At 72.4% G+C, this 56219-nt stretch carries 49 protein-coding genes (2 of these 49 only partly in view); 32 read left to right on the forward strand and 17 right to left on the reverse strand.

Features of this window, described 5'->3' with window-relative positions:
* Positions 1-1288 carry the 3' portion of an ABC-F family ATP-binding cassette domain-containing protein gene (locus ACGF3A_RS43340; RefSeq protein ID WP_393736780.1) on the forward strand. 314 nt of this gene lie to the left of the window's left edge, so the window shows 1288 of its 1602 coding nt (coding positions 315-1602); the start codon falls outside the window, past its left edge; the stop codon is at positions 1286-1288.
* Positions 1289-1294: 6 nt separating this feature from the next.
* Here ACGF3A_RS43340 and ACGF3A_RS43345 read toward each other — a convergent pair whose 3' ends face one another.
* Both ACGF3A_RS43345 and ACGF3A_RS43350 read right to left on the reverse strand, forming a co-directional pair.
* On the reverse strand, positions 1295-2512 hold the full coding sequence (locus ACGF3A_RS43345; RefSeq protein WP_393736782.1) for a PLP-dependent aminotransferase family protein: 1218 nt from the start codon (positions 2510-2512) through the stop codon (positions 1295-1297).
* Positions 2513-2603: 91 nt separating this feature from the next.
* A complete protein-coding gene (locus ACGF3A_RS43350) occupies positions 2604-2879 on the reverse strand; it encodes a muconolactone Delta-isomerase family protein (protein WP_393736784.1) in 276 nt (91 codons plus the stop codon).
* A 216-nt stretch (positions 2880-3095) separates the two neighbouring features.
* On the opposite strand from ACGF3A_RS43350, the gene ACGF3A_RS43355 reads away from it, so the two are divergent.
* Complete coding sequence (locus ACGF3A_RS43355) at positions 3096-5039, forward strand: multicopper oxidase family protein (RefSeq protein ID WP_393736786.1); 1944 nt, start codon at positions 3096-3098, stop codon at positions 5037-5039.
* A gap of 40 nt (positions 5040-5079) precedes the next feature.
* On the opposite strand, the gene ACGF3A_RS43360 is transcribed toward ACGF3A_RS43355, so the two are convergent.
* The 3 genes from ACGF3A_RS43360 to ACGF3A_RS43370 all read right to left on the reverse strand — a co-directional run bounded on the left by ACGF3A_RS43360 (position 5080) and on the right by ACGF3A_RS43370 (position 8266).
* Entirely contained in the window at positions 5080-5499 is a 420-nt protein-coding gene (locus tag ACGF3A_RS43360; RefSeq protein WP_393736788.1) for an ankyrin repeat domain-containing protein, read from the reverse strand.
* Positions 5500-5619: 120 nt separating this feature from the next.
* On the reverse strand, positions 5620-7044 hold the full coding sequence (locus tag ACGF3A_RS43365) for a dihydrolipoyl dehydrogenase family protein (RefSeq protein ID WP_393736790.1): 1425 nt from the start codon (positions 7042-7044) through the stop codon (positions 5620-5622).
* A gap of 67 nt (positions 7045-7111) precedes the next feature.
* Positions 7112-8266 (reverse strand): SAM-dependent methyltransferase, encoded by a 1155-nt coding sequence (locus ACGF3A_RS43370; protein ID WP_393736792.1) that lies wholly within the window; start codon positions 8264-8266, stop codon positions 7112-7114.
* 118 nt (positions 8267-8384) lie between these two features.
* Here ACGF3A_RS43370 and ACGF3A_RS43375 point away from each other — a divergent pair, with 118 nt between their 5' ends.
* Both ACGF3A_RS43375 and ACGF3A_RS43380 read left to right on the forward strand, forming a co-directional pair.
* A complete protein-coding gene (locus ACGF3A_RS43375; protein WP_393736794.1) occupies positions 8385-9611 on the forward strand; it encodes a sensor histidine kinase in 1227 nt (408 codons plus the stop codon).
* A 145-nt stretch (positions 9612-9756) separates the two neighbouring features.
* Positions 9757-10440, forward strand: a complete 684-nt coding sequence (locus ACGF3A_RS43380) for a response regulator (RefSeq protein WP_393736796.1) — start codon at positions 9757-9759, stop codon at positions 10438-10440.
* A gap of 50 nt (positions 10441-10490) precedes the next feature.
* Here the strand turns inward: ACGF3A_RS43380 and ACGF3A_RS43385 are convergent, their stop codons facing one another.
* Together ACGF3A_RS43385 and ACGF3A_RS43390 are read right to left on the reverse strand one after the other, a co-directional pair.
* Positions 10491-11216 (reverse strand): nucleotidyltransferase domain-containing protein, encoded by a 726-nt coding sequence (locus ACGF3A_RS43385; protein WP_393736798.1) that lies wholly within the window; start codon positions 11214-11216, stop codon positions 10491-10493.
* A gap of 61 nt (positions 11217-11277) precedes the next feature.
* A complete protein-coding gene (locus tag ACGF3A_RS43390; protein ID WP_393736800.1) occupies positions 11278-12387 on the reverse strand; it encodes a DUF5937 family protein in 1110 nt (369 codons plus the stop codon).
* A 131-nt stretch (positions 12388-12518) separates the two neighbouring features.
* Here ACGF3A_RS43390 and ACGF3A_RS43395 point away from each other — a divergent pair, with 131 nt between their 5' ends.
* The 11 genes from ACGF3A_RS43395 (at position 12519) to ACGF3A_RS43445 (ending at position 21100) form a co-directional block, all read left to right on the forward strand.
* Positions 12519-12734, forward strand: coding sequence for a hypothetical protein (locus tag ACGF3A_RS43395; protein ID WP_393736802.1), 216 nt, complete (start codon positions 12519-12521; stop codon positions 12732-12734).
* Positions 12735-12799: 65 nt separating this feature from the next.
* Positions 12800-13801: a Rossmann-like and DUF2520 domain-containing protein gene (locus ACGF3A_RS43400; protein ID WP_393736804.1), complete on the forward strand. Its 1002-nt coding sequence runs from the start codon at positions 12800-12802 to the stop codon at positions 13799-13801.
* Positions 13798-14718: a pantoate--beta-alanine ligase gene (panC, locus tag ACGF3A_RS43405; RefSeq protein WP_393736806.1), complete on the forward strand. Its 921-nt coding sequence runs from the start codon at positions 13798-13800 to the stop codon at positions 14716-14718. Before ACGF3A_RS43400 ends, panC begins: the two co-directional genes overlap by 4 nt.
* Positions 14719-14735: 17 nt before the next feature.
* Complete coding sequence (locus tag ACGF3A_RS43410; RefSeq protein ID WP_393736808.1) at positions 14736-16526, forward strand: L-aspartate oxidase; 1791 nt, start codon at positions 14736-14738, stop codon at positions 16524-16526.
* A complete protein-coding gene (gene nadC / locus ACGF3A_RS43415; protein ID WP_393736810.1) occupies positions 16523-17542 on the forward strand; it encodes a carboxylating nicotinate-nucleotide diphosphorylase in 1020 nt (339 codons plus the stop codon). Before ACGF3A_RS43410 ends, nadC begins: the two co-directional genes overlap by 4 nt.
* The gene (locus tag ACGF3A_RS43420) at positions 17542-18339 is read left to right on the forward strand and encodes a type III pantothenate kinase (RefSeq protein ID WP_393736812.1); all 798 of its coding nucleotides are present in this window, start codon (positions 17542-17544) and stop codon (positions 18337-18339) included. Before nadC ends, ACGF3A_RS43420 begins: the two co-directional genes overlap by 1 nt.
* 297 nt (positions 18340-18636) lie before the next feature.
* On the forward strand, positions 18637-19371 hold the full coding sequence (locus tag ACGF3A_RS43425; RefSeq protein WP_393736814.1) for a hypothetical protein: 735 nt from the start codon (positions 18637-18639) through the stop codon (positions 19369-19371).
* Positions 19372-19426: 55 nt separating this feature from the next.
* Entirely contained in the window at positions 19427-19597 is a 171-nt protein-coding gene (locus tag ACGF3A_RS43430; protein WP_393736816.1) for a hypothetical protein, read from the forward strand.
* A 56-nt stretch (positions 19598-19653) separates the two neighbouring features.
* Positions 19654-20064, forward strand: a complete 411-nt coding sequence (locus ACGF3A_RS43435) for a BlaI/MecI/CopY family transcriptional regulator (RefSeq protein ID WP_393736818.1) — start codon at positions 19654-19656, stop codon at positions 20062-20064.
* Between the two features lie 9 nt (positions 20065-20073).
* Positions 20074-20598 (forward strand): amino-acid N-acetyltransferase, encoded by a 525-nt coding sequence (locus tag ACGF3A_RS43440; protein WP_393736820.1) that lies wholly within the window; start codon positions 20074-20076, stop codon positions 20596-20598.
* Between the two features lie 160 nt (positions 20599-20758).
* A complete protein-coding gene (locus ACGF3A_RS43445) occupies positions 20759-21100 on the forward strand; it encodes an Lsr2 family protein (RefSeq protein ID WP_393736822.1) in 342 nt (113 codons plus the stop codon).
* Here ACGF3A_RS43445 and ACGF3A_RS43450 read toward each other — a convergent pair.
* On the reverse strand, positions 21079-21549 hold the full coding sequence (locus ACGF3A_RS43450) for a hypothetical protein (RefSeq protein ID WP_393736824.1): 471 nt from the start codon (positions 21547-21549) through the stop codon (positions 21079-21081). The genes ACGF3A_RS43445 and ACGF3A_RS43450 overlap by 22 nt on opposite strands.
* A 487-nt stretch (positions 21550-22036) precedes the next feature.
* Between ACGF3A_RS43450 and ACGF3A_RS43455 the strand changes: the two genes are divergently transcribed.
* Positions 22037-24565 carry an ATP-dependent Clp protease ATP-binding subunit gene (locus ACGF3A_RS43455; RefSeq protein WP_393736826.1) on the forward strand — a complete coding sequence of 843 codons (2529 nt, stop codon included), beginning with the start codon at positions 22037-22039 and terminating at the stop codon, positions 24563-24565.
* Between the two features lie 103 nt (positions 24566-24668).
* Here the strand turns inward: ACGF3A_RS43455 and ACGF3A_RS43460 are convergent, their stop codons facing one another.
* From ACGF3A_RS43460 to ACGF3A_RS43470, 3 genes are all read right to left on the reverse strand, one after another.
* A complete protein-coding gene (locus tag ACGF3A_RS43460; RefSeq protein ID WP_393736828.1) occupies positions 24669-27263 on the reverse strand; it encodes an NACHT domain-containing protein in 2595 nt (864 codons plus the stop codon).
* Positions 27264-27341: 78 nt separating this feature from the next.
* Positions 27342-30491, reverse strand: coding sequence for an NACHT domain-containing protein (locus tag ACGF3A_RS43465; RefSeq protein WP_393736830.1), 3150 nt, complete (start codon positions 30489-30491; stop codon positions 27342-27344).
* Positions 30492-30545: 54 nt separating this feature from the next.
* Positions 30546-33080 carry an NACHT domain-containing protein gene (locus tag ACGF3A_RS43470; RefSeq protein WP_393736832.1) on the reverse strand — a complete coding sequence of 845 codons (2535 nt, stop codon included), beginning with the start codon at positions 33078-33080 and terminating at the stop codon, positions 30546-30548.
* Between the two features lie 329 nt (positions 33081-33409).
* Between ACGF3A_RS43470 and ACGF3A_RS43475 the strand changes: the two genes are divergently transcribed.
* A complete protein-coding gene (locus tag ACGF3A_RS43475) occupies positions 33410-34081 on the forward strand; it encodes a M23 family metallopeptidase (protein WP_393736834.1) in 672 nt (223 codons plus the stop codon).
* A 74-nt stretch (positions 34082-34155) separates the two neighbouring features.
* Here the strand turns inward: ACGF3A_RS43475 and ACGF3A_RS43480 are convergent, their stop codons facing one another.
* A complete protein-coding gene (locus ACGF3A_RS43480; protein ID WP_393736836.1) occupies positions 34156-34761 on the reverse strand; it encodes a TetR/AcrR family transcriptional regulator in 606 nt (201 codons plus the stop codon).
* Positions 34762-34860: 99 nt separating this feature from the next.
* Between ACGF3A_RS43480 and ACGF3A_RS43485 the strand changes: the two genes are divergently transcribed.
* From ACGF3A_RS43485 to ACGF3A_RS43495, 3 genes are all read left to right on the forward strand, one after another.
* Entirely contained in the window at positions 34861-36594 is a 1734-nt protein-coding gene (locus tag ACGF3A_RS43485) for an MDR family MFS transporter (protein WP_393736838.1), read from the forward strand.
* Positions 36591-37019 carry a helix-turn-helix domain-containing protein gene (locus tag ACGF3A_RS43490; protein ID WP_393736840.1) on the forward strand — a complete coding sequence of 143 codons (429 nt, stop codon included), beginning with the start codon at positions 36591-36593 and terminating at the stop codon, positions 37017-37019. Before ACGF3A_RS43485 ends, ACGF3A_RS43490 begins: the two co-directional genes overlap by 4 nt.
* A gap of 89 nt (positions 37020-37108) precedes the next feature.
* On the forward strand, positions 37109-37549 hold the full coding sequence (locus tag ACGF3A_RS43495) for a VOC family protein (protein ID WP_393736842.1): 441 nt from the start codon (positions 37109-37111) through the stop codon (positions 37547-37549).
* A 6-nt stretch (positions 37550-37555) separates the two neighbouring features.
* On the opposite strand, the gene ACGF3A_RS43500 is transcribed toward ACGF3A_RS43495, so the two are convergent.
* Positions 37556-38560: an A/G-specific adenine glycosylase gene (locus ACGF3A_RS43500; protein WP_393736844.1), complete on the reverse strand. Its 1005-nt coding sequence runs from the start codon at positions 38558-38560 to the stop codon at positions 37556-37558.
* Positions 38561-38809: 249 nt separating this feature from the next.
* Here ACGF3A_RS43500 and ACGF3A_RS43505 point away from each other — a divergent pair, with 249 nt between their 5' ends.
* Positions 38810-39712, forward strand: coding sequence for a hypothetical protein (locus ACGF3A_RS43505; protein ID WP_393736846.1), 903 nt, complete (start codon positions 38810-38812; stop codon positions 39710-39712).
* Between the two features lie 57 nt (positions 39713-39769).
* On the opposite strand, the gene disA is transcribed toward ACGF3A_RS43505, so the two are convergent.
* Together disA and radA are read right to left on the reverse strand one after the other, a co-directional pair.
* Positions 39770-40903, reverse strand: a complete 1134-nt coding sequence (gene disA, locus ACGF3A_RS43510) for a DNA integrity scanning diadenylate cyclase DisA (protein WP_344535782.1) — start codon at positions 40901-40903, stop codon at positions 39770-39772.
* A gap of 150 nt (positions 40904-41053) precedes the next feature.
* Positions 41054-42454, reverse strand: a complete 1401-nt coding sequence (gene radA / locus ACGF3A_RS43515) for a DNA repair protein RadA (RefSeq protein ID WP_393736848.1) — start codon at positions 42452-42454, stop codon at positions 41054-41056.
* A gap of 227 nt (positions 42455-42681) precedes the next feature.
* On the opposite strand from radA, the gene ACGF3A_RS43520 reads away from it, so the two are divergent.
* Positions 42682-44598 (forward strand): hypothetical protein, encoded by a 1917-nt coding sequence (locus tag ACGF3A_RS43520; protein WP_393736894.1) that lies wholly within the window; start codon positions 42682-42684, stop codon positions 44596-44598.
* A 271-nt stretch (positions 44599-44869) separates the two neighbouring features.
* Here the strand turns inward: ACGF3A_RS43520 and ACGF3A_RS43525 are convergent, their stop codons facing one another.
* Complete coding sequence (locus tag ACGF3A_RS43525) at positions 44870-45715, reverse strand: hypothetical protein (RefSeq protein ID WP_393736850.1); 846 nt, start codon at positions 45713-45715, stop codon at positions 44870-44872.
* 109 nt (positions 45716-45824) lie between these two features.
* Between ACGF3A_RS43525 and ACGF3A_RS43530 the strand changes: the two genes are divergently transcribed.
* The 3 genes from ACGF3A_RS43530 (at position 45825) to ACGF3A_RS43540 (ending at position 48411) form a co-directional block, all read left to right on the forward strand.
* On the forward strand, positions 45825-46757 hold the full coding sequence (locus ACGF3A_RS43530; protein WP_393736852.1) for a Ppx/GppA family phosphatase: 933 nt from the start codon (positions 45825-45827) through the stop codon (positions 46755-46757).
* Positions 46758-46915: 158 nt separating this feature from the next.
* The gene (locus ACGF3A_RS43535; protein WP_393736896.1) at positions 46916-47731 is read left to right on the forward strand and encodes a sugar phosphate isomerase/epimerase family protein; all 816 of its coding nucleotides are present in this window, start codon (positions 46916-46918) and stop codon (positions 47729-47731) included.
* On the forward strand, positions 47728-48411 hold the full coding sequence (locus tag ACGF3A_RS43540; protein ID WP_393736854.1) for a TetR family transcriptional regulator: 684 nt from the start codon (positions 47728-47730) through the stop codon (positions 48409-48411). The genes ACGF3A_RS43535 and ACGF3A_RS43540 overlap by 4 nt, the downstream gene beginning before the upstream one ends.
* On the opposite strand, the gene ACGF3A_RS43545 is transcribed toward ACGF3A_RS43540, so the two are convergent.
* Positions 48350-50584, reverse strand: coding sequence for an MMPL family transporter (locus tag ACGF3A_RS43545; RefSeq protein ID WP_393736856.1), 2235 nt, complete (start codon positions 50582-50584; stop codon positions 48350-48352). The genes ACGF3A_RS43540 and ACGF3A_RS43545 overlap by 62 nt on opposite strands.
* 226 nt (positions 50585-50810) lie before the next feature.
* On the opposite strand from ACGF3A_RS43545, the gene ACGF3A_RS43550 reads away from it, so the two are divergent.
* The 7 genes from ACGF3A_RS43550 to ACGF3A_RS43580 all read left to right on the forward strand — a co-directional run.
* Positions 50811-51980, forward strand: coding sequence for a sensor histidine kinase (locus ACGF3A_RS43550; protein ID WP_393736858.1), 1170 nt, complete (start codon positions 50811-50813; stop codon positions 51978-51980).
* On the forward strand, positions 51977-52690 hold the full coding sequence (locus ACGF3A_RS43555) for a response regulator (protein ID WP_393736860.1): 714 nt from the start codon (positions 51977-51979) through the stop codon (positions 52688-52690). Before ACGF3A_RS43550 ends, ACGF3A_RS43555 begins: the two co-directional genes overlap by 4 nt.
* Positions 52691-52791: 101 nt before the next feature.
* Positions 52792-54645 carry a dihydroxy-acid dehydratase gene (gene ilvD / locus ACGF3A_RS43560; protein WP_393736862.1) on the forward strand — a complete coding sequence of 618 codons (1854 nt, stop codon included), beginning with the start codon at positions 52792-52794 and terminating at the stop codon, positions 54643-54645.
* Positions 54646-54714: 69 nt separating this feature from the next.
* Positions 54715-55239 carry a hypothetical protein gene (locus ACGF3A_RS43565; RefSeq protein WP_393736864.1) on the forward strand — a complete coding sequence of 175 codons (525 nt, stop codon included), beginning with the start codon at positions 54715-54717 and terminating at the stop codon, positions 55237-55239.
* Positions 55240-55372: 133 nt separating this feature from the next.
* A complete protein-coding gene (locus ACGF3A_RS43570; protein WP_393736866.1) occupies positions 55373-55738 on the forward strand; it encodes an ArsR/SmtB family transcription factor in 366 nt (121 codons plus the stop codon).
* Positions 55735-56025: a hypothetical protein gene (locus tag ACGF3A_RS43575; RefSeq protein WP_393736868.1), complete on the forward strand. Its 291-nt coding sequence runs from the start codon at positions 55735-55737 to the stop codon at positions 56023-56025. The genes ACGF3A_RS43570 and ACGF3A_RS43575 overlap by 4 nt, the downstream gene beginning before the upstream one ends.
* 115 nt (positions 56026-56140) lie before the next feature.
* Positions 56141-56219: the 5' portion of an MMPL family transporter gene (locus ACGF3A_RS43580; RefSeq protein WP_393736870.1), read on the forward strand. Its footprint extends 2054 nt past the window's final position; the window shows 79 of its 2133 coding nt (coding positions 1-79); it begins with the start codon at positions 56141-56143; its stop codon lies off the right edge, out of view.

A 56219-nucleotide genomic window follows, 5' to 3' on the forward strand; every position in this document is an offset into this window, starting at 1 on the left:
GGAAGCCGTCATGTCCCAAGAGGGCGAGACGGCCGGTGCGGCCCTGTCCGAGTACGGCGACCTGATGACCGTCTTCGAGCTGCGCGGTGGCTACGAGGCGGAGGCGCGTGTCGAGCGTGCCCTGCACGGCCTCGGCCTGGGCCCGCTGCCGCGCGGCCGTACGGTCGGCTCCCTCTCAGGAGGCGAGCAGGTACGGCTGCGCCTCGCGTCCGTCCTGGCGGCCTCCCCCGAGGTGCTGCTCCTGGACGAACCCACCAACCATCTGGACGCCGCGGCGCTCTCCTGGCTGGAGGACCATCTGCGCACCCGGCGCGGTACGACCGTGGCGGTTTCGCACGACAGGTTGTTCCTGGAGCGCGTGGCCACCACCCTGCTGGAGGTCGACGCCGACCGCCGTACCGTCGTCCGCTACGGCAACGGCTACGCAGGCTATCTCACGGAGAAGGCCGCGGCCCTGCGCCGCTGGGAGCAGGAGCACGCGCGCTGGACGGACGAGATCGCGCGGCTGCGCGAGACCGCCGCCACGACGGCCCGCAGGGTCGCGCCGGGCCGCGCCATGAAGGACGGCAACAAGATGGCGTACGACCGTGCGGGGGGCCGTGTGCAGCAGTCCCTCGCCAGCCGCGTACGGAACGCCGAGGAGCGCCTGAGCCGCCTGCTGGCCGAGCCCGTGCCGCCGCCGCCCGAACCGCTCCGGTTCGCCGCGTCGTTCGGCGGCTGGAGGCGGCTGGAGGGGCCGCTGCTGGAGGCCGACGGCGTGACCGTTCCCGGCCGGCTGGCGCCGACGGCGCTCGCCGTCGGGCCGGGCGACCGGGTGCTCGTCACCGGACCGAACGGGGCGGGCAAGAGCACCCTGCTGGCCGTGCTCGCCGGGGAACTGCCGCCCGGCGGGCACCTGGTGGCCAAGGGACGCGTCGGCCATCTGCCGCAGGAGCCCGGCCCCGGGCGCCCCGGCGAGACGCTGCTGCGTGCCTACGCGCGCGGGCGCGCGGGCACCCCGGAGGAGCACGCCGAGAAGCTGCTCTCCCTGGGGCTGTTCACCCCGGAGAAGCTGACCGTCCCGGTGACGGCCCTGTCCACGGGACAGCGGCAACGGCTCGCCTTGGCACGCCTGGTGACCACGCCGTCCGACGTGCTCCTGCTGGACGAGCCGACGAACCATCTGTCGCTGGCCCTGGTGGAGGAGATGGAGACCGCGCTGGTGGCGTACGAGGGAGCGGTGGTCATCGTCAGCCACGACCGCCTGCTCCGCTCCCGCTGGAACGGCCGCGAACTCTCCCTCTCCTGAGACCTCTTAAGAGGACAGCGCCTTCGACAGGCGGCGCAGCCCCTCCTCGATCTCGGCGGGGGTGTGCGTGATGAACGAGAGCCGCATCGTCGCCTCGTCCGGGCGCTCGACGTGGAAGGGCGCCCCGGGGACGTACGCGACGTCGTGGGCGACGGCCCTGGGGAGCAGTTCCGCGGCGTCGTACCCCTCGGGGAGCCGGGCCCAGACGAACATGCCGCCCTCCGGACGGTTCCAGCGCGAGCCGTCCGGAAGGGCGTCCGGCAGTCCGGCGAGCAGGGCGTCGCGGCGCTCCCCGTAGACCGTGCGGACACGGTCGATGTGCGCGTCCAGGTCGCTGTCGGCCAGATAGCGCGCGGCGGCCATCTGGTTGACGGTCGGGGTGTGCAGGTCGGCGGACTGCTTGACGACCGTGCAGGCGCGCAGCAGTTCGGCGGGGGCGCGCAGCCAGCCCAGCCGCATCCCGGGGGCCATGACCTTCGAGAAGCTGCCCAGCAGGACGGCGCGGTCCCCGGCGCCCACGGCCTCGGCGCAGGCGGTGAGGCGGGGCACGTCCTCGCCCTCGTAACGGAGTTCGCCGTACGGGTCGTCCTCGATCAGCCAGAGGCCGCGGCGCGCGGCCAGTCCCGCGACGGCCTCGCGCCGTTTGGCGGGCATGGTGCGGCCGGTGGGGTTCTGGAAGGTGGGGACGGTGTAGAGCAGCTTGGGGCGGAGGCGGACGAGCAGGTCGTCCAGGGCCTCCAGATCCGGTCCGTACTCGTCGCACGGCACGGGGACCACGCGGGCTCCGGCGAAGCCGAAGACCTGGAGGACGGCCAGATAGCACGGGTCCTCGACGAGCACCGTGTCGCCGGGCTCGACCAGCGCGGTGGCCAGCAGGGTCAGCGCCTGCTGCGATCCGGCCGTGACCAGCAGGGACGCGGGGTCCGTGGGCAGGCCGCGCGCGGTCAGCCGGTCGGATATCGCGCCGCGCAGCGCCGGGTCGCCCTCGGTGGTGCTGTACTGCAGCGCGGCGCTGCCGGACCCGGTGAGCACCGCGTCGTAGGCGCGGGACAGGCCCGCCACGTCGAAGAGTTCGGGAGCGGGCAGGCCGCCCGCGAAGGAGATGATCCCGGGCACGGCCGTGGTCGCCAGGATCTCCCGTACGGCCGAGCCGCCGACGGCGGTGGCGCGGGAGGAGAGAGCGGGCGGGGGAGCGGTGGAGCTCCGGGGGCTCGCGGTGCTCATGTCGGGGCGACTCCTTGATCGTTCCAGCGGCCTTGGAGGCTACAGGACCGCTGGTCAGAGCCTTACCGAGACGTAGTCGATGCCGTTCCGCTCAGCGTGGTCCGAAGCCGCCGTACGGCTGGAGCGGGATCACGCGGAACTCGGACATCTCCCTGCGGGCCAGCGGGAGCCGTGAGACGGCCGCCTCGGCCTCCGCGAGGGAGTCGGCCTCCAGGAGGAAGCAGGCGCCCCTGGTGTCGCCCCGCAGCCAGATCTGGCGCACGGCACCGGCGGCGTACAGCTCCCGTACGGCCTCGGTCTCCTGGGGCAGCACCTCGGCGAAGTCGTCCTCGGTGAACTGCTGCGTATAGCGCTCAGTTATGACCATGAATTGCACAGAGCGCAACCTAGCACCCTTGTCCGTACATGCGTGGAGTGACTCCGACCACTGGCCACCCCCGGCTACGGCAGCGGCGCCAGCGATGGCGTGGATCCGGCGGCACACAGGGGGCGCACGCAACCCCGGAAGGGCGCACCCGTGTCCCCTTTACCGTGATTCGCCCCTCAGGGGCAGTCCGGTGAAATCGCAGTAACGGGGGTTCACTTGTCCGACTTCATCGAGACCATCGAAGGTCTGTTCACACCAGACGAGGGGGAGGGGAACGCGGCCGAGGCCGCGCCCGCGGGCGGCGCGCTCACGCCGTACACGGACGCGCTCCGCGTCCCGCCCACCCTGCGGCCCGGCCCCGACGGCCGGGTCGAGATCGCCCTCACCGAAACCTGGACCCGGCTGCACTCGCAGCTCCCGCCGACCCGTGTGTGGGCGTACGACGGGCACTTCCCGGGGCCCACCCTGGAGGTGCGCCGCGGTCAGCGGATCCGGGTCGCCTGGACGAACAGGATCACCGGCACCTACCCGGCGGCGTCCGTCGCGGTCGGGATCGGTGACCCGAAGGACCCGAACACCAACCATTCCGGCAGGGACGGCGTGAAGCCCGACGAGAACGTCGCGGCGCTGCCCGCCTGGACGGTGACGCACCTGCACGGCGGCGTCACCGGGGGCGGCAACGACGGCTGGGCGGAGAACGCCGTGGCCGTCGGGGACGCCCAGCTCTCCGAGTACCCGAACGACCATCCCGCGACCCAGTGGTGGTACCACGACCACGCCATGAACATCACCCGGTGGAACGTCTACGCCGGGCTGGTCGGCACGTATCTCGTCCGGGACGCCGAGGAGGACGCGCTCGGGCTGCCGCGCGGGGAGCACGAGATCCCGCTCGTCCTGGCCGACCGCAACCTCGACGAGGACGAGGACGGCCGCCTCAACGGCCAGCTGCTCTACAAGGTGATCAACCTCGGCCCCGACCCCGAGTCGGGCAAGGACGTCACCCTGCCCTTCACGGGCCCGTACGCCACCGTGAACGGCACCGTCTGGCCGTACCTGGAGGTCGAGCCCCGCTGGTACCGCTTCCGGCTCGTCAACGCCTCCAACGCCCGTACGTACGCGCTCGCGCTCGTCGACGAGAGGGGGCGGCCCGTTCCCGACGGGACGGTCAAGCAGATCGGCAGCGACGGCGGGCTGCTGCCGCGCCCCGTGGACGTGCCGTTCGTGGACGACCAGGACCCGGCACGGCGGAAGGTGCTGTCCGCGGCGCCCGCGGAACGCTTCGACCTCCTGGTCGACTTCCGGGCGCTGCGCGGCAGGAGGCTGCGCCTCGTCAACACGGGCGGCACGGGATTCGGGAGGCCCGACCGTCCGGCCGGGATCCCGTATCCGCACGTGATGGAGTTCCGCGTCGCGGAGGAGCCCTCGGGCGACCCCGAGCCGTTCACCCTTCCGGAGACGCTGTCTCCGTCCTTCCAGAAGCTCACCCACGACACCCCGCACGGCCACCGGATGGTGCTGCTCACGCCGCCCGGCACCAAGGGCGGCGGCGGGCACCCGGAGATCTGGGAGATGGCCGACATCACCGAGGAGGTGGGGGACGGGCCCGTCGAGCCGAGGGACGGCGTCGTGCAGATCCGCGGCAAGGACAACGTGCTGCGCACCTACCGGCGCACGGCCCGGATGTTCGACGACGCCCTCGGCTACAAGATCGCGCGGAACGACTACGAGCAGTGGAGCTTCCTCAACCTGGGGGCCGCTCCCAACGACCCCATGCACCCGATGCACATCCATCTGGCCGACTTCCAGGTCCTCGCCCGTGACGGCTACGACGCGTCCGGATTCAGCAAGGAGGTCGGCGGCACCACCGCGCCCGTCACCTACAGGGCCGCGGGTTCCGTGCCGGTGCCGCCCGGGGAGAGCGGCTGGAAGGAGGTCTTCCAGGTGCCCAGGGGCCAGATGGTCAACGTGATCGGCCGTTTCGACGGCGCGCACGGACGGTTCATGTACCACTGCCATCTGCTGGAGCACGAGGACGCGGGAATGATGCGTCCCTACACGGTGATGCCGCCCGAGGTCATGAAGTTCGACCACGGCCACGGCGGAGGCCACCCGCACGACGGCGGGCAGCCCCACGACGGCGGGCAGTCCCACACCGGCTGAGTCAGGTACGGCTGTTCGGGGAGGGACCCGGGCGTGGGAGTCAGCCCTCCCCGAACAGCTCCAGCAGTTCCCGCTTCTCGAACATCCGGGCGGTGTCGATCGCCGAGGGGTGGCCCGCGCGCGGGTCGGCCCCGCCCTCGAACAGGGCGCGGACGACCTCGTCCTCGCCCTTGAAGACGGCCCCGGCGACGGGCGACTGGCCCCGGTCGTTCAGCCGGTTCGGGTCGGCCTCGCGCGCGAGGAGCGCCCGTACGGTGGCCGTGTGCCCGTGGTACGCCGCGAGCATCAGGAGCGAGTCGCCCTTGTCGTTGGTGAGGTTCGCGGGCACGCCCGCGTCCACATAGGCCGCGACCGTGTCCGTGTCGCCGTGCCGCGCCAGGTCGAAGATCCGCTGGGCCAGCTCCAGCACCTCGGGGTCGTGCGCGGGCTCCTGGCTCTCGGGAGTGGGTGCGTTGGACATGGCGTGAGGTCCTCCCTGCGTGGTGCTGTCGGACGCCGGGGCGCCAGCTTACGGAGCGGCGGGGCGGCTTGTGGCGAGGCGGCTCGTGGCGAGGCGGCCGTACGGGCCCGTGCCCGCGCGTCACACCCGCTCGGGCCGCTCCAGGTCCGCCAGCGCGTCCAGGACGCCCCTGTGGAACGTCGGGTACGCGTAGATCATGTCCCGCAGCGTCACCACCGGCACGGCGGCGCGTACGGCCACCGCCAGCCCGTAGAGCGTCTCGCCGCCCTCGGGCCCGGCGGACGTGGCGCCCACCAGGACGCCCCTTGCGGCGTCCTCGACGAGCTTGATGAAGCCGTCGTTGCCCGCCTTCTGGATCCAGCCGCGCGTGCTGGACGGCACCTCGGAGACGCCCGTACGGACCGTGAGGCCCTGCTCGCGCGCCGCCTCCTCGGTCAGCCCGACGGCGCCGACCTCCGGGTCGGTGAACGTCACCCGTGGCACCGCGCGGTAGTCGGCCTGGGGACCGTCCTCGCCCAGGATCGAGCGGACGGCGATGTCCGCCTGGTACATCGCCATGTGCGTGAAGGCGCCCTCCCCGGTCACGTCCCCCACCGCCCACAGGCCCGGCTCCCCGCCGCGCCCGTGCCCGAGGGGGCCGCCGTGCTTCTCCGGCCCCGGCACCGCGCGCATATGGCCGTCCACGCGCAGGGCACGCGCCTGCGGGTCGAGCCCGGCCGTCTCCAGGCCCAGCCCCGCCAGCCGGGGCCGCCGCCCGGTGGCGACCAGCAGCCGGTCGGCGCGCAGCTCCTCGCCGCCGTCCAGGACGAGCGTGAACGTGCCGCCCTCGTGCCGTACGGAGGAAGCGCGCGCCCGTGTCCGTACGGTCAGCCCTTCCGACTCCAGCACCCGTGCGACAAGGGCGCCCGATTCGGGCTCCTCGGGAGGCAGCAGCCTGTCCGCCGCCTCGACCACGGTCACGCGGGTGCCGAAACGGGCGTACCCCTGGGCGAGTTCGACCCCGACGGCGCCACCGCCCAGGACGAGCAGCGACTCGGGCGTCTCCTCGGCCGAGACCGCCTCCCGGTTCGTCCAGTACGGCACGGCGGACAGCCCGTCGACAGGAGGGGCCCAGGGCGCGGAACCGGTGGCGACGACGACCGCGCGCCGCGCGGTGTACGTCTCGCCGTCCGCCTCGACCTGTCCGGGGCCGGTGAGCCGTCCGCGGGCGCGGACGAAATGGCCGCCCTTCTTGGTGAACCGTTCGACCGCCGCCGCGTCGTCCCAGTCGGTCGTCGCCTCGTCCCTGATGCGCGCGGCGACGGGCGACCAGTCCGGCTCGACCTGTGCCTGTCCCGCCATCCCGGGGACGCGCCGGGCGTCGGCCAGCAGGTTGCCCGCGCGGACGATCATCTTGCTGGGCACGCACGCCCAGTACGGACACTCGCCGCCGAGCAGCTCCGCCTCGACACCCACGACGTCGAGCCCGGCCTCGGCGAGCCTCCCCGCCACCTCCTCGCCGCCGGGTCCCATCCCGATGACGACGACATCGCACTGGCGCCCCATTCCGGCCTCCTCCGTCGACGGTTCCGGCCGTGCGGTCAGCATAGGAGCGCACGGGAGAGGCGGCACGTTACGGGAGCGGCGGGGCAATGCCCACCCCGCACACCAGCCATCCGAAGCCGCCCAGCCCGCGCGGATCGGTCAGCTCGGCCGCCTCCCCGGCCGAGGCCAGCGCCCGTACGTACGCGGCAGGGTCGCTGCTCGCCTGCGCGAGGGGCGGCCGGGAACCGTTGACGCCGAGGGCGTGCAGCGCGTCCCGCTGGGAGAGCACCTCCGTCCCGAGCACCTCCGCCCCGAGTACCTCCGTCCCGGTGCCGGGCCCGGCGCACGCCGCCGCGACGGCGTCCAGCGCGACATGGGCCGTCAGGTCGCCCGTCCCGTCCGGTACGGGCGCGATCTCGCGCCCCGCGCGGAACCCGGTGAGCGTCCCGAAGGGCGGCCTGGTCTCCCGGGTGTGCCCGTAGTCGACGGCGACGGCCGCCCCGCGCCGCAGCGTCCGTACGGCCGCGCTCCACGCCGCGTCGCGCGGGTGCCCGACCTCGGCGCGGGCGCCGGGCCCCGCGGCCTCCAGGGGCCACCAGCGGGCCAGCCACGCGGTGTCCTCGGGGCCGGGCGGGTCCCCGGGGCGCTCGTTCCCGGCGCTGTCGGTGAGCACGAGGCGCGGGGTCCCGTCGGCGCCGTTCTCGACGACGTCGACGGGCACGTTGTCCAGCCACTCGTTCGCGAAGAGCAGCCCGGTCAGCGTCCCGGGTCCGGGCAGTTCGCTCCGCCACTCCACCCGGGGGTCCAGCCCGTCGGGCCGGGGCCCGCGCTCGACCGCGCACGGGCGCAGACGGCGGAGAAGGTCCGCGGCGCCGTCAGGGGCATCAGGGTCGTCCGTGTCCTCCCCCAGGAGGGCGTCCCCGTCGTCCGCGCCGTCCCCGTGGGCGCTCGCGGAGGCGTCCGCCCCCACGGCCCCCAGCCCCTCCCGTTCCTCCAGGGCCGCCAGGACGCCGCTCAGCAGCTCCCCGCGCCCCGCGCCCATGTCCACCAGGTCCAGCCGCTCCGGGTGCCCCAGAGCGCCGTCCACGCGCCGCAGGAGCGTCGCCACGGCCCGGGCGAAGAGCGGCGAGGCGTGCACGGACGTGCGGAAGTGGTCGCCGGGGGCCTCGCGCGTGAAGAAACCGCCGGGGCCGTAGAGGGCGCGCCGCATGGCCTCGCGCCAGCCCACAGGATCAGTGCTCATGGGGGGTTCTCCTCTTCACGCGGACCGTGCTCCTCCACCTTGGGGAGTAGGCGGGGCGACCGCGGATCGGCCGTCCGGTTGACCCCTGCACGTACCTGACCTGCATACGCTGGGTTACGTGAACCGGCTCTACGACTTCCTCCGCAGGCACCCCACGTGGGTGGACAGCTTCTGGGCTGCGTTCCTGCTGTTGCTGTCGGCGGGCTGGCTGGTCGCGAGCACCTCGGCGCCGCCGGAGAACAATCTTCCCTCGGGCACCGCGGAGCGGGTCGCTTCCATACCGATCGGGCTGGCGCTGGCCCTGGTCGTGGCGCTGCGCCGCCGCGTGCCGGAGAAGATGCTGCTGCTGGCCACGGGCTGCGGCCTCGCGCAGATCTTCACCAACGTCAGCCCGTTCCCGGGGAACATCGCCTTCCCCGTCATCATCTTCACCGTAGCCTCGCGCCCCGTGCGCTGGGCCTCCCGCTTCGCGCTGACCGGGGCGCTCCTCGCCCCCATCATCAGCGAACTCCGCTGGCCGGAGCCGCGCCAGGACACCACGGGCGCCATCTTCGGCACGCTCTTCGTCACGCTGCTGTTCGTGATGGCCTGGGTGCTCGGCGACTCCCTGCGCACCCGGCGGGCGTACTACGCGCAGCTGGAGGAGCGCGCCACCCGGCTGGAGAAGGAGCGCGAGGCGCAGGCCAAGGTCGCCGTCGCCGCCGAGCGCGCCCGGATAGCGCGCGAGCTGCACGACGTGGTGGCGCACAACGTCTCCGTGATGGTCGTCCAGGCCGACGGCGCCGCGTACGTCCTGGACAGCGCCCCCGATCAGACGCGGATGGCCTTGGAGACCATCTCCGGCACGGGCCGCCAGGCGCTCGCCGAGATGCGCCGCCTGCTGGGCGTGCTGCGCTCCGGGGACGGGGCGCGCGAGGGCGGGGAGTACGTGCCGCAGCCCGGCATGGAGCAGATCGCCGACCTGGTCGAGCAGGTGCGCGGCACGGGCCTCACCGTCGACTTCAAGATCGACGGCTCCCCGCGCCCCCTGCCCAGCAGCGTCGAGCTGACCGCGTACCGCATCGTCCAGGAGGCGCTCACCAACACCCGTAAGCACGGCGGCCCCGACGTCGGCGCCACCGTGCTGCTCGCCTACGGCGACGACGAGCTGACCGTGCTCGCCGAGGACGACGGGCGCGGCGCGCAGCGCGAGCTGTACGAGGACGGGGGCTCGGACGGGCTCGGTCACGGCCTCATCGGCATGCGGGAACGTGTCGGCATGGTCGGGGGCAGCCTGGAGGCGGGCCCGCGCCCCGGCGGCGGGTTCCGGATCGCCGCGGCCCTCCCGCTCAAGGGCGCACACTGACGCCGCGCAACGACGCCGCGCACCCCGGCGCCACGTGCCCGGAGCCCCGGAGCCCCGGCGGATCCGGATACGGATCCGGCACACTGCGGCCAGCCCGCCCGAACCGCCCCACGCCACCGACAGACCGCAGGAAAGGGACCCCCGCATGACGATCCGCGTGATGCTCGTCGACGACCAGGCGCTGCTGCGCACCGGCTTCCGCATGGTGCTCACCGCGCAGCAGGACATGGAGGTCGCCGCGGAGGCGTCGGACGGCGCGGAGGCGCTGGACATCCTGCGCTCGACCTCCGTGGACGTCGTCCTCATGGACGTCCGTATGCCGAACGTGGACGGCGTCGAGGCCACCCGCCGCATCTGCGAGGGCGGCGAGGGCGGCCCCGGCTCGCCCAAGGTGCTCATCCTGACCACCTTCGACCTCGACGAGTACGCCTTCTCGGCGCTCAAGGCGGGTGCCAGCGGCTTCATGCTCAAGGACGTGCCGCCGGCCGACCTGCTGGCCGCGATCCGCGCGGTCTACAGCGGCGACGCGGTAGTCGCGCCCAGCACCACACGGCGCCTCATCGACCGCTTCTCCTCCGTCCTGCCCGCCACCGCCAGCGAACCGCTCGCCAAGGAGCTGGAGCGCCTCACGGACCGCGAACGCGAGGTCCTCACCCTCATCGCGCAGGGTCTCTCCAACGGCGAGATCGCCGCCCAGCTCGTCCTGTCGGAGGCCACGGTCAAGACCCATGTGGGCCGCATCCTGGCCAAGCTGGAGCTGCGCGACCGCGTCCAGGCGGTGGTCCTGGCGTACGAGACGGGCCTCGTGCGGGCCGGGGGCGGCGCGTAGGCACAGCCCGCGGAGCCCGGGAGCCCGGGAGCCCGCGGGGCCACGGGCCCTTACGCGCGCCAGGGCTGCGTGTATCCCTCGCGCAAGGGCCCGCCGAGCATGTTGAGCACTCGCTCAACGGCAAGGGAGAGCGGACCGGCGTCCGCCCGTTCGGCCACGGCACGGCGGCCCTCCAGCAGCTCCTCGCCCCGTACCGGGTCCGCGGCCAGCAGCCTGCGCGGCAGCCATTTCCCGATGCCCGTCCAGGCGCCGTGGTGCGCGGTGAGCAGGCGCGCCGCCTCGCGCAGGGCGAAGTCGGCGAGCGCGAGCTGTTCGTGACGATCCTCCGGGGACGTGTCCGTCAGGTCGTCCAGGAAGCAGGTGAGGACGTAGCGCCCCCGCTCCCGTTCGGCCGGGTCCAGCGGCGGGGGACCGGCCGCCAGCAGGGCACGCGCCCGGTCGCGCAGCCGGTCCAGATGGCCGTGCGGATCGTCGAGGACCATCCCCTGGTCGTACAGGAAGAGGACGGTGCCCCGGCGCAGCCTCCTGTCCCGTTCGAAGTGCTCGGGCGCGTCCGCGGGGGTGTGCAGGAACAGCTCGGCCAGCCGTCCGTCGTGGCGGATCACCTCGCGGCGCCCGGCCTCCCCGTCCGGGAGGAGGATCACCACGTCCAGATCGCTGGCCGCGGTGGCGCGTCCCTGGGCCGCCGAGCCGCCGAGCAGGGCGCCGAGGGCGTGCGGGAACCGGTCTTCTACCAGGGCCCGGGCCTGTACGGCCGGAGCGGTGCGCGCGTTCATGGACGGCTCCATGGACGGCCATCGTGCCAGCCCTCCCCGGCGGTACTGCCGGGGCGATGCGTCAGCGCAGCACCGCGCCGATGAAGTCGCTCCCTATGCGGGCCACCGTGCTCAGGTCCAGGCGGTACTGGACGTACCGGCCGCGGCGCCGGGTGGTGAGCAGGCCCGCCTTCTTCATGGCCTTCAGGTGGCGGGAGACCTCGGGCGCGCTCAGGCCGTGGATGTTCGCCAGCTCGCTGGTGGTGTAGGCGGCGCGCGACAGGCTCAGGCACAGCCGCATCCGCGCCGGGTGCGCGAGGGCCTCCAGACGGCACTGCATGAGGCTCTGGGCGATCGGCTGCGGCAGCTCGGGCGTCGCCACCGGGTACGTCACCACGGGCCGCCAGCCGGGCGCGTACAGCGCGAGCAGGTGCGGCTGGCCGATGAGCGTGGGCAGGAACGTGACGCCGGGCCCGCCGGGCAGCGCGGGGTCGGCGGCCCAGGTGCGGCCCTCGGTGAGCTTGTCGACGACGACGCGCGGCCCCGGGCCCTCCTCGTCCAGGGTGATGGCGGGCGAGACCGCGTCGAGCGTGGCCGCCAGGCCCCGGTGGTTCAGCAGCTCCGTCTTGTGCCGCGCGTCGGCGGTCAGCTGCGGCCGGGTGCGCTCCCACAGGTCGCCGAAGAACGCCGACTCGCAGTCCTCCAGCAGACGGCGGATCCACGCCCGGACGGTGCGCGGGTCGTCCAGCAGCCGCCGGGCGAACTCGGCCTGGCGGGGGCCGCGCACGGTCGCCCGTTCCAGCGCGGCCTTCCGCTCCGCGCCGTCGACGAGGGGCGAGGGACGGCCCGTCGCGTACGAGCGGCGGCTGCACGAGATCTCCAGGGCGGCGTCGACGAACCGCTCGTCGTCCATCGTGTCCAGGTCGTCCAGCTCCTCGCGGAGCGTGGGCCGCGGGTTCGCGGGCAGCAGGATGTCGGCCCGGGTGGAGCGCCACAGGAAGTCCGCCTCGCACAGCCGGTCGGCCAGATCGCACTTGAGCGCGGCGTTGGTCGCGGTGGCCCAGCTGTGCAGGGCCGGGTGGTGGCCGGGCTCGGCCAGAGCGTGCAGCGCGGCGCCCAGCTCCGCCAGCGGCGACGGGCTGAAGACGATCCGCTCGGGCGGCAGGCCCGTGATGTCGATGACCACACTCATGTGCCCATCCTCGCCCGTGAGGGACGCCGGTCGCTCCCCGATTGACGGGGGCCGTCAATCGGCGGGGTGCTGATTGACGTCCCTGGTCAATCCGCGTGCCAGGGCGGCGGGGACGGACGCAGCCTCGTGCCATGACTCTCAGCACGCAGTACGCACTCGACACCTGGCGCCTCCAGCAGCAGGGCGAGGCGCCCCCTCCGGCCCCCGGCACGCACGAGGCGAAGCTCCTGCACGCGTGGTGGACGGCGCGCAGGGAGGCCCGCCGGACGTGGGGCTCCCCGAGGGGCCGCCGGACGGCTTCTCCCCGCCGTCCCGGCGCTCTCCGCCGCCGTGCGGGCAGGGCTTAGCATGGCCTGGTCACGTCCGGTACCGGCGGAACGAGCGGACCGGAACGCATACGGAAGGCCAGTCCGTGAACAACCCCACACCTCCAGAGCCCCCCGATCCAGCGGGTCCGGCACGGGCCGAGGACCGCCCCGCGCGGCTGTCCGTCGGCGTCGTCGGCGCGGGCCGTGTCGGGCCGCCCCTCGCCGCCGCGCTGCGCCTGGCCGGGCACCGCCCCGTCGCCGCCTCGGGCGTCTCCGACGCCTCCCGGCGGCGCTCCGCCGAGATGCTGCCCGGCGTGCCCCTCGTGGACCCCGCCGAGGTCCTCGCGCGGGCCGACCTCGTCCTGCTCACCGTCCCCGACGACGCCCTGCCCGACCTGGTGGCGGGCCTCGCGGGGACCGGCGCCGTGCGGCAGGGGCAGCTCCTGGTGCACACCTCCGGCCGGTTCGGCGCCTCCGTGCTCGACCCCGCCGTCCGCGCGGGCGCGCTGCCGCTGGCGCTGCACCCGGCGATGACGTTCACGGGGACGTCCGTGGACGTCCAGCGCCTGGCGGGCTGCTCGTTCGGCGTGACCGCGCCGGAGGAGCTGCGGCTGGCGGCCGAGGCGCTCGTCATCGAGATGGGCGGCGAGCCCGAATGGATCGAGGAAGCGGCCCGCCCGCTCTACCACGCGGCCCTCGCCATCGGCGCGAACCATCTGGTCACCCTCGTCACCCAGTCCATGGAGCTGCTGCGCGCCTCGGGCGTGCGCGCCCCCGACAGGATGCTCGGCCCGCTCCTGGGCGCCGCGCTCGACAACGCGCTGCGCTCCGGCGACTCCGCGCTCACCGGGCCCGTCGCGCGCGGCGACGCGGGCACCGTCGCGGCGCACGTGACCGAGCTGCGCAAGCACGCGCCGCAGACCGTCGCGGGCTACCTCGCGATGGCGCGCGCGACCGCCGACCGTGCGCTCGCGCACGGCCTGCTCAAGCCCGAACTCGCCGAGGACCTCCTGGACGTCCTCGCGGGCGGCGGCACTCCGGACGGCGGCACTCCGCGAGGAGACTCCGGCAGCGCGGGGGACGACGACGAGGGAGCCGGCGAATGACCCCGGCCGTCGTCCGTACGGGCGCCGAACTGCGCGCCCTGTCGCGCGCTTCGGGCGCTTCCGGCACTTCCGGTGCTTCCAGCACTTCCGAGCGCGCCGTCGTGATGACCATGGGCGCCCTGCACGAGGGCCACGCCGCGCTCGTACGGGCCGCGCGCGAACGCGTCGGCCCCCAGGGGCAGGTCGTGGTGACCGTCTTCGTCAATCCGCTCCAGTTCGGCGAGGGCGAGGACCTGGACCGCTATCCGCGCACCCTGGACGCCGATCTGGCCGTCGCGGGCAAGGAAGGCGCCGACGTCGTCTTCGCCCCCTCGGCGGACGAGGTCTATCCCGGCGGAGAGCCCCAGGTGCGCGTCTGGGCGGGCCCCATGGGCGAACGGCTGGAGGGCGCGCACCGGCCCGGCCATTTCGACGGGGTGCTCACCGTCGTCGCGAAGCTCCTCCATCTGACCGCGCCCGACGTGGCGTTCTTCGGCCGTAAGGACGCGCAGCAGCTCGCCATGGTGCGCCGTATGGTGCGCGATCTGAACTTCCCCGTCGAGGTCGTCGGCGTGCCGACCGTACGGGAGAGCGACGGCCTGGCCCTGTCCAGCCGTAACCGCTACCTGTCGCGGACGGACCGCGTCACCGCGCTCGCGCTCTCCCGCGCGCTGACGGCCGGAGAGGCCGCGGCCGCGCGCGGCGGGAGCCCGTCCGCCGTGCTGCGCGCGGCCGGGGACGTGCTCGAAGGCGCGCCCCTGGAGCTCGATTACGTCGCCCTGGTCGACCCCGAGGACTTCACGGCGGTCGACGAGCGTTTCGTGGGGGAAGCCGTGCTGGCGGTGGCCGCCCGGGTGGGCACCACACGCCTCATCGACAACGTCCGGCCGCACCTCGCGCCCGCCCCCGGCGCGGACCGAGCGGACCGGGCGCACTGAGCGGAGGACGCCCTCACATGGCGCACGACGGGACGACGTACGACGGGACGACGTACGAGGCAACGCACGAAGCGGCAGGGCGGGCGCTGGAGGCGCCGGAGCCCGGCTGGACGGTCGACGCCGACGTCGTCGTCGTGGGATCCGGCGTGGCGGGCCTGACGGCGGCGCTGCGCTGCGCCGCGGCGGGCGCCCGCACGGTGGTCGTCACCAAGGCGCGGCTGGACGACGGCTCGACCCGCTGGGCCCAGGGCGGCATAGCCGCGGCCCTCGGCGAGGGTGACACCCCGGAGCAGCACCTGGAGGACACCCTCACGGCGGGCGCCGGACTGTGCGACGAGGACGCCGTACGGGCCCTCGTCACGGAGGGCCCCGACGCGGTGCGGCGCCTGATCGGCGCGGGCGCCCATTTCGACGTCTCGGAGACGAGCGGCCAGATCGAGCTGACCCGCGAGGGAGGGCACCACCGCCGCCGCATCGCGCACGCGGGCGGCGACGCGACGGGCGCCGAGGTCTCCCGCGCCCTCGTCGCCGCCGTACGGGCCGAACCCTCGCTCCGTACCGTCGAGAACGCCCTCGTCCTCGACCTCCTCAAGGACGCGCACGGGCACACCGCGGGCGTCACCCTGCACGTGATGGGCGAGGGCCAGCACGACGGCGTCGGCGCCGTCCACGCGCCCGCCGTCGTCCTCGCCACGGGCGGCATGGGCCAGGTGTTCGCCGCGACGACCAACCCGTCCGTCGCCACGGGCGACGGCGTGGCTCTCGCGCTGCGGGCCGGTGCCGAGGTCTCCGACCTGGAGTTCGTCCAGTTCCACCCCACCGTGCTCTACCTCGGCCCCGACGCGGAGGGGCAGCAGCCCCTCATCTCGGAGGCCGTACGGGGCGAGGGGGCGCACCTCGTCGACGCGGACGGCGTCCGCTTCATGGAGGGGCGGCACCCGCTCGCCGAGCTGGCCCCGCGCGACATCGTCGCCAAGGGCATCATGCGCCGCGCCGCCGAACAGGGCACCGACCACATGTACCTGGACGGGCGGCACTTCGGCGCCGAGATGTGGGAGCGCCGTTTCCCCACCATCCTGGCCGCCTGCCGCTCCCACGGCATCGACCCGGTGACCGAGCCCGTACCGGTCGCCCCCGCCGCGCACCACGCCAGCGGAGGCGTCCGTACGGACCGGCACGGACGGACGACCGTTCCGGGGCTGTACGCCTGCGGAGAGGTCGCCTGCACCGGCGTCCACGGCGCCAACCGGCTCGCCTCCAACAGCCTGCTGGAGGGTCTGGTCTTCGCCGAGCGCATCGCGGAGCGCGCCGTGACCGAGAGCGCGGGCCCCGGCCCGTACACGAGCGCCCGTGCGCGCGTGCCGCTGCTGCCGCCGGAGGCCCGCGTGGCCGTCCAGCGGCTGATGTCACGCGGCGCGGGGGCGCTCCGTTCCGCCGACAGCCTGGCCGAGGCCGCGGAACGGCTCTCCGCGCTCCCCGGCGACCTGGCCGACAAGCCCGCCGAACCGGGCGTCGAGACCTGGGAGACCGCCAACCTCCATCTGGTCGCGCGCGTCCTCGTCACCGCGGCCCGGTACCGCGAGGAGACACGGGGCTGCCACTGGCGCGAGGACCGTCCCGACCGGGACGACGCACAATGGCGCCGCCATGTCGTGGTCTCGCTCGCACCGGAACAGCCGGACGGGTCCGAGCGGCCCGAACGGCCGGAAAAGGCCGACCGGTCCGCCTCCCAGGACATGCTTTTCACCGTCCGTACGACACAGACGACCGCCTTCCCGCCGGTCGCGCAGAACCAGGAGACACAGTGACCGACGACCTTCCCCTGCTCCAGATCGGCAAGGGCCCGGCCGCTCCGGCCGGACAGGACGGTGGCTGCGGCGACGGCTGCGGCTGCGCCGCCGGGGGCGAAGGGGCGGACCTCGACCCGCTCGAATGCGGCCTGGACGACGGTCTGGCGATGCTCCTGGCGGCCCAGGGCCTGGACCCGGTGCAGATCGAGGACATCGCCCACCTGGCCATCGAGGAGGACCTGGACAACGGAGTCGACGTCACCAGCGTCGCCACGGTCCCCGAAGAGGCCGTCGCCGTCGGCGACTTCACGGCGCGCGAGGCCGGGACGGCGGCGGGCCTGCGGGTCGCCGAGGCGGTGCTCTCCGTCGTGTGCACCGACGAGTTCGAGGTCGAGCGCCATGTGCTCGACGGGGACCGCGTCGAGCCCGGCCAGAAGCTGCTCACCGTCCGCACCCGCACCCGCGACCTGCTGACGGCCGAGCGCAGCGCGCTGAACCTGCTGTGCCGCCTCTCGGGCATCGCGACGGCCACGCGCGCCTGGGCGGACGCCCTGAAGGGCACGCGGACGCGCGTACGGGACACCCGTAAGACGACTCCGGGCCTGCGCGCCCTGGAGAAGTTCGCCGTCCGGTGCGGCGGGGGCGTCAACCACCGCATGTCCCTCTCGGACGCGGCGCTCATCAAGGACAACCACGTGGTCGCGGCCGGAGGCGTCGCGGAGGCGTTCCGGCGCGTACGGGAGGAGTTCCCGGACGTCCCGATCGAGGTCGAGGTCGACCGGCTCGACCAGATCCCGCCCGTCCTGGAGGAGGGCGCGGACCTGATCCTGCTGGACAACTTCACGCCCGAGCAGACGGCCGAGGCCGTCCAGCTCGTCGCGGGACGCGCCCGTCTGGAGTCCTCGGGCCGCCTCACGCTCCAGAACGCCGCCGCGTACGCCGCCACCGGCGTCGACTACTTCGCGGTCGGCGCGCTCACCCACTCCTCCCCGATCCTCGACATCGGCCTGGACCTGCGCGAGGGGACCGCCTGATGCTGCTGACCATCGATGTGGGGAACACCCACACCGTGCTGGGCCTGTTCGACGGCGAGGAGATCGTCGAGCACTGGCGCATCTCCACAGAGGCCCGCCGTACGGCCGACGAACTCGCCGTCCTCCTCCAGGGACTGATGGGCATGCACCCGCTCCTGGGCGAGGAACTGGGCGACAACATCGAGGGCATCGCCATCTGTTCGACCGTCCCCTCCGTGCTGCACGAGCTGCGCGAGGTGACCCGGCGCTACTACGGCGACATCCCCGCCGTCCTGGTCGAACCGGGCGTCAAGACGGGCGTGCCGATCCTGATGGACAACCCGAAGGAGGTCGGCGCCGACCGCATCATCAACGCGCTGGCCGCCGTCGAGCTGTACGGCGGCCCCTGCGTGGTCGTCGACTTCGGCACGGCGACGACGTTCGACGCGGTCTCCGTCCGCGGTGAGTACGTCGGCGGCGTCATCGCGCCCGGCATCGAGATCTCCGTCGACGCGCTGGGCGTACGCGGCGCGCAGCTCCGCAAGATCGAGATCGCCCGCCCGCGCAGCGTCATCGGCAAGAACACCGTCGAGGCCATGCAGGCGGGCATCGTCTACGGCTTCGCGGGCCAGGTCGACGGCGTCGTCAACCGCATGGCCACCGAGCTCGCCGACGACCCCGACGACGTCACCGTCATCGCCACGGGCGGCCTCGCGCCCATGGTCCTGGGCGAGTCCGCGGTCATCGACGAGCACGAGCCCTGGCTCACCCTGATCGGCCTCCGCCTGGTCTACGAGCGCAACGTCGACCGGAGCTGACGCCTGCCCGGCGGAGCCTGCCGGGCCCCGCGTCGCCCGGCACGCACATCTGCCGTGTCGTCGGCCGCCAGGGCTCGCCGAGGCTCCGCCATGGCGCCCTCCTCCGCCTGTCGGCTGCACGCGCCGCCGGTGCGGCCGGGCGCTCCTGCTCCTGTGCCCGGCGCCGAGCCGCACGCCCACCCGCGTGCGGCTCCGTCCCCGCGCCGTCCCCGCGCCGTTCAGCGCCGTTCCGCGCCGCGCCACGCCGCGCTTCGCGCGATAAGAAGACTTGTCCGGTTCACCCCGTATCGTCGGCCCATGCCCACGCCCTACGGTTCCCGAGGCGGCGTGGCGTTCAGCGCGGACGAGCTGCGTGTGCTCGGCGGCGCCCTCGCCATCGCCCTGCAGTCCGGCCCCACGCCCGAGGAGGCCCGCGAGTACCTGCGGCTGGCCGAGGCCGTCGACGAGACGGTCCGCGAGGGCTACCGGCTCCGCTCCTTCCTCCTCGCCGACCTCGCCCGCTACCGCGACGCCCTCCCCGGCGCGGCCGTCGGCTATCTCGACCAGCTGGAGGCCGCCCTCACCGCGGGCTACCTCGCGCGCCCCGACGACCTCGTCGTCCTGCGCTCCCTGTGCGAGGAGGCCGTGAGCGGCCCCGAGGCGGCCCGCCGCCGGGCGCTGCTCCTGCGCTGCGAGCGCCTCGCCGAACGGGCCGTACGCACGCGCCTGCGCCCTCTCCCGACCGGCAGGGTCCCCGCCCCGGCCTCGGAGCCCCTGCCCCCGGAGGCACAGGACATGCCGGACGTGCCCGCCGGGACGTCCGACGGCGAACCGGACTCGCCGGACTCGCCGGAATCCCCGGCCACGCCGCCCTCCGAGCCCTCCGAGCCGTCCGAACCCTCCGAGCCCTCCGGGCCGCCCGCCCCGGGCCGCCCCGTCCCCACCCCCGCCGAGGTCTTCCCGCCCCGCCGGGACCCGGCGGAGCCGCAGGCCCCGCCGTCGCCCGCGCCGCCGCCCGCGGAGGAGGCGTACGGGCGGGCGGTCCCGGCGTAGTCGCCCGAACTCCTCGCAGTACGCTGGACGTCTGCGCACCGAGGAGGCCAAAGCCATGGATTACGTCGCCGCACTCACTCCGCCGTTCATCATGGCGGTGGCATTCACGGCGCTCATCGTGGTCATAGTGAAGAGTCAGGGCGGGCCGAACAAGGCCAAGGAGGACGGCATCGTCGATGCCGCGCTGGCCCGTGCCGAGGGCGCTCAGCAGCAGAAGAAGGACTGAGTCCCCGCCGGGCCCTTATTCCCCTCGATTCGGACATCTCCGACTATTATTCATCTGTGCCGAGGCCATTGGGTGAGTTGGAAGATGCCGTGATGACCCGGGTATGGCGCTGGAACCGCCCGGTCACCGTGCGAGAAGTCCTGGAAGATCTCCAGAAGGAACGCGCCATCGCCTACACGACGGTGATGACCGTAATGGACAACCTGCGCCAGAAGGGCTGGGTCCGCCGGGATCAAGAAGGCCGGGCCTATCGATATGAAGCGGTCTCCACTAGGGCCGCGTACTCAGCCGCTCTCATGAACGAGGCGTGGTCGGCCAGTGACAACCCCGCCGCCGCTCTCGTCGACTTCTTCGGCATGATGTCGCCGGAACAGGTCGATGTGCTGAGGGACGCGTTGCGCGTCGTACAACTGAACGGCGTGCATCTCGATCCCCCCGACGGCGGCGCCGGAGGCCAGGAGCGATAGCGTCCGTTCATGCCAGAAGCCGCGCCGCTAAGCGAAGTCACCATCCGCAGGGCACGCACAGCGGATGTGCCCGCTGTGCGCGCGCTCATCGAGGCCTACTCGCGCGAGCAGATCCTGCTCGGCAAAGCCACCGTGACCCTTTACGAGGACATCCAGGAGTTCTGGGTCGCTGAACGGGACCACGACGCGGAAGTGGTCGGATGCGGCGCCCTCCATGTCATGTGGGAGGACCTGGCCGAGGTCAGGACCCTGGCCGTGGCTCCCGCGCAGCGCGGGAGCGGGGTCGGTCACCAGTTGCTGGAGAAGCTGCTCCAGACCGCGCGCTGGCTCGGCGTCCGGCGCATTTTCTGTCTCACCTTCGAAGTTGACTTCTTCGCGAAGCACGGCTTCACGGAGATCGGCGAGACTCCCGTCGACGGCGATGTCTACAGCGAGCTGCTGCGTTCCTATGACGAGGGAGTAGCCGAGTTCCTGGGCCTCGAACGGGTGAAGCCGAACACCTTGGGCAACAGCCGCATGCTGCTGCATCTCTGAACCCTGGCTCTGATCTGCCACCACTATGTCCGAAAGATCCCGCCAATCCCAGCGGATGGCCGGGCAAACTCCGCCGAGGGTTTGTGTTTCTCCGGGAAAAGCGGTTTGCTTTCGTCGGCAGTATCAGTAATCCGTTATCGATGACGAATGGGAGCAGTCGGTGGCACAGAAGGTTCAGGTTCTTCTTGTCGACGACCTCGACGGTGGCGAGGCGGACGAGACGGTGACGTTCGCTCTGGACGGGAAGACCTACGAGATCGATCTCACCACCGCTAATGCGGACAAGCTCCGGAGCGCTCTGGAGCCCTATCTCAAGGGTGGGCGCCGCACCGGCGGGCGTTCCGCGCGCGGTGGAAAGGGCGGCCGTGCGGCCACGGGCGGCGGCGCCGGTCAGGACACCGCGAAGATCCGCGCGTGGGCCAAGGAACAGGGTTACGAGGTCAACGACCGGGGCCGGGTCCCCGCGAGCATTCGTGAGGCCTACGAGAAGGCCAACGGCTGAAGTCCCAGTCGGGCGCGGTGGCACTCGGTGGCCGCGGCGCTCACCAGCCGTACGAGATCGACGGGCCGCCCGGTGGTCTCCGGCATTCCCGGCCCGCACCCCGGCTCGGGAGGCCGCAGCCAGACGGCGGCCTCCCGAGGGTCGTAGGCGGCGCGGGCGGTCAGCTCCAGCTCGATCCCGCCCCACTCCAGCCACTCCAGCAGCCCCGGCAGCTCCTCGGCTGTGCCGCGGGGCACGAGCAGCTGCACGCGTGCGCGCACCGGGTCGTACGCCACGGGTCCGGTGCGCAGCCCCCTGCGCCGCAGCAGCGCCAGTCCGGCATCGACCGGCACCTCCAGCACGTCGGCCGCACCGGCCGCACCCGTCGCATCGACCGCACCCGCCACATCGATGGCGGTCTCTTCGGCGTCCCCGGCGTTCTCCAGGGCGCGCGGAATCGCGAAAGTCATGCCCGGTGCAACGGGCCGCGCCCCGTGAGTGTTACGCAGGGTTGACAACGGCTACTCGCCGTGCTCAAAGAGAAACCGCACAAGCGCAAGGCTGTTCGCCAACAGCGGATGCGCCCGCGCGTATCGGCTGTAAGCCGCATGGACTGTCACCGCGAGCGGGTAAGAAGGCTCTAACGAGCAGGAAGCCCAGGTGAAGACGGGCGGAGCGGCGGTGTGAACGGGCGGTGTCGGGCCGGGACGGGCGTGTCGGCAAGGGGGCGTTCGCCGTCGGCGTAGTGGATCCAGGTGAATACGCCTGGCCTGCGGGAACATCGTCTCGCACCATCGGGTTGGAACTGTTGTCGGCTGTCCGGGGCAGGAGGCGAGTACTCAACTGGGCCGGTGTCGGCAGTTGGAATGAGCGGTCCCCCGTTGCGGGACTAAGCTGCGGAAGGACAGCGAGGGGAGCGTCCCCTCACTGCCTGACCGCTCTGAGGAGCGATTAACGATGTTCGAGAGGTTCACCGACCGCGCGCGGCGGGTTGTCGTCCTGGCTCAGGAAGAAGCCCGGATGCTCAACCACAACTACATCGGCACCGAGCACATCCTCCTGGGCCTGATCCACGAGGGTGAGGGTGTCGCCGCTAAGGCACTGGAGAGCCTCGGGATTTCGCTTGAGGCTGTCCGCCAGCAGGTGGAGGAGATCATCGGCCAGGGCCAGCAGGCCCCGTCCGGCCACATCCCCTTCACCCCCCGTGCCAAGAAGGTGCTGGAGCTGTCGCTCCGCGAGGCCCTTCAGCTCGGCCACAACTACATCGGCACCGAGCACATCCTGCTCGGCCTGATCCGCGAGGGCGAGGGCGTCGCAGCCCAGGTCCTCGTGAAGCTCGGCGCCGATCTCAACCGGGTGCGCCAGCAGGTCATCCAGCTCCTGTCGGGGTACTCGGGCGGCAAGGAAGCCGCGACGGCGGGCGGACCCGCCGAGGGCACGCCCTCCACCTCGCTCGTCCTGGACCAGTTCGGCCGCAACCTGACGCAGGCCGCCCGTGAGTCCAAGCTCGACCCGGTCATCGGGCGCGAGAAGGAGATCGAGCGGGTCATGCAGGTCCTGTCCCGCCGTACGAAGAACAACCCGGTTCTCATCGGCGAGCCCGGCGTCGGCAAGACCGCCGTCGTCGAGGGGCTGGCGCAGGCGATCGTCAAGGGCGAGGTGCCCGAGACCCTCAAGGACAAGCACCTCTACACCCTGGACCTCGGCGCCCTGGTCGCCGGCTCGCGCTACCGCGGTGACTTCGAGGAGCGCCTGAAGAAGGTGCTCAAGGAGATCCGTACGCGCGGCGACATCATCCTGTTCATCGACGAGCTGCACACCCTGGTCGGCGCGGGCGCCGCCGAGGGCGCGATCGACGCGGCGAGCATCCTCAAGCCGATGCTGGCCCGCGGCGAGCTGCAGACGATCGGTGCCACGACGCTCGACGAGTACCGCAAGTACCTGGAGAAGGACGCCGCCCTCGAGCGCCGCTTCCAGCCCATCCAGGTCGCGGAGCCGTCGCTGCCGCACACCATCGAGATCCTGAAGGGCCTGCGCGACCGTTACGAGGCGCACCACCGCGTCTCCATCACGGACGCCGCGCTGGTCGGCGCCGCGACGCTCGCGGACCGCTACATCTCGGACCGCTTCCTGCCGGACAAGGCGATCGACCTGATCGACGAGGCCGGATCGCGGATGCGCATCCGCCGGATGACCGCCCCGCCGGACCTCCGCGAGTTCGACGAGAAGATCGCGAACGTCCGCCGGGACAAGGAGTCCGCGATCGACTCGCAGGACTTCGAGAAGGCCGCCTCCCTCCGTGACACGGAGAAGCAGCTCCTCGCCCAGAAGGCCAAGCGGGAGAAGGAGTGGAAGGCCGGCGACATGGACGTCGTGGCCGAGGTCGACGAGGAGCTCATCGCCGAGGTCCTCGCCACCGCCACCGGCATCCCGGTCTTCAAGCTGACCGAGGAGGAGTCCAGCAGGCTCCTGCGCATGGAGGACGAGCTGCACAAGCGCGTCATCGGCCAGGAGGACGCCATCAAGGCGCTCTCCCAGGCGATCCGGCGCACGCGTGCGGGCCTGAAGGACCCGAAGCGCCCGGGTGGTTCGTTCATCTTCGCCGGTCCGTCCGGTGTGGGTAAGACGGAGCTGTCCAAGACGCTCGCCGAGTTCCTCTTCGGGGACGAGGAAGCGCTCATCTCCCTCGACATGTCGGAGTTCAGCGAGAAGCACACCGTCTCGCGCCTCTTCGGCTCCCCGCCCGGATACGTGGGTTACGAGGAGGGCGGTCAGCTCACCGAGAAGGTGCGCCGCAAGCCGTTCTCCGTCGTCCTCTTCGACGAGGTCGAGAAGGCCCACCCGGACATCTTCAACTCGCTGCTGCAGATCCTGGAGGACGGTCGCCTGACCGACTCCCAGGGCCGGGTCGTGGACTTCAAGAACACGGTCATCATCATGACGACCAACCTCGGCACCCGGGACATCTCCAAGGGCTTCAACCTGGGCTTCGCCAGCCAGGGCGACGTCAAGGCGGGATACGACCGGATGAAGGCGAAGGTCAACGACGAGCTGAAGCAGCACTTCCGCCCCGAGTTCCTCAACCGTGTCGACGACACGGTCGTCTTCCACCAGCTCACGCAGGACGACATCATCCGCATCGTGGATCTGATGGTCGCCCAGGTCGACGAGCGGCTGAAGGACCGTGACATGGGCCTTGAGCTCAGCACGGACGCCAAGGAGCTCCTCGCCAAGAAGGGCTACGACCCCGTGATGGGTGCCCGGCCGCTGCGCCGCACCATCCAGCGCGAGATCGAGGACGTCCTCTCGGAGAAGATCCTCTTCGGCGACCTGCGCCCCGGCCACATCGTGGTCGTGGACACGGAGGGCGAGGGCGAGACCAAGTCCTTCACCTTCCGCGGCGAGGAGAAGTCGGCGCTGCCCGACGCCCCGCCGGTCGAGTCCGCCGCCGGTGGCAGCGGGCCGAACCTGTCCAAGGACGCATGAGCAAGCCTGACGCCTGAGCGCGGCTCGGACAGACAGCGCAGGGGCCGGTCCCGATGACGGGGCCGGCCCCCTGTCGTATGCGCGCCGGGGCCTGAGGTCAGCCTCAGGCCAGGATGCGGACCCCCTCCGGGACGCCCGTGACGCGGGGCAGCCGCGGATTGACGCGCAGGGTCGTCAGATGCGGGAAGGCGCCCAGCCAGTCCATCCGTACGCCCAGGTCGTAGGCGAGCCACAGGTGGGTGAGCTGGTCCGGGACCAGGCCCTCCAGCAGCTCGTCCGGGGTGAAGTGGCCGACGACCTGGACGCGTTCCCTGCCGCCCAGCTTGCGCAGGGCCGCCAGCTCCACGCGGTCGCTCACCGGGAAGTACAGGCCCTCGGGGTCGAGATGGCCGATGATCTCCTCGGCGTAGTGGTCGGTGTCGAAATTGCGCCAGCCGTGCGCGAGTTCCGCGCGCAGCTCCAAAGAGGCGCGGTTGCGGAGCTGCGCGAGGTAGTGGACGGCCGCGTCGTCGTTGATCCGCGTGACCGTCACGGCCAGCCGGTGGGCCTCCCGGTCCGAGACCGTCGACGGGTCGGGCAGCATCTCCAGCACTATCGGGCCCACCCAGCCCAGCCCCCGCGCGGCGGCGACGGTCGCCGGGCGCAGCATGTTCCGCGTCTCGTGGCGGATACGGTCATGGGTCTCCGGGTCCAGCTCCGTGACGTGCTCCAGGCAGGCGGCGGCCAGCAGGCGGCGCCGGTTGCGCTGCATGCCCGTCCTGCCGGGCGCCAGCAGGCCCGTCAGCAGCCTGGCGCACTCGCCCGGCCTGGCGTGGGCCACGGCCATCCGGATCACCTCCTCCCACTCCGACTCGTGCGCGTGCGCGAGCAGCAGGTCGAAGGCGCCCTGCTCGACGGCCTCCTTGGCCGCGAGATAGTCCTGAACGGTACGGTGCACGAACTCCATCGAGCGGTCCGTCTGCTCGCGCAGCAGCCCCGTCCGCAGCAGCAGATGGCGGAAGATCGCCTCCGGGCCGCCCTGGCCCGCGGTGGACGGGATGGCGGGCAGGCTCCGATCGATCTCCTCCAGCGCCTCGTCCAGGTCCAGCTCGGCCCGCTGCTCGGTCAGCATCCGGAAGGCCAGCTTGCGCAGCAGCCGCTCGCGAGGCGCCCGCTGGAGCCGTACGGCGTCGGCGTAGAGCACCCGGCGCTCGGGGTCGCGGCGCTGCAGGAGCATCTCCATGGCCGCCTCGTACAGCTCCTTGCGGCCCTTGGGCAGCGAGCCCGAACGGTCGCGGTTCAGGGCGCAGATCAGGCCGCACATCAGCGGGTTGGTCGCCAGGCCGCGCAGCTCGCGGAAGAGCGGGATGGAGGCGAGCAGCTTGTCGCGGTACTCCTCAAGGCGGGAGTGGTCCTTGCCCTCGTCGTTCCGCGCGGCCGTGTGCCAGGCGGTGATGAACGCGCTGACCTGGTCGCGGTTCATGGGCGCCAGCGCCAGCTCGTCGAAGCCCTCGTCCTCCAGCCAGTTCGGCTCGACGGCGGAGGGGCGGGCCGTGACGAGGCAGAAGTTCCCGGAGTAGATCCGCATCAGCCGCTTCAGCGCGGCCCGCAGCGGTCCGCGCTCCGACTCGGGGGCCTCGTCGATCCCGTCGATGAGCAGCAGCGCCCGTTCCTCCGTCAGCACGCGCGCCACCCACCCGTCGGGTGCCTCCTGAGCGAGCGGGTGCCGTACGGCCGTCAGGAAGTCGTCCGGCGCGGGGAACCCCTCCCGCGCGAAGCGCCGTACGGGCAGGACGAGCGGGATCCGGCCGCGCAGCGACTCCAGCTCCGGCGGCAGCGCGTCCCGCGCCGTGGAGACGGCCAGCCACTGGACGAGCGTGGTCTTGCCGGAGCCCGCGACGCCGCGCAGCAGCACCCTCTCGTGCCCGGAGAGCGCCCTGTCGGCCGTCAGGACGGGCTCGTCGTTCTCGCGCTCCTCCCGCGCCTCGTCGCCGACGTTGTCGAACTCGGCGCTGAGGCTGAGGTAGGTCGCGTCGAGCGACCAGTTGTCCGGGGTGTTCGGGTTCGGCAGGTCGATGCCGTAGATGGTGACGCGGTTGTACTGCGCGACGACCGAATCCGCGTACCGCGCCTCGAAGTCCGCGTCCTCCACGGACGGCCGCCCCGGGTTCTCCACGCCGCGCACGGCCTCCACGTCGTTCAGGTCGATGAGCTGCCGTATCCGGTGCGCCCGCTCGGGCAGCCGGGCCGCGAGGCGCGGCGAGCGGCGGATCAGATGGTGCAGCAGATGCAGGCAGACGGTGACCAGCAGCCGGTCGTGGAACCAGGCGGCGTCGGGCGTCAGCTCCCGGTCCGCGCCCGGCACTGCGGACCGCAGCCGCCGCGCGTAGTCCTGCGGCCCCAGCCGTACGGCCTGTACGTCGGTCGTGTCCAGCTCGCCGATGATCCAGAGCGTGCGGGACAGCACGACCGCGATGGGCGCCCGCTCGACGGCGGGCAGCCGGTGCGCGGCGGCCGCCAGCTCGACCAGCTCCTGCGAGAGCGAGAGCAGCCCCTCATAAGAGAGCGCCGGGTACTCACCCCGGAACGAGACGAGCCGCGCGAGGAGTTCGGACGTCGAGGCGTCCTTGAGAGTGGTGGGGGCGGCCTCTACGGGCAGCAGGAGCTGACTGACGATCGGGTCGGCGACAGCGGACGCGAGTCGTACTGCGGGATCCATATGGACGTCGACTCCCTGACGGGGGGCAGGGGGCGTATGTGCTTACGGGTCCAGCGTATGCGCGGTGCGGTTGGATGGTCACGGGGTGGGGTTTGTGCGGGGCCTCGGGTAGATGTTGAGGTCAACGTTTTCGGCCAGGCGGTCGGCGTTGATGATGCGCTCGGCTCGGTTCACATGGACGGTGCTCAGCTCCGGCAGTGTGCTCAGGGGCGACAGGTCGACGTCTCCGGCGGGCTGGTGCACCGCGAGGGTCCGCACCTTCGGAAACAGGCGGCACGCCCGTTCGAGGTCACCGGGGGCGGAGTCCTGCAACTGGAGGAGCGTCACTCCGGGGAACTCCGGGAAGCCGTCCGGAAGCGACGAGAGCTGCGGGTGGTCCAGGACGAGTTGGATGAGGCCCGGAAGCCGGTGCATCTCTTCCCAGTCGGCCTGCGCGAGCCGGTGCTCCACGCCCCAGAAGCTGACCTCGGTCAGTTCCTGGTACTCCGTCAGGCCGTCCAGGCTCGTCAGTCCGCGCCGGGGGAAGAGCAGCCCCTCCAGGGACCCTGGCGGAGGCAGGCTCTGGAAGCCGGGCCAGACCGTGTCCCCCCTGAGCACGAGCCTCTTCAACTGGTTGAGTTCGCGGAGCCCTCTCATCCCCTGGGTGCCGAAATCCCACAGCCAGAGTTCCCGCACGGCGCGCAGAGGGGCCAGATCGATGACATGAGGACAGCGACGGAGGTCGAGTTCCTCGATGCTGGGGAAGTCACGTAGGAACGAGAGGTTGCTGAGCCTGTCGTTGTCGGTCAGCAGGAGTTTCCGGACCTGACCCTCCTCCAGCACCTGTGCGATCCGTTCCTCAGCCAAGTCGCCGACGAGTTCCACATACGGATGCCCTCCCGCCTCCCGAAGCCGGGCGATCTCCTCGTCCGTCCTGACGGTGACGAACCCGCGGTCGAGGTAGGGGACGATCTCGCGCGCGTAGGCGTCGGTGTCGAACCGGTCCCAGTACCTCCCCAGCATTGTGGCCTCGGGGTGCTCGCGGAACCTGACGAGCAGCAGCAGCGCGGCGTCGCCGCCGATCTCCCCCGCCGTCTGGACCGTTGCGGATACCTCGTCGTTCATGAGCCCGTCCGGGCCGGGGAGCAGCTCCAGCACAACAGGCCCCACCCGCGCCAGCTCCTGAGCCTCTTCCCCGCTGCGCGGCGGCAGCAGCATGCGCGCCCGTTCCTCCACCGCCTCCCGGACCGCCGGATCGAGGTTCGTGGCGTGTTCCAGGCAGGCCATGGCGAGGAGGTGGAGGCGGGTGCGGCACGCCGGTTCGTTGTCGCCGCGGTCCACGAGGGCGTGGAGGAGGCGGGCGCGTTCGTGGGGGCGGGCGTGGGCGACGGCCATGCGGAGGACGTCTTCCCACTGGTCGAGGTGGGCGTGCTGGACGAGGACGTCGAAGTCGCGTTCCTCGACGGCCGCCTTCGCGCCGAGGTAGTCCTGAAAGGTGCGGTGGACGAACTCGACGGTGCCGTGGCCCGGTTCGCGGAGGAGTCCCGAGCGGACGAGGAGGTGCTGGAAGAGCTCTTCCGGGGTGCCCTGCGAGGCGACGTACCGCATGGACGGCAGGACGCGCTCCAGGAGCGCGAGGGCGTCGTCGTGGGCCATTTCGGAACGGCCGTTGCGGATGAGCCAGTACGCGAGCCGCTGCAGGAGCTCGACCTGCGACTCCTCGTCCATTTCGATGCCGTCGGGGCGGTGCATGTCGCGCTCACGGTCGCGCCGTTCCAGGAGCATGCTCAGCGCCGCGTCGTAGAGGGCCTTGCGGCCGCGTGGGAGGAAGCCGCGCCGTTCGCGGTGCAGGGCGCAGATCAGGCCGCACATGAGGGGGTTGGTGGCGAGGCGGCCGAGGTCGGGCTTGGAGCGGACGGAGGACAGGAGCGCGTCGCCGAGTTCCGGTTCCGCTTCCGCGGCCTCGTGCCAGCGCCGGATGAAGACCTCGACGTCGGCCGGGCGCATGGAGGACAGGGACAGCTCGGTGAAGTCGTCCGTGCCGAGCCAGTCCTCGCGTACGGCGGAGGGGCGGGAGGTGACCAGGAAGAGGTTGTCGGGGAAGGCGGTGAGCAGGTCGCGCAGCCAGCGCCGGGTGCGTTCGCGCTCGCTCTCCGGCACCTCGTCGATGCCGTCGACCAGCAGCACGCCGCGCCCGGCGGCGAGCACGCGGTCGGTCCAGCCGGGCGGCTGGGAGCCGCACAGCGGCGAGGAGACGGCCGCCAGGAAGTCGGCGGGCACCGGGAGCCGGGCGCCCGCCCGCGTGAGCGTACGGAGCGGCAGGACGTACGGCACGCGCCCTATCAGGTGCGAGAGGCGCCCGGTGAGCGTGTCCTGCCGTGCGGTGGTCACGGCGAGCCACTGGACGAGCGTGGTCTTGCCGGATCCCGCGATGCCGCGCAGCAGCACGCGGCGGTGACCGGAGAGGGCCTGCTCGACGGGCTGCTGGTCCGTGTGCGCGTTCCGCTCGTCGGGCGTCTCCGGCGCGGCGGCGGTGGCCGTCGCCTCCAGGCTCAGGTACGCGGTGTCGAGCGGCCATTCGCGGGCGTGGTGGAGGTCGATGCCGTAGATGGTGAGGCTGCTGTGGCGCTTGGCGATGTGCTGGGCGTACTGCCGCTCGAACGCCGCGTCCTGCGCGGACTGCGAGGGCACCCGTTCGATGAGGACGTCGACGAGCGTGACCAGGTCCCGCAGCTGCTGGGACTGGGCGGCGAGCGTACGGGCGACGAACGTGGACCTCTGGGTGAAGAAGTGCAGGACGTGCAGGCAGGCGGTCTCCAGGACGCGGAAGTAGAACGCCGTCTCGTCCTGCTCGACGGCCAGGGAGGTGCGCCCGATGGTGGCCTGGTCGTGCAGGGCGCGGGCGAAGGCCGCGTGGCCCATGGAAACGGCGTCGACGTCGGTCAGTCCCGTCTCGCCGAGCGCGTCGAGGGTCCAGGCGATCCGTCCGGCCACGCGCTGCCGCGCCTCGGGGCCGGGCGCTTCGTGGGTGCCGATGTCGCGCGCGGCCCGCCGCACCAGCTCCTCGGCGATCTTGCGCAGGTCCTTCGCGGTGAGCGTCCGCTTCTCGCCCCGGAACGAGACGAGCCCGGACACCCGTACGGGCCGGTCCACCAGGCCCGCGCCCGGTCCCTCGGAGACGAAGAGCTTCTTGACGAGCGGCCCCACGACACTCGACGCGAGCCGCGCCCCGACGACTCCGGCGTCCATAGGACCGGCCCTCCTGGTCAACTCGGCGGGTACTGCGGACGGTTGGTGCCCGGTTCAGCTTACGTGCGCGTCCGTGAGGACCTGAATGTGCGCGGGGACGGCGAGGAGATCCATTTCGTGAGTGTCCTCCGGCACGACGAGGGTGCGCAGACGCGGGAAGGCGCGGAGCCAGGACCATCCGCCGCCGGAACGGATGCCGGAGGTCAGCCAGAGTGCCGTGAGGCGGTCCGCGTCGATCAGCTCCACCAGTTCGCCGGGGTCATAGGGGCCGAAGAACTGGATCCGTTCCCGTCCTCCCAGGTCGCGCAGCACGCGCAGATGACCGGACGAATGGGCGGTGAAATAGAGATCGGTCTCGTCGAGACGGGCGATGACCTCGCGCCCGTACTCCTCCGTGTCGAAATGGTGCCAGCGCCAGGCCAGTTGGCGGCGGACGGCCAGGGAGGGGTGGGCGCAGTAGCGGGTGAGGAAGCTGACGGCGGCGTCCGTGGCCACATGGGAGGCGCAGGTGACGGTACGGACCGCCTGGTCGTCCGTCAGTCCCTCCGGTCCGGGCAGCAGGTCGATCAGCAGGGGGCCGCAGGTCTCGGCCATGCCGACGGCGTCCTTGACCGTCGGGGGCGGCAGAAAGACCCGGGCCTTGACAGTGACCTCCTCCCGGACCGCGGGGTCCAGCTCCACGGTGTGCTTGAGGCAGGCCATGGCCAGCATGACCGGACGGAACTCGGCCGGTGTGACGAGCGCTCTCAGGAGGCGCGCCCTTTCGGCGGGGCGTCCCAGGGCCACGGCCATCTGGAGGACGTCCTCCCACTGGTCCTTGCCGCCGTTGTCCGTGAGGAGCGGGAAGTCGCCCTCCTCCACGGCCGCCTTGGCCGCCAGATAGTCCTGGAAGGTGCGGTGGACGAAGTCGACGCGCCCTTCGGCGGGCTCGCGCAGGAGGCCCGACCGTTCCAGCAGATACCGGTAGACCCGCTCGGGCCCGGCCTCCACGTGCGCCATGGAGACCAGGGCCCGTTCCAACTGGGCCACGGCGTCCCCGCGTTCCATTTCGGAGCGGTCGTTGCGGAGGAGCCAGTGCGCGAGCTTCTGGAGGAGCTGGATCTGCGTCTCCTTGGAGAGACGGAGGCCGTCCGCCACGCCCCGTTCGACGTCACGCCGTTCCAGGAGCATGCTCAGCGCCGCCTCGTAGAGATCCTTCCTTCCCTGCGGCAGAAAACCGCGGCGTTCCCTGTGCAGCGCGCACAGCAGGCCGCACATCAGGGGGTTCACCGCGAGCTGCCCGAGCGCCGGGGCCGTACGGACCGCGTCGAGCAGGGACGCGCCCAGCTCCGGGTCCGCTTCCGCCGCCTCGTGCCAGCGGTGGACGAACTCCGCGACGTCGGCGCGTGACATGGGGGCGAGGGACAGTTCGGTGAACCCCTCGTGCTCCAGCCAGTCCTCCCGTACGGCCGACGGGCGGGCCGTGACCAGCCACAGGTTGTCCGGGTAGTCGGCCATCAGCTCGCGCATCCACCGGCGCACGGCCTCCCGCTCGCGCTCCGGGATCTCGTCGATGCCGTCGACCAGGAGCAGCCCGCGCCCCGCGCGCAGCACGCGCGCCGCCCAGCCGTCCGGCTGCTCGCCCGTGACGGAGCTGCGTACGGCGTCCAGGAACCGGTCCGGGGTGGGCAGCAGCCTGTCCCGTACGACCCGGCGCAGCGGCAGCACGAAGGGCACGCGGCCCACGAGGTGGCTCAGGTGCGCGGCGTCGTAGGTCTGCCGCGCGGTGGTCACGGCGAGCCACTGCACGAGCGTCGTCTTGCCGCTCCCGGCGCCGCCGCGCAGCAGGACACGCTCCTGCCCCGAGAGGGCGCGTTCGGCCGGGATAGGGGCCGTCAGGCCCTCCCCGTCCCCGTTCGCTGTCGCCTCCAGGGAGACGTACGCGCTGTCGAGCCGCCATTCGCGGGCGTGCCGCAGGTCGAGGCCGTAGATGGTCAACTCGCCGTGCTTGCGGGCGATGTGGTCCGCGTAGCGCTGCTCGAAACGGGCGTCCCCCGCGGTCTGCGACGGGATACGGGCGGCGAGCAGGTCCGTCGTCGCCACGAGCTGCTCCAGGGTGCGCGTCTGCTCGACCAGGGTGCGCGCGACGAACGTCGAGCGCTGGGTGAAGAAGTGCAGGATGTGCACGCACGCGGTGTGCAGCAGGGGGCGGAAGTACGCCTCGGCGGCCTCCGACAGCCCGTCGGGCCGGGCCAGCAGGGCGGCCAGGCCGTCAGCCCCGAGCCGTACGGCCTGCGCGTCGTCCATGTCCAGGTCGCCCAGGCTGTGCAGCGCCTCCGCGAGCGCCCCGGTGACCTCGTCGCGGACGGCGGGGTCCGGCGCCTCGTGCGGCCCTCCGGCCTCGGCGGCGCGGCGGACCAGCTCGGCGGCGAGCCTGTGGAGCTCCTTGCCGGTGAGGGTGCGCCGCTCGCCCCTGAAGGAGACGCGGCTCGCGATCCGTACGGGTCTGTCGGCGAGCCCGGCGCCCGGCCCCTCCTGCGTGAACAGCCTCTTCACCAGCGGCGTCACGGCGCTGGAGGCGAGGCGCGCGGCTACGGTCGTCGGCTCCATGGGGGGAGCCTAACGAGGCGGCGGGGAACGGTGATCCCGTTCACAGACAGGGACTTCGCGCGTCCTGCCGCGCCGTGACGTCACGCACAGATCGTCCGCGCGTACGAGGCTGCCTAGGAGCGGGGCGGGGGGTGCGCGCCGGTGCGGCCCGTGCGCGGCGGGTTCACGGGGGCCGGGAGTGACCTACGTCGCTCCTCCCGCTACGTGCCTCTTTAGTACGTCACATCCTGACTGCTCCTTGATGTCCGCAATGCCACCGGTTACCCATGAAAGTCGCCCGTCACTCAAGGGCGGCTATCCCTTGCATCCACACCGGAGGTAATACCCCTATGTCACGTTCCTGGACCACCAACGGCGCCGCAGCCAAGGCGGTCGTGCTCGCCGCGGGCCTCGGCGTCTCGATGGCCCTGGGGGCGGGCGTCGCGACGGCAGCGGAATCGCAGGTGCACGAGACGGCGCTGCAGCCTGTCGACACGGCGGAGCAGTTCGCCGACGCGACGCGCAAGCAGGCCGACGCGCAGCGCGAGGCCGTCAAGAAGGAGCGCGAGGAGAAGAAGCGCCAGGCCGCGAAGAAGGCGCGCTCCTGGGAGAAGCCGATATCCGGCAAGTACGACCTCAGCGCCTCCTTCGGGAACAGCGGCGGCCGCTGGGCGCACAAGCACTCCGGCCAGGACTTCGCCGTGCCGACGGGCACCCCGGTGCGCGCCGTGCACAAGGGCACCGTCGTGAAGGCGGGCGGCAACGGCGCGGGCGACGGCCCCGCGTACGGCAACGCCATCGTGGTCCGGCACAGCAACGGCACGTACTCGCAGTACGCCCACCTCAAGGGCGTGAAGGTGAAGTCCGGGCAGCACGTGAAGACCGGCCAGAAGATCGGCGTCTCCGGCAACACCGGCAACTCCTCCGGCCCTCACCTGCACTTCGAGATCCGTCACTCGGCGGACTACGGCTCGGGCATCGAGCCCAAGAAGGCGCTGCGCGCGCACGGCGTGCACGTCTGAGACGGACGGCGCGTCTGAGACGGACGCCCCGCCCGGTGACGCGGCCCGCCCGGTGACGGGCGGGCCGCGTCACGCTAAGCGCTCTTCCTCTCCTCCCGGGCGGCGGCCCGGTGGGCTTCGACGCTCCCCTGGTGCGCGGTCGTGACCAGCTCCTGGGCCACCTGCAGCGCCGCCTTGCTCTTCTCCTCCAGCGGAACCTCCGGGTGCTGGAGGGCGAAGAGCGTGGCGTGCATGGTGAACAGCGCGCTGGAGCAGCGCACTTGGTCGACCAGCGGTGCGTCGTCGTCACGGATCAGGTCGAGCAGGACGAAGATGCGGCGCTTCATGTGATCGCCGATCTTCAGGTCCCGCATCGTCGCCTGGTTCTCCTGCATGAAGCGGAAGAGGGGGGCCGCGCTGGTGATCGCCGCGCTGTACCGCCGCAGTATCTCCAGCTTGGTCTCCAGCGTGCTGGGCTGGGTCTCGGCCCAGGCGATCAGGTCGGTCGTCGGCTTCGCCGCGAGGTCCTGGAAGAGGCTGTCGAGGATGTCTTCCTTGGTCTTGAAGTGGTAGTAGAGCGCGGCCTTGGTGACGTCGAGACGCTCGGCGATCTCCCTGAGCGAGGTCTTCTCGTATCCCTGCTCGGCGAAGAGCTCCAGGGCGACGTCCTGGATTCGCTGGCGGGTGTTTCCCCTGCTCATGCCCTCTCCTCAAAACTTACTTGACGCCCGGCTAGTGGGCGCCCTACTGTCATCATGATACTGAACTAGCCGGGCGGCAAGTAAGGGGATGGGCCGGGCATGAGTACGAACGGAACGCGAGAGGCGAGCGACGGCGGGGGAGCCGGCGCGGCGAAGGAGGCCAAGCCGCGCAGCATGTACATCGTGATCTTCTCCCTCATGATCGCGGTCCTCCTCGCCATGCTGGACAACATGATCGTGGGCACGGCGATGCCCACCATCGTGGGCGAGCTGGGCGGCCTGGAGCACCTCTCCTGGGTCGTCACGGCGTACACGCTCACGACGGCGGCCTCGACCCCGATCTGGGGCAAGCTCGGTGACATGTTCGGGCGCAAGGGCGTCTTCCTGACCTCCATAGTCATCTTCGTCGCCGGATCGGTGACGTCGGGCGCGGCCCAGACCATGGGCCAGCTCATCGGCTTCCGGGCGCTTCAGGGTCTGGGCGCGGGCGGACTGATGGTCGGCGCGATGGCGATCATGGGCGAGCTGGTCCCGCCCCGCGAGCGCGGCAAGTACATGGGCATGATGGCCGGCGTCATGTCGCTGGCCATGATCGGCGGCCCGCTCGTCGGCGGCACCCTCACGGACCACCTCGGCTGGCGCTGGGCGTTCTACATCAACGTGCCGCTGGGCGCCCTGGCCCTGGCCATGGTCACCACCGTCCTGCACCTGCCCAAGAAGCCCCGCCAGGGCCGGATCGACTATCTCGGCGCGGGACTCCTGACCGTAGGCATCACCGCGGCCGTGCTGGTCACGAGCTGGGGCGGCACGGAGTACGCGTGGGGGTCCGGCACCATCATCGGTCTCGCCGTCGTGGCGGTCCTCGCGATCGCGGCCTTCCCCCTCGTGGAGCGCCGGGTCAGCGAGCCGATCCTCCCCCTGGGAGTCTTCCGCAACCTCAACTTCACGCTGGTCACGGTGATCGGCTTCCTGCTCGGCTTCGTGATGTTCGGCGCGATGACCTTCCTGCCGCTCTTCCAGCAGAGCGTCCAGGGCGCCTCCGCGACGAACTCCGGGCTGCTCCTGCTGCCCGTGCTGCTGCCGATGATGCTGGTCTCGGTCGTCACCGGGCGTCGCACCACGTCCACCGGGAAGTACCGTGCGTACCCGATCATCGGCGGCGCCCTGATCCCCGTCGGGCTCTTCCTGCTCGCGCAGATGGACGTCGGCACCAGCCGCGTGACCTCCGGGCTCTACATGGCGGTCCTCGGCGCGGGCATGGGCTTCCTGATGCAGCTCACGATGCTCATCGCGCAGAACAGTGTCGAGGTCAAGGACATGGGCGTCGCCTCGTCGACGGCCACCCTGTTCCGCACCATCGGCGGCTCGTTCGGTGTCGCGCTGATGGGCACGGTCTTCGCCACCCAGGTGAAGGACTCCATGCGGGAGAACATGGCGGGGGCGGGTGCCTCCGGCGGCAAGGCGGCCGAGAAGATCATGAGCGGCGGCGCCCAGCTCGACGCCGACTCGCTCGCCAAGCTCCCCACCCGCATCCGCGAGGCGTACGAGCAGGCGGTCGCCAGCGGCTCCCACCACGTCTTCCTGCTCGCGGCCGGTATCGCGGTCTTCTGCTTCCTCGCGGGCTGGTTCATCAAGGAGGTGCCGCTCCGGGGCGCCGAATCGGCCAAGGCGGAGCCCGACGGTTCCGCGGAGCCCGACGGGTCCGCGGGGACCACGGAGGCCGGGGACGCCGGGGACGCCACGGACGCCACCGACGGGTCCGAGGCGGCGGAGGCCCTGACGGGCAAGGAGAAGGAGCCGGTGTCAGACGGGCGTGCCAGCATCAAGGCATGACCACCCCCGGCATGACGCGGCTGCGGGCCCTCCGGCTCGCGAAGGACACCATGGACCGCGACTGGGCCGAGCCCTCGCTCGGCCTGGACGCGGTCGCCGCGCAGGCCGGATATTCGCGGTATCACTTCGTGCGCGCGTTCAAGGAGGCGTACGGGGAGACGCCGGGCCGGTATCTGAGCCGCCGCCGCATCGAGCGGGCCGAGGATCTGCTGCGCTCGGCGAATCTCACCGTGACGGAGATCTGCTCCCTCGTGGGCTTCAGCGGCCTGGGCACCTTCTCCGCCCGCTTCAAGCAGCAGACGGGCCTCACCCCGAGCGAGTACCGCGCGAAGTACGCGCACAACGGCGCGGCCATGGTCCCGGGGTGCTACGCGATGCTCTTCGCGGGCGGCTTCAAGAAGCGCAATTCTCAGGAAGCAGGCTGAGGGGCGGCTGGCTACGGTGAACGGGCGGGCGGAAATCACCGCCCGAACCCACACCAACGCACACATGGCCCTACGTACCGGAGTCGATCATGATCAAAGCGCTGGCCCTCGTCACGATCTGGTCCACCGACCAGGCCCGGACGGTCGCCTTCTGCACCGAGAAGCTGGGGTTCGAGATCCGGACCGACATCGACATGGGAGGGACGCGCTGGGTCACCGTCGGCGTGCCCGGCCAGGACGAGCTCCAGATGGCGATCATGCGCACCGACGGTCCCGGCATGGACCCCGACTCGGCGGACGCCCTGACCACGCTCGTCACCAAGGGTGTCCTCGGCGCCGGTGCCCTGCACACCGACGACTGCCACGGGGACTACAAGCAGCTCAGGGACAAGGGCGTCGAGTTCGTCCAGGAGCCGCAGGACCGGCCGTACGGGATCGAGGCCATCTTCCGTGACGACAACGGGAGCTGGTGGTCCCTCACCCAGACCCGCGAGGGCGGCGAGCTGGACATGGACAAGCCCTGGGGCTGACCCGGATCAGGTGAGCGGGAGCCGGTAGCGGCCGCCGTCCAGCGGTTCGACCAGGCCGTCCGACACGAGCCCGTCCAGCGCCCGCGCGCGCTGCACGGGCTCGTGCCACACCTGGTCCAGGTCGGACTGCGGCACCGGGTCCTTCGACGCGCGCAGCACCGCGAGGAGCCTGCCGCGCACCTGGCGGTCCGTACCGGCGTACGACTGCGTGCGCCGCGCGGGTCCCTCGTGCTCGGGAGCGCCCGCCAGCTGCCAGGCGCACTGCTCCGCGATTGGGCAGCGCGCGCACTGCGGACTGCGCGCCGTGCACACCAACGCGCCCAGCTCCATCGTGGCCGCCGCCCAGCGGGACGCCGTGGTCTCGTCCTCCGGCAGCAGGGCGCGGGCGATGCGGCGTTCGGCCGCCGTCGTCGCGTTCGGCGGGTACTGCTGTCCGCCGACCGCGCGGGCGAAGACCCGGCGGACGTTCGTGTCGAGCACCGCGTGCCGCTTGCCGTAGGCGAACGAGACCACGGCCGCCGCCGTGTACTCGCCGACGCCCGGCAGCGCGAGCAACTGCGCGTGCTCCTCGGGGACCTCGCCGCCGTGCCGTTCCGCTATGGCCTTGGCCGCGCCGTGCAGCCGCAGAGCGCGGCGCGGATAGCCGAGGCGCCCCCACGCCCGTACGGCCTCGCCCGGGGGCTCGGCCGCGAGATCGGCGGGTCGGGGCCAGCGCTCCAGCCACTGCTCGTAGACCGGCAGCACACGGTTGACCGGCGTCTGCTGGAGCATGAACTCGCTGACCATGACGCCCCACGCGCCCGCCTCGCGGCGGCGCCAGGGAAGGTCGCGGGCATGTGCGGCGAACCAGTCGACGACGGGATCGTGGAGGGAGCGCGCGGTCTCGGCGAGTTCGGGGTCGACGGGGTCGACGACCTGGCCCGCGGAGACGACGGCGGCGTCTGCTTCGGCCCCGTCCCTGGGGTTCCTGGGGGAGGAGGCCGCTGAGGAAGTCTCGGTGGTCGCAGTCATGGCACGAACGATCCTGGCACGGCGTTCCTCATCCGAAAAACGCACACGCGGTACGGAGGTTCCCGCACGGATCCCGTACGGATACGTGTGCGTATACGACCGCGGGCCCGTGCCTGTCCGTACGTACCGCATCCGTCCCGTCACGCGAAGCGATCAACGCACGTGCGGATTGCCGCTCATCACAACAATTCCCGCTCGCTGCGGCGGGTACGGGCCTGTGGGGCGCCTGATGTCTCGTAAGGTTTCCGCGTGGGATCTCTGCGCAATCCGATCGGGCCGCTTCCCTCCTCCATCTACTGGCGTCGGAGGGCAGTTGCCGTTGCCGTCCTTGCGCTGCTGGCCCTGCTCGTCGTCTGGCTGCTCGTCTCCGGCGGCGGTGACGGCGGCACCGACGACGAGGGCAAGGGCGGCAACGGGGGCGGCCCCGCCAGCACCATCACCCCGGGCCCCACCAAGTCCGGCCCCGTGAACAGCGACCGCCCCGGCGGACGCGACGAGGAGGACGGCGGCGGCGACGGGGACACGGGCGGCTCCGGCGGCTCCGGTGACGGGGACGGCGGCAAGAGCGGCGGTTCCGGCGACGACGAGGGCGGCGGCGCCGCGGGCGGCTCCGGCTGGGGCGCGGGCGACGGCTCCGGCGCGACCGGCGGTGGTGGCAGCGGCGACGGTGGCGCCGGCAGTGGCGGTGGCGGCAGCGGCGGCGGAGGCGGTGCCGGGGGCAAGGGCGCCGCGGTGGCGCTCCCGGCCGACACCAAGCTGCCCGACTGCACGGACGCGGACGTCAAGCTCAAGCTGCGCGCGGTCAAGAAGGAGTACGCGGCGGGCGACAAGCCCAAGTTCCGGCTGACGGTCGAGAACGAGAAGGGCAGCGCCTGCAAGATCGACCTCGGCCGCGGGTCCACGGTCGTCACGATCAAGGACGCCGACGACGACAAGGTCTGGACGTCCGACGACTGCCTGCGCGACAAGCAGCCGTTCCTGCGCAAGGTCCCGGGCAAGGGTGACTCGCTGCACACGCTGACCTGGTTCGGCAAGCCCAGCGCCGCCAACTGCGCCTCGCCGCCCGCCGCCTCCGCGAAGGCCGGCGACTACGAGATCGAGGTCAAGGTCAAGGGCCTGAAGACGGCCCGCACTTCGTTCGAACTGACCTGACGGGCCTGACTGTGACCTGACGGACCTGACGGCCCGGCCCGAGGGCCGGGTCTCAGCTCAGACGTACCGCTCCAGGATCGAGGACTCCGCGAGACGCGAGAGGCCCTCGCGGACGGAGCGGGCGCGGGCCTCGCCGACGCCGTCGACGGTCTGCAGGTCGTCGACGCTCGCGGCGAGCAGCTTCTGCAGGCCGCCGAAGTGCTCGACGAGCCGGTCGATGACCGTGCCCGGCAGCCGCGGCACCTTCGCGAGGAGCCGGAAGCCGCGCGGTGAGACGGCGGAGTCCAGGATCTCGGGCGCCCCGCTGTACCCCAGGGCGCGGGCGACCGTGGAGAGTTCGAGCAGCTCGGTGTGGGTGAGCCGGTCGAGCTCGCTGAGCGCCTCGGGCACCGTACGGGCGCGGCGGCCCGAACCGCCGGACTGCGGCGCGTAGTCCCTCACGACCAGCTCGCGCTCGGGCTCGACGCCCGCGATCAGCTCGTCCAGCTGGAGGGAGAGCAGGCGGCCGTCGGTGCCCAGCTCCACCACGTACTCCGCGATCTCGGTCGCGATTCTGCGGACCATCTCCAGGCGCTGCGCCACCGCCGTCACGTCGCGGACCGTCACCAGGTCCTCGATCTCCAGCGCGGAGAGGGTGCCCGCGACCTCGTCGAGCCGGAGCTTGTACCGCTCCAGGGTCGCGAGGGCCTGGTTGGCGCGGGAGAGGATCGCGGCGGAGTCCTCCAGGACGCGGCGCTGCCCGTCGACGTAGAGCGCGATGAGGCGCATCGACTGGCTGACGGAGACGACCGGGAAACCGGTCTGGATGGAGACGCGCTGCGCGGTGCGGTGCCGGGTGCCGGTCTCCTCGGTCTCGATCGCGGCGTCGGGCACGAGCTGCACGCCCGCGCGGACGATCTTCGCGATGTCGCGGTCGAGGATCAGCGCGCCGTCCAGCTTGCACAGCTCGCGCAGCCGGGTCGCGGAGAAGTCGACGTCGAGCACGAAGCCGCCGGTGCACAGGGAGTCGACGGTCTTGTCCATGCCCAGGACGATGAGGCCGCCGGTGTTGCCACGCAGGACGCGCTCCAGGCCGTCGCGCAGGGCCGTGCCGGGGGCGACCGCGCTCAGCGAGGCGCGCATCAGGCCCGAAGCGCCGTCGGCCCTGCTCTCGGCCCGGCCGGGGGCTGCTGCCCGGTCGTTGGGTGCCACTGCACTCCTTCGGTCGTGCGATTGCCTGCCGCCTGTCGGCATGACTTTGCTTGACGGCCTAGACCGGGGCAAAGTCTACCGGCGATGTAGGGGACCCCTCCGGGCCGCCCACGGTTGCCTGGGAGGGGCTCACGGGGGCTCACCGGGAGCTCACTCCTCCGCGCGCCCCTGACGCGAGGCCCGCGCGGGCAGGACGCGCAGCGCCTCGCCTATGTCGCCGACCTCCAGGACCCGCATCCCGTCCGGGATCCGGCCCGGGTCGGCCGGGACCAGCGCGTGCGTGAAACCGAGCCGCGCGGCCTCCGCCAGGCGGCGCTGGACGCCCGTGACGCGCCGGACCTCGCCCGCGAGGCCGACCTCGCCGACCGCCACCAGGTTCTTGGGCAGCGGGGTGTCGCTGGCCGCGCTCGCCAGGGCCAGGGCCACGGCCAGGTCGGCGGCGGGCTCGGAGAGCTTCACGCCGCCGACCGTGGCGCTGTAGATGTCCCGCTTGCCCAGGGCGCTGATACGGCCGCGCTGCTCCAGCACCGCGAGCATCATCGAGACGCGCGAGGTCTCCAGGCCTGAGGTGGTGCGGCGCGGCGAGGGGATCTGGCTGTCCACGGTCAGCGCCTGCACCTCGGCGACCAGCGGGCGGCGGCCCTCCAGCGTGACCGTCAGGCAGGTGCCGGGAACGGGCTCGTCGCGCCGGGTCAGGAAGAGGCCCGAGGGGTCCGCGAGGCCCGTGATGCCCTCGTCGTGCAGCTCGAAGCAGCCGACCTCGTCCGTCGTCCCGTACCGGTTCTTGACGCCGCGGACCAGGCGCAGGCGCGCGTGCCGGTCGCCCTCGAAGTGCAGCACGACGTCGACCAGGTGCTCCAGCAGGCGGGGGCCCGCGATCGAGCCGTCCTTGGTCACATGGCCGACCAGCAGCGTGGACATGCCGCGCTCCTTGGAGGCGCGGATCAGCGCGGCGGCGACCTCCCTGACCTGCGCGACGCCGCCCGGCGCCCCGTCGATCTCCGGCGAGGCGACCGTCTGCACCGAGTCCATGACGAGCAGCGAGGGCTTGACCTCGTCCAGATGTGCGAGGACGGCGGACAGGTCGGTCTCGGCCGCGAGATAGAGATGGTCGCTGAGCGCGCCGATACGGTCCGCGCGCAGCCGCACCTGGCTCGCGGACTCCTCACCCGTCACGTACAGCGTCCGGTGCTCGTCGCTCGCCGCCTTCGCGGAGACGTCCAGCAGCAGCGTGGACTTCCCGACGCCGGGCTCGCCCGCGAGCAGCGCGACGGCGCCGGGCACCAGCCCGCCGCCCAGCACCCGGTCCAGCTCCGGCACGCCGGTGCCGCGCGCGGTGGCCTGCTTGCCGTCGACCTGGCCGATGGGCAGGGCCGAGGACGAGACCCGGCCGGGCGCCGTGGTCCGCACGGCCCCCGCGCCGCCCGACTCCTCGACGGTGCCCCAGGCCTGGCACTCGGGGCAGCGGCCGAGCCACTTGGCGGTCTGCCAGCCGCACTCGGTGCAGCGGTACGTGGGGCGGTCCTTCGCTGAGGACTTGCGGGTGGCCATGACGGTCACCGTACAGACGGCCACCGACAGCGGGCGTTCCGCCGACGGTTACGGGCGTCCGTACGGCGGTTACGGGCGTCCCGCTGACCTTTCGGGGTCCGCTACAGGATCACGGCAGCCACATCCGCACCTTGTGTCCCCTTTCGAAGGAGTTAGTCACCCGTAAGGGTTAATCATCGGCAAGCGGCTCCGGTAAAGCGCCATCATCCGCCTACCGTCGCCGGGTGATGACGAGCAGGCGCGAGCACCCCACGCACTCCACCGGCGCACCCCCGGCGCACCCGGCGTCCGGGCCGACGCTCTGCGAGCGTGACGAGCCGTATCTGGACGGGTTGTTCACGTATTGCCTGTCGGTCATGTGTGAGCACGAGGCGGCGCTCGCGGCTCTCGGCGAGGCCCTCGCGATCGCCGAGCGGCAGCGCGGCCGGGGGCGTGCGCCGGAGGGCGCGGGCACGACGAGGGCGTGGCTGTACGCGCTCGCGCGCTGGTCCTGCTTGCGCCGTCTGGCCGAGCAGCGGACGCGCGAGCGCGAGGCCAAGGACCGCGCGGCGAAGGACCGCGCGGCCCGTGACCGGACCGGCCAGAAGGCCGGGCAGAAGGTCGGGCAGAAGGCGGGCCAGGAGACCGCGCGGGCGGCCGGGCGGCAGCAGCCGGGCCCGAACCCGGGTTCGAAGCCCGGGGCGCCCGGCCCTGGTCCCGGCTCCGGTTCCGGCCCCGGCGCCGGGGTGGAGCCAGGCGGCCGGGCGCGGGCAGGCGGCGGCGGGATCGGACCTCAGGCCGTCGCCGCCACGCCCGCGTCCGGCCCGCCGCTCTCGGAGGCCGCCCGCACCCAGCGCCGCCGCGAGCTGGCCGTCCTCGCCTGGCCCGAGGCCGCGGGCATCGCGCCCGAGCAGCGCGAGGCGCTGGAGCTGTCCGTCCGCCACGGCCTGGCGGCGAGCGAGGTCGGTTCCGTGCTCTCGCTCAGCACCGAGGCGGCGAGCGCCCTCCTCTCGCACGCCGCCTGCGAGGTCGAACGTACGCGCGCCGCGCTCGCCGTCGTCGAGTCCGGCGGCTGCCCCGCCGTCGCCCGCCTCGCCGGGGACGACCGGCTGCTGATGGGCACGGCGCTCCGCCGCGAGCTGGTGCGGCACGTCGACGAGTGCGCGGAGTGCCGCCGCGGCGCCGAGCGCGCCATGGCCGGGGTCTCCTGGCCGGGGACGGCGCCCGCCTCCGCCACCCTCGCGGTGCTGGACGCGCCCCGTCCCGCGATCCACGCCGCGGTGGCGACGGTGCGCAGGGCCCGCGCGCAGCACGCACCCCGGTTCGACAAGGCGGGCTTCCCGCTCGACCTCAAGGTCCGCGCGGCGCGGCGCGAGCGGCTGCGCAGCAAGGCCGTCACGACGACCGTCGTCGCGACGGTCGTGGCCGCGCCGGTCCTCGCACTCTGGGCGGCCTACCGCGGCGCCCCCGTCACGGGCGAGCGCGAGGCCGACAGCTCCGTCTCCGCCTCGGAGGGCGGCGGTCCGGACAGCCTGGACGGCCTGCCGTACGAGAACGCGGGGCGGGCGGACAGCCCCAAGTCCAAGAAGCACGGCAGCCGTTCGCGCTCCGGTGTCTCCGTCGACGTGGACCGGCCCGGCGGGCGGCACGGCAAGGGAGCCGGGCGGCTGCAGGTCGAGGCCGAGCCGTTGGGGCACGGCTCGCTCATCACCCTGAAGGCCACCGGGAGTTCGCCGGTGCGCTGGTCGGCGGCGGCCGACGCGCCATGGCTGACGCTGAGCCGCACCGGAGGGGTGCTGCGGCCCGGCGAGAGCGCGGCGATCAGGGTGGCCGTCGACCGTTCGCGCGAGCCGTCGTACGCCTGGGAGGCGCACGTACGGATCGATCCGGCGCGGGCGGTCGTCACGCTGGAGGGGCCCGGGGTTGGGGCCTCGCCCTCCAGGCCGGGAGGCGGCGGGGGTTCGCCGGGCGGTGGCGAGCGGCCCACGCACGGCCCCGCCCCCTCCAGGCCCCCGTCCTCTTCGAACCCTCCGTCTCCGACGGACCCCCCGTCCTCGCCCGACCCGACGCCCACGTCCCCGGACCCGACCCCTACTGAGTCCGACCCCTCCAGCCCGTCCCCGAGCCCCACCCAGAGCGAACCGACGGTGTCGCCGTCCGCGTGACGCCCGCCCATGACGTCGGGGCTTGCCCCTGTTCCCTAAGGGGCGCGGGGAACTGCGCGCCCAGCCCCGACGCGGGCGCGGCCCGCGAAGCACAGCCCGGGGCACCCCGAACCCGGCCCTGTACACGGGGCACCCGGCGCAGGGGGCTGCGCTTGCCAACCCTGCGCCTTGCGCAGACTTCCCAAGCACAGCGAGGGAGAAGCGCAGGACTCTCAAGCGCAGCAGGGTGGCGGGAGAAGCAGGGGTGTGCTTCCTCTGGTGTGCGGGGCTTCTACTGGGCCGGATCGGCGGGGTGCGGGGCGAGGAGGGGGAGTTGGGCGGCGAGGCGGCGTTCGCAGAGCTCGCGGAGCTGGGCGTACCCGGCGGCGCCCATGAGCTCGGTGAGCTCCGGCCGGTACGACTCGTACACCGGCCGCCCCGCACCGTGCGCCGACGGCGCAGACGTGCACCACCAGTGCAGATCGTGCCCCCCGGAGCCCCACGCCCTGCGGTCGTACTCGCCGATGGTGACGTACAGCACCTCTTCGCCGTCGGGCAGTTCCACCCACTCGTACGTCCGCCGGATCGGGACCTGCCAGCACACGTCCGGCTTGGTCTCCAGCGGCTCGCGGCCCTCGTCGAGCGCGAGTTTGTGGAGCGCGCAGCCCGCGCCGCCCTCGAAGCCCGCGCGGTTGTTGAAGATGCAGGCGCCCTTCCACCTGCGGGTCTGCCGCTCGCCCTCGTCGTTGACCTCGGTCCAGCCGCTCTCCTCGGCCACGCTGTGGAACTGCCAGACCTCTGGCGTCAGCCGCGCCACGTGCTCCGCGACGCGCTTCTCGTCGTCCTCGTCGGAGAAGTGCGCGCCCAGCGTGCAGCAGCCGTCGGAGGCGCGGCCCGCGGTGATGCCCTGGCAGCCGCGGCCGAAGATGCAGTTCCAGCGCGAGGTCAGCCACGTCAGGTCGCAGCGGAAGATCTGTTCCTCGTCGGCGGGGTCGGGGAATTCGACCCACGCGCGCGTGAAGTCGAGACCCGTCTCCTCATCGCGAGCCGGGGGTCCCGGGGGCGCCGGGGGCGCAGCAGGGCCCCCGCGCACGCCGTCGTCCCGCTTCTTACGCTTCGCCGCTTTCGTCGTACCCACACGCCCAGCGTACGGGCCATGGCCCGCCGCCCCCGCATGCCGCACCCGTCGGGCACCGGGTCCCGTACCACCTCGGCGCCGGGGGCCGAAGACAGCTAGCGTGCTGTGTATGAGACTCGGTGTCCTCGATGTGGGCTCGAACACGGTCCACCTGCTCGTCGTGGACGCGCATCCCGGTGCGCGCCCCCTTCCCGCCTACTCGCACAAGGCCGAGCTGAAGCTGGCCGAACTCCTCGACGAGGACGGGGCCATCAGCGAGGACGGGATAGCCCAGATCGCCTCCACGCTGCGCCACGCGCTGGAGGTCTCCGAGGACAAGGGCGTCGAGGATCTGCTCCCGTTCGCGACGTCCGCCGTGCGGGAGGCGAGCAACGCGGATCATGTGCTCTCCCGGCTCGCCGAGGAGACCGGCGTGAAGCTGCAGGTGCTCTCCGGTGCGGAGGAGGCGCGGCTCACGTTCCTCGCCGTGCGGCGCTGGTTCGGCTGGTCGGCGGGGAGACTGCTGGTCCTCGACATCGGCGGCGGCTCGCTGGAGATCGCCTACGGGCTCGACGAGGAGCCCGACGCGGCCGTCTCCCTCCCGCTGGGCGCGGGCCGCCTCACCTCGGGCTGGCTGCCGGGCGACCCGCCGGACCAGGCGGACGTGAAGGCGCTGCGACGGCACACGCGCGCCGAAATCGCCCGTACGGTGGGGGAGTTCAGCCGCTTCAACCCGCCGGACCACGTGGTCGGCACCTCCAAGACGTTCAAGCAGCTCGCGCGCATGGCGGGCGCCGCGCGCACGGGAGAGGGGCTCTACGTGCAGCGCGAGCTGAGCCGCTCCTCGCTGGAGGAGTGGGTGCCGAAGCTGGCCGAGATGCCGACCGAGGAGCGGGTGGAGCTGCCCGGCGTCTCCGAGGGCCGCGCCCATCAGCTCCTCGCCGGGGCGATGGTCGCGGAGGGCGCGATGGACCTGTTCCAGGTGGACACCCTGGAGATCTGCCCCTGGGCCCTGCGCGAGGGCGTCATCCTGCGGCGTCTCGACCATCTGCGCGCGGTCTGAGAGGCATCGCACAGGCATCGCACAGCCGCCGGGCGACGAAGCGGGCAAAGGCGGACGTGCCCTGCCGGAGCGGGTCCCGCACGGGCCCGCGGGGTGCCGGGGGCGGGCGGATCGGCTTCCGGAAGCGGCTTAAGGTGGCTGTCGTGGCCAAGCAAACCGTGCGCGTTCCCGCCGCGAAGGTCGCGCTGTCGACGGCCTCCGTCTATCCGGAGTCCACGGCGGCGGCCTTCGAGATCGCCGCGCGTCTCGGCTACGACGGCGTCGAGGTCATGGTCTGGACCGACCCCGTCAGCCAGGACGTCGACGCGCTGCGCCGCCTCTCCGACTTCCACGGCGTGCCGGTCCTCGCCGTGCACGCGCCGTGTCTGCTGATCACGCAGCGCGTCTGGTCCACCGACCCGTGGACCAAGCTCACCCGGGCCAGGACGGTGGCGGAGAAGCTGGGGGCGAGCACGGTCGTCGTCCACCCGCCCTTCCGCTGGCAGCGCTCGTACGCCCGGGAGTTCGAGCGCGGGGTGTGGCGGATGGCGGACGAGACGGACGTGCGCTTCGCCGTCGAGAACATGTACCCGTGGCGCTACCGCGACCGCGAGATGCTCGCCTACGCGCCGGACTGGGACCCGACCAACAACGACTACCGGCACTTCACGATCGACCTCTCGCACACGGCCACCTCGCGCACCGACACCCTCGCCATGGTCGAGCGGATGGGCGACCGGCTCGGGCACGTCCACATCGCCGACGGGCTCGGCTCCAACAAGGACGAGCACCTGGTGCCGGGGCGCGGCACGCAGCCCTGCGCCGAGCTGCTGGAGTCCCTCGCGCTGCGCGGCTTCGACGGGCACATCGTCGTCGAGGTCAACACGCGGCGTGCCATGTCGGCGGCGGAGCGCGAGGAGGACCTGGCGGAGGCCCTCGCGTACACCCGGCTGCACCTCGCCGCCGCGCTCAGCGAGCCGGGGGCCAAGCCGTGAGCGCCGCCCCCTCCGGGGAACCGGCGGCCACGCCGCGCAAGCGCGGGCGCCCCGCGCGCCGGAGCGCGGAGGACGGGCCGGGCGCCCGGGAGCGCATCCTCGCCTCCGCGCGCACCGAGTTCGCCGAGCGCGGCTACGACAAGGCGTCCGTACGGGGCATCGCGCGGGGCGCCGAGGTGGACCCCGCGCTGGTCCACCACTACTTCGGCACCAAGGAGCAGGTGTTCGGGGCCGCGATCGAGAGCGCCTTCGCGCCCGCCTTCGTGGTGCCCCGGCTGTTCGAGGACTCCCGGCCCGAGGAACTGGGCGAGAAGATCGTCCGGGCGTTCTTCCACATCTGGGAGGACCCGCGCACCCGCGACCCGATGCTGGCCGTGCTGCGCTCGGCGGTGAACAACGAGAAGGCCGCGCAGGTCTTCCGCCAGCTCCTCAAGCGCAACCTCCTCTCGCGTGCCGCCGCCGTGCTGGACGTGCCGGACGCCGAGCTCCGCGTCGAGCTGGCCGCCTCCCAGATGGTCGGCGCCGCGCTGGTGCGGTACGTGATCGGGATGGAGCCCATCGCCTCGGAGCCCCTGGACCAGCTCGCCGCGCGGCTCGCCCCCGCCGTCCAGCAGCACCTCACCGGTTCACCGGCGCCGGTCGCTCCGGGTCCGGGGCCGGGGCCGGGCCCGGGGGCGTGACGGAGCCTCCGACCGGCGCGTCCTCCACGGAGACGTCCCCCGCGTCCGTACGTACGCGCCCGCGCGGCCACCACAGCCCCCGGCCCAGCAGCGCCGCCAGCGCCGGGACCAGGACCGTGGCCAGGACCAGCGAGGAGAGCAGGATGCCCAGGCCCGTGCTGAAGCCGATCTCCTGCGTGTCCGGACCGGCGATCAGGCTGGCGAAGGACCCGGCGAGGACCAGTCCGGCCGTGACGACGGCCGGGGCGGTGTGCCGTACGGCCTCGCTCACGGCCTGCCGCGCGGGGACGGGCTTCGCCATCTCCTCCCTGATCCGGTCGCTGATCAGGATGTTGTAGTCGGTGCCCAGCGCGACGACGAAGAGGAACAGCACCAGCGGCAGAGTGAAGGTGACGCCCGGCCGGTCCAGGCCGTGCTGGAAGACCAGCGTGCTCGCGCCGAGCGTGGCGACGAACCCGCAGCCGATGGCGAGCATCAGCACCAGGGGCGCCAGCAGCGAGCGCAGCAGCAGGAGCAGGATCAGCGCGATGAGCCCCGCCGCGACCGGGAAGACCAGGCGCAGGTCCTTGTCCACGGCCGTGGAGATGTCGGCGAACACGGCGGCCGTGCCGGTGATGTGCGCCTCGGCGCCCTCGGGCGTGTGTGCGACCATCGCGTCCCGTACGGGCCCCGAGACCAGGTCGCGGGCCTTCTGGGACTCCGAGCCCGAGCTGAGGAAGACGTTCATACGGGCCGCGGAGCCGTCCTTCGTCAGCTCGGGCCCGCCGACCTGTCCCACGCCCCCGACCTTGCCGAGGGCGCCCGCGAGCGCGTCGAGCGCGCCCTTGTCCAGGGGGCGCCCGGCGCCGTCGCGTACGTACACGGTGTGCGGGTCGGCGGCACCGGCGGGCAGGGCGCGGGAGATCTCGTCGGCGACGCGGGAGGCGGCGGTCTCCTTCGTCTCCGGCATGTCGTAGCTCATCCGCACCCCGGCGACGCCCGCGGCGAGCGCGCCCATGAGCGCGAGGCAGGCGAGCACGTGGCGTACGGGGCGGCGGCTCACGGAGCGGCCGAGGCGGGCTGCGGCGCCGTCCGTGCGCTCCTGCTTCCAGGCGCGCGCGGGCCAGAACAGGGCGCGGCCGAAGAGCGCCAGCAGCGCGGGCATCAGCGTCAGGCTCGCCAGCAGCATCACCAGGACCGCGACGGCGATGGCCGGGCCGAGGACGCGGAACTGGCCGAAGCTCGCGAGCCCGAGCGTCGCGAACGCCGCCACGATCGTCAGCGCGGCGGAGGTGACGGCGGCGCCGACCCGGCCGGAGGCGCGCGCCGCGGCCTCCCGGCGGTCCAGCCCGGGGTCGGCGCGCAGCTCCTCACGGAAGCGGAACATCAGAAAGAGGAAGTAGTCGATACCGATCCCGAGGAGCACCACACCGATCAGCGAGGGGGTGCCCGCGTCGAGCCGGATGCTGAGGAGCTTCGCCATGCCGACCACGGTCCCCGCGCCCGCGCCGCCGACGAGGGAGACCGCGAAGAGCGGGACGATCGCGGCGAGCACGCTGCGGAACGCGCATATGTTCAGCAGGACGATGAGCCCCATCGTCAGGATGCCGACGAGTTTCTCCGTGTCCTCGTTGGCCTTCAGGGAATCGACCGTCCCGGCGATTCCGCCGGTGAATCCGGTCCGGAGCCCGGATTCCGCGAATTCCTTCCGCGCCGAGTCCCGGAATTCCTCGTAGACCTCGTGCAGCGCGGGGTCGTTGGCGTTTCCGTGCAGGGAGACGGTCAGGAGCTGGAACTTCCCGCCGGGTTCGACGGGCCCCGCGGCGACCTTCGGCGTCTGGGAGTGGTCCACCGCGAACGGCTCGGGCTTCTCCGCGGTGATCCGCTCCTCGCCCAGCGCCGCGGCGGTCCGCGCGATGTGCTTCCGGTCCCCGCCGGTGAGCTCCGCCCCGTCCGTACGGGCGACGAGCACCGTCACGGCGTTGTCGTCGGGCTTCTCGCCGAATTCCCTCTCCGCGATGTCCAGCGCCTTGGCGGAGTCGTACGTCGAGGGGAGGAAATCGGCCGACTGCGCGTCGGTGACGCGGTGCATCATCGTCTGGCCGACGAAGGTGAGGGCCGCGCCGAGGACGAGCCAGACGACGAGCGTCTTCCAGCGGTTCCTCGCGGCGTACGAGGTGATGCTCCGGATCATGGGTCCCTTTTCCCTGCTCGACGGGCGGCGGAGGCGAATTCCCGCGCCATGTTCAGGGCATCACGCGGAATTCCCCGGAGCGTCGGCCGTACGAAGGGAACGCGACCGGGACCCGGGTCCGGGGTCCGTGTACGCCCAGGACCCCGGTCCTGGGTGAGGACCGGCGGAAAGGTGAGGAAGGAAAGGGGGGCGGTGGGGATCCGTACGGGAATGCGATAGTGCGCTCGTGTCCTGGACCCGGAACGACGTGCTGATCGTCCTCGTCGCGGGCGGCATCGACCTCGCCGCCCTGCTGGCGTCCCACGCGCACACGGGCCGGGCCGGAACCGCCGCGGCCCTCACCGTGGCGGCGGCCCTCTGCCTGCTCGCCCGGCGCGGCCATCCGCTGCCCATGCTCGGGGGCGTGCTGGCCCTCCAGCTGGCGAGCGGCGTCCTCGCGCCGATGCCCGACACGTTCGGCGCCACCACGACCGTCGCGCTCTACACGGTGGTCCGGCACTTCCCGCGCCGCCGTACCGTCGTGATCGCCGACGCCTGCACGCTCGCCGTCTATCTCATCCGCGCCGCCCAGGGCTCGGACCCGTACCTCCAGCGGGCCCTGGCCGACGCCATGGCGGTCGCCCTCGTCACCGCCGCCGGGATCGGCGTACGCAACTGGCAGCGGCAGGCCGATCTCAACCGGCGGCTGCTGGCCGACCGCGCCGTCGCCGAGGAGCGCCGCAGGATCGCGCGCGAGCTGCACGACATCGTGGCGCACCACATCACCACCATGTATCTGATGTCGGGCGGCGCCCGGACCACGCTCGACACCGACCCCGACACGGCCCGCGAGGCGCTCGTCACGCTGGAGGAGTCGGGGCGTACGGCCCTGAGCGAGATGCGGCAGCTCCTCGGCGTGCTGCGCAGCACCGACCAGGACGGCGCGGAGGAGGCGGAGCCCGCGGAGCCCCAGCCCGGCATCGACGACGTCGCCCGCCTCGTCGCCGAGGCGAACGCGGCGGGCCAGCGCACGGAGTTCGAGGTCACGGGGGAGCGGTGCGCGCTGCCGCAGACGGTGGGGCTCGCGGTCTACCGCGTCGTCCAGGAGGCGCTCAGCAACGTGCGCAAGCACGCCGGGCAGGCTCGTACGGTCGTACGGCTGGAGTACGGCCCGGACCGTGTCGCGGCCGAGGTGGTCAACGACAGGGCCGGTGACGGCGGTCGGGGCGCTGTGGCCAGGGGCGGCGCGGTCCAGGGAGGATACGGTCTGCTGGGGATGCGCGAACGGATGGCCGTGCACGGCGGGACCCTGGAGGCCGGAGCCGTCGAAGACGGCGGATTCCGGGTCGCCGCGAGCGTGCCCCTCTCTCCGCGCGACCACGGGAGGCGCGGCCATGAGAGGAGGGAGACCGGATGACACCGGCGGACGACGGGAGCAGCACCGGCGGCAGCCGGAAGCTCACCGTCCTCATCGCCGACGACCAGCCCCTCGTGCGCCGCGGGCTGGCCCTGGTCCTCCGCTCCGACCCGGGCATCGAGGTCGTCGGCGAGGTCGGCGACGGCGAACAGGCGGTCGAGGCCGCGCACCGGCTGCGCCCCCGCGTCGTCCTGATGGACATCCGCATGCCGGTGCTCGACGGCGTGCAGGCCACCGCGCGGCTGACCGCCGAGCTGCCCGGGTGCCGGGTGCTGGCCCTGAGCACCTTCGACCGCGACGAGTACGTCGTACGGGCGCTGCGCGCGGGCGCCACCGGGTTCCTGCCCAAGGACGTCTCGCCCGAGGAGCTGGCCGCCGCGCTGCACACCGTCGACCGGGGCGAGGCCGTCGTCGCGCCCAGGCTGCTGACCCGGCTCATCGCAGAGTTCGTCACCGCCCGTACCGCCGAGCCGCCCGCGGCGGTGCCCGCGCTCTCCGCGCTCACCCCGCGCGAGATCGAGGTCCTGCGCCTGGTCGCCAAGGGCCTGGACAACGCGGAGATCGCCGAACGGATGAGCATCGGCGTCCAGACCGTGAAGAACCACGTCACCGGGGTCTTCGCGAAGCTGGAGGTGCGGGACCGCGCCCAGGCCGTGATCGTCGCGTACGAGACGGGGCTGGTCCGGGCCGGCGGCAGCTCTCCTCGATAGGTCCACATTCCGAACCGCTCGTCCAGATCTTGAGCGCGAGGCGTACCCTCGGGACCTCTCGTACGTATCGCCACAAGGTTTCGCACCAAGGAGGGGCAGTCATGCCCGAGCTGAGGTCCCGCACCGTCACCCACGGCCGCAACATGGCGGGCGCCCGCGCCCTTATGCAGGCCTCGGGCGTAGCGCGCGAGGACTTCGGCAAGCCCATCGTCGCCGTGGCCAACAGCTTCACCGAGTTCGTCCCCGGCCACACCCACCTCCAGCCGGTGGGCCGGATCGTCTCCGAGGCGGTCAAGGCGGCGGGCGGCATCCCGCGCGAGTTCAACTCCATCGCGGTCGACGACGGCATCGCGATGGGCCACGGCGGCATGCTCTACTCGCTGCCCTCCCGCGACCTGATCGCCGACTCCGTCGAATACATGGTCGAGGCCCACTGCGCGGACGCGCTGATCTGCATCTCGAACTGCGACAAGATCACGCCCGGCATGCTGATGGCCGCCATGCGGCTGAACATCCCCACGGTCTTCGTCTCCGGCGGCCCCATGGAGGCCGGCCGCGCGACGCTGGTGAACGGCACCGTCCGCAAGCTGGACCTGATCGACGCGATGTCGGAGGCCGCCAACGACAAGGTCTCGGACGAGGACATCCTCCGTATCGAGGAGAACGCCTGTCCGACCTGCGGCTCCTGCTCCGGCATGTTCACCGCGAACTCGATGAACTGCCTCACCGAGGCCATCGGCCTGGCCCTCCCCGGCAACGGCTCGGTGCTGGCCACGCACACCGCCCGCAAGGCGCTCTACGAGGACGCGGGCCGTACGGTCGTCGAGATCGCGAAGCGCTACTACGACCAGGACGACGAGACCGTCCTGCCGCGCAACGTCGGCTCGCGCGCCGCGTTCGACAACGCCATGGCCCTGGACATCGCCATGGGCGGCTCGACCAACACGATCCTGCACCTGCTGGCCGCGGCCCAGGAGGCGGGGATGGACTTCGCCATGAAGGACATCGACGCGCTCTCCCGCAAGCTGCCCTGCCTGGCCAAGGTCGCCCCGAACGTCGCCCCCGGCGGGACGTACTACATGGAGGACGTGCACCGCGCGGGCGGCATCCCCGCCATCCTCGGCGAGCTCTACCGCGGCGGGCTGCTCAACGAGGACGTGCACACCGTCCACTCCTCCTCGCTCGCCGACTGGCTCAAGCAGTGGGACGTGCGCGGCGGCTCGCCCTCGGACGAGGCCCTGGAGCTGTTCCACGCGGCGCCCGGCTGCGTCCGCTCGGCCGAGGCCTTCTCGCAGTCCGAGCGCTGGGAGTCGCTGGACACCGACGCGGCCGGGGGCTGCATCCGCGACGTCGAGCACGCCTACTCCACGGAGGGCGGCCTCGCCGTCCTGCACGGCAACCTCGCCGAGAACGGCTCCGTGGTGAAGACCGCGGGCGTCGACGAGTCGATCCTGACCTTCACGGGACCCGCCGTCGTCTGCGAGTCCCAGGACGAGGCCGTCCAGCGGATCCTGAACAAGGAGGTCAAGGAGGGCGACGTCGTCGTCATCCGCTACGAGGGCCCCAGGGGCGGCCCCGGCATGCAGGAGATGCTCTACCCGACCTCGTTCCTCAAGGGCCGCGGCCTCGGCAAGGCCTGCGCGCTGATCACCGACGGCCGCTTCTCCGGCGGCACGTCCGGGCTCTCGATCGGCCACATGTCGCCGGAGGCGGCGGCGGGCGGGCTCATCGCGCTCGTCGAGGACGGCGACGAGATCGTCATCGACATCCCGAACCGCTCGCTGGAGCTGAACGTCCCCGAGGCCGAGCTGGCCTCCCGCCGCGCCGCGCTGAACGGGCGGTACGCCCCGAAGGACCGCGAGCGCAAGGTCTCCGCAGCCCTGCGGGCGTACGCCGCGATGGCGACGAGCGCCGACCGGGGCGCCGTCCGCGACGTCTCCCTGGTGGAGCGCTGACCCGTCCCGACTCCGAGGGGGCGGTGGGTGCCGCCGCCTCCTCGGCAGGGCCGGGGGGATAATCGAACCGTGCGCAAGACGACCCGGACCCCCGAGACCCCCGACACCAGCGGCGAGCCCCTCCCGGAGCCGATCCGCTTCTACGGCACGACCTGGGTCGACCACTCCGGCGGATACGCGCTGCGCCGCGCCGGACTGGCCCTCGGCGCCCTGGTCGCCGCCGCGCTCGGCGCCCTCCTGCTCCGCTTCGCGTACGAGGGCGTGGCCCTCTCCGACCTCGGCAGCTGGGCCTCGCTGCTGCTGATCGTCGCGTTCGCGGTGTGCAGCGCGATGGCGTTCACCCGCACCCTCAGCTCGTACTCCCGCCGCCCGGACGAGAAGGACGCCTCCGTCGAGTCCTCGATGCGCAGCATCCGCGCCATCGGCTTCATCGGCGTGCTGATCGCGTACGCCGCGCGGAGCGTCGTCGAGGCGCCGGGCGAGAAGCTGCTGCGCGGCGAGTACGAGGAGGCGCTGGCCCGGTACGAGCGCCGCCGCACCGCGCGCACGGGCAATCCGGCCGCGAAGAAGAAGCGCGGGAACAAGAAGAAGTAGCGCCCCTCCGGGCCTTCCCGCACCGCCGTCAGGGGGATCCCTGACGTATCCCCGACTTCGCTCCCGGGCGCTCGACACCCCGCGCGGACATGTGTCAGCTTTTTCTTACACACCACACAGGGAAGGGGTCGCGGTGAACGCGATCGAGACCCCGACGGGAGACGACCTGCTGAAGGTCCTCGCGGCGCTCGGCAATCCCCATCGCATGAGGATCGTCGCGGCGCTCTTCGGGGGCCGGAACTACGTCAGCAGGCTCGCCCGCGAGATCGGCATGAGCCGTCCACTGCTCCATATGCACCTTCAGCGGCTGGAGGCGGCGGGTCTCGTCGTCGGGACGCTGGAGCTGTCGGACAGCGGCAAGGCCATGAAGTTCTTCGAAGTGGCCCCGTTCGCCTACGAGCTGACCCCGGCGGTCGTCGCGCGGGCAGCCGCCACACTCAGCGACTCCGCGGACGGGGAACCGGCCGAGGAGCGGAAAGAAGGAGCGAAGTCGACGTGAATGAGCAGCTTCCCCTCGCCGCCGCCGAGGACATGGCAGGCGTCTGGGCTGCCGCGCTCGGCACCGCGGGGGTCTTCACGCTGGTGATCGTCATCGTCTGGCAGATCGCCGCGACCTGGCGGGCCCGGATGCTGGCCTCCCGGGAGCAGCAGTACAAGGAGCTGGCGCAGAAGTACGCGCAGCTCCTGGAGGACAACGTCGAGCTGCACCGGCGCAGCATCGACGAGCTGACGCAGGCGCGGCATTCGATCGCGTCGATGGAGAAGATGATGCGCGAGATCGAGTGATCCACAAGCGCGTACGGCCGGGAGCGCCAACTCCCGGCCGTACTCGTGAGCACGAGCGATTCATGACGCGAAGCCCATCGCGAGAAACCCGAACCCACACCACAGGAGAGTACCCATGCCTGCCCGCAGCGCTGCGCGGCGCCTGGTCACGGCACCCGGCGGCCGACGCTCGAAATGGCTGGTCCTCGGCGTCT

The organism is Streptomyces sp. NPDC048172, from assembly GCF_043202595.1.
Classification (GTDB): Bacteria; Actinomycetota; Actinomycetes; order Streptomycetales; family Streptomycetaceae; genus Streptomyces.

What these genes read in the sequence shown, in the direction of transcription:
- ACGF3A_RS43345 (WP_393736782.1), bottom strand. Translation starts at nt 2,512, where the DNA reads ATGAGCACCGCGAGCCCCCGGAGCTCCACCGCTCCCCCGCCCGCTCTC.
- ACGF3A_RS43555 (WP_393736860.1), top strand. Translation starts at nt 51,977, where the DNA reads ATGACACCGGCGGACGACGGGAGCAGCACCGGCGGCAGCCGGAAGCTC.
- radA (WP_393736848.1), bottom strand. Translation starts at nt 42,454, where the DNA reads ATGGCCACCCGCAAGTCCTCAGCGAAGGACCGCCCCACGTACCGCTGC.
- ACGF3A_RS43520 (WP_393736894.1), top strand. Translation starts at nt 42,682, where the DNA reads ATGACGAGCAGGCGCGAGCACCCCACGCACTCCACCGGCGCACCCCCG.
- ACGF3A_RS43530 (WP_393736852.1), top strand. Translation starts at nt 45,825, where the DNA reads ATGAGACTCGGTGTCCTCGATGTGGGCTCGAACACGGTCCACCTGCTC.
- ACGF3A_RS43500 (WP_393736844.1), bottom strand. Translation starts at nt 38,560, where the DNA reads ATGACTGCGACCACCGAGACTTCCTCAGCGGCCTCCTCCCCCAGGAAC.
- ACGF3A_RS43360 (WP_393736788.1), bottom strand. Translation starts at nt 5,499, where the DNA reads ATGTCCAACGCACCCACTCCCGAGAGCCAGGAGCCCGCGCACGACCCC.
- ACGF3A_RS43380 (WP_393736796.1), top strand. Translation starts at nt 9,757, where the DNA reads ATGACGATCCGCGTGATGCTCGTCGACGACCAGGCGCTGCTGCGCACC.
- ACGF3A_RS43395 (WP_393736802.1), top strand. Translation starts at nt 12,519, where the DNA reads ATGACTCTCAGCACGCAGTACGCACTCGACACCTGGCGCCTCCAGCAG.
- ACGF3A_RS43460 (WP_393736828.1), bottom strand. Translation starts at nt 27,263, where the DNA reads ATGGATCCCGCAGTACGACTCGCGTCCGCTGTCGCCGACCCGATCGTC.
- ACGF3A_RS43390 (WP_393736800.1), bottom strand. Translation starts at nt 12,387, where the DNA reads ATGAGTGTGGTCATCGACATCACGGGCCTGCCGCCCGAGCGGATCGTC.
- ACGF3A_RS43425 (WP_393736814.1), top strand. Translation starts at nt 18,637, where the DNA reads ATGCCCACGCCCTACGGTTCCCGAGGCGGCGTGGCGTTCAGCGCGGAC.
- ACGF3A_RS43410 (WP_393736808.1), top strand. Translation starts at nt 14,736, where the DNA reads ATGGCGCACGACGGGACGACGTACGACGGGACGACGTACGAGGCAACG.
- ACGF3A_RS43545 (WP_393736856.1), bottom strand. Translation starts at nt 50,584, where the DNA reads ATGATCCGGAGCATCACCTCGTACGCCGCGAGGAACCGCTGGAAGACG.
- ACGF3A_RS43475 (WP_393736834.1), top strand. Translation starts at nt 33,410, where the DNA reads ATGTCACGTTCCTGGACCACCAACGGCGCCGCAGCCAAGGCGGTCGTG.
- ACGF3A_RS43485 (WP_393736838.1), top strand. Translation starts at nt 34,861, where the DNA reads ATGAGTACGAACGGAACGCGAGAGGCGAGCGACGGCGGGGGAGCCGGC.
- ACGF3A_RS43365 (WP_393736790.1), bottom strand. Translation starts at nt 7,044, where the DNA reads ATGGGGCGCCAGTGCGATGTCGTCGTCATCGGGATGGGACCCGGCGGC.
- ACGF3A_RS43490 (WP_393736840.1), top strand. Translation starts at nt 36,591, where the DNA reads ATGACCACCCCCGGCATGACGCGGCTGCGGGCCCTCCGGCTCGCGAAG.
- ACGF3A_RS43465 (WP_393736830.1), bottom strand. Translation starts at nt 30,491, where the DNA reads ATGGACGCCGGAGTCGTCGGGGCGCGGCTCGCGTCGAGTGTCGTGGGG.
- ACGF3A_RS43495 (WP_393736842.1), top strand. Translation starts at nt 37,109, where the DNA reads ATGATCAAAGCGCTGGCCCTCGTCACGATCTGGTCCACCGACCAGGCC.
- ACGF3A_RS43420 (WP_393736812.1), top strand. Translation starts at nt 17,542, where the DNA reads ATGCTGCTGACCATCGATGTGGGGAACACCCACACCGTGCTGGGCCTG.
- ACGF3A_RS43385 (WP_393736798.1), bottom strand. Translation starts at nt 11,216, where the DNA reads ATGAACGCGCGCACCGCTCCGGCCGTACAGGCCCGGGCCCTGGTAGAA.
- ACGF3A_RS43350 (WP_393736784.1), bottom strand. Translation starts at nt 2,879, where the DNA reads ATGGTCATAACTGAGCGCTATACGCAGCAGTTCACCGAGGACGACTTC.
- ACGF3A_RS43455 (WP_393736826.1), top strand. Translation starts at nt 22,037, where the DNA reads ATGTTCGAGAGGTTCACCGACCGCGCGCGGCGGGTTGTCGTCCTGGCT.
- ACGF3A_RS43370 (WP_393736792.1), bottom strand. Translation starts at nt 8,266, where the DNA reads ATGAGCACTGATCCTGTGGGCTGGCGCGAGGCCATGCGGCGCGCCCTC.
- ACGF3A_RS43480 (WP_393736836.1), bottom strand. Translation starts at nt 34,761, where the DNA reads ATGAGCAGGGGAAACACCCGCCAGCGAATCCAGGACGTCGCCCTGGAG.
- ilvD (WP_393736862.1), top strand. Translation starts at nt 52,792, where the DNA reads ATGCCCGAGCTGAGGTCCCGCACCGTCACCCACGGCCGCAACATGGCG.
- panC (WP_393736806.1), top strand. Translation starts at nt 13,798, where the DNA reads ATGACCCCGGCCGTCGTCCGTACGGGCGCCGAACTGCGCGCCCTGTCG.
- ACGF3A_RS43450 (WP_393736824.1), bottom strand. Translation starts at nt 21,549, where the DNA reads ATGACTTTCGCGATTCCGCGCGCCCTGGAGAACGCCGGGGACGCCGAA.
- ACGF3A_RS43470 (WP_393736832.1), bottom strand. Translation starts at nt 33,080, where the DNA reads ATGGAGCCGACGACCGTAGCCGCGCGCCTCGCCTCCAGCGCCGTGACG.
- ACGF3A_RS43430 (WP_393736816.1), top strand. Translation starts at nt 19,427, where the DNA reads ATGGATTACGTCGCCGCACTCACTCCGCCGTTCATCATGGCGGTGGCA.
- ACGF3A_RS43440 (WP_393736820.1), top strand. Translation starts at nt 20,074, where the DNA reads ATGCCAGAAGCCGCGCCGCTAAGCGAAGTCACCATCCGCAGGGCACGC.